The sequence below is a fragment of the Minwuia thermotolerans genome (assembly GCF_002924445.1).
Classification (GTDB): Bacteria; Pseudomonadota; Alphaproteobacteria; order Minwuiales; family Minwuiaceae; genus Minwuia; species Minwuia thermotolerans.
Window position 1 is genome coordinate 53,799 of sequence record NZ_PIGG01000081.1, and the last position, 55,165, is coordinate 108,963.

The window sequence follows — 55,165 nt, forward strand, 5'->3', positions numbered from 1 at the left end:
AACTGGCGGGCCGGCGGCTGAAGGCGGCCGGTCGCGCGGGCGCGCCGATCGAATGGAACGACATTCAACCATGACCCGGCGCGTGGTCTACGTCACCGGTACGCGGGCCGATTTCGGACTGATGCGGCGGACGCTGGCCGAGATCGAAGGCCGCGCCGGCCTGGATCTCTCGCTGGTGGTGACCGGCATGCATCTCTCGCCCGGTCATGGCCGCACCGTGAGCGAGATCGAGGCGAGCGGATTCACCATCCGCGACCTGGTGCCGGCGGAGCACGCCGACGACGGGGAAACGGACGATGCCGGGGCCATGAGTGCGGCCATCGGGCGGCTGGTGGTCGCGCTGTCCCGATCCTTCGCCGCCGAACGCCCGGACATGGTGCTGCTGCTGGGCGACCGCGGCGAGATGCTGGCCGGCGCCATCGCTGCCCTGCACGCGGGCGCCGCCGGCGTGCACATACATGGCGGGGAGCGGTCGGGGACCGTCGACGAGCCGGTGCGTCACGCGATTTCCAAGCTTTGTCACCTCCATCTCGCCGCGACCGAGGATGCCGCCGAACGGCTGCGGCGCCTGGGCGAGGACGCCTGGCGCATCCGGGTGGTGGGCGCGCCGGGGCTGGACGACATCGGCGCACGCGGCGGCCGCGACCGCGCGGCGCTCTGCGCCGAGGCCGGGCTGGATCCGGCGCGGCCGGTGGCCGTGGTGCTGTTTCATCCTGTCGTTCAGGACGCCGCCGCCGGCGGCCAGCAGATGACGGCGGTGCTCGCGGCTGTGGCTGCCGAGGGCTTGCAAATGCTGTTGCTGGCCCCGAATTCGGACGCCGGCGGCGTCGCCGTGCGCCGTGCGGCAGACCGCTTCGCGGAAGTATCGCCGGTGGCGCTGCGCCGGGAGACGCACCTGTCGCGCGCTGCCTATCTCGACTGGCTGGCGGCGGCCGATCTGCTGATCGGGAACTCCTCCAGCGGCGTCATCGAATCGGCCAGCCTCGGCATCCCCTGCGTCAATGTCGGCGACCGCCAGAATGCACGCCTACGCAACGCCAACGTGTTCGACGTTCCTGACTACAGGCCGGCGTCTCTGGCGGCAGGAATACGGCAGGCGCTGGCGGCAGGGCGCGGCGAATACGCCAATCTCTGGGGTGACGGACGGACCGCACCGCGCATCGCCGACTTCCTGGAGAACGCGGACCTGACGCCGGATGTCTTCCGCAAGCTCAACAGCTACTGACGGCGCGGCAAAAGGGTCCTGACCGCCGCCCGCGCCTCGCGGTTCACCGCCAGCGCCGCGCAGAGACCAGCCATCCCGCCGGCAGCGATGGCGATCGCCGGCAGCCAGGCGTGGCCGGGGGCCACCCGTTCGAGGATCAGACCCGGCGCGGCTGTCGCCACGCCCGAGAGGATAACCGCCAGCCAAAGTTCGGGGCGGATGAGACGTTCGCCAAGGCGGACTGCCTTGCCGGCAGGAGCTCGGAGCAGCACGGACATCGAAACCAGGCCACCACCCGCCGCCGTGAGCAGCACAGCTTCCAGCGGCAAGCCCAGTGCCACGATCGCCAGCGCGCCGCCGACGAACGCTGCAAATCCGCATATTTCGGCGATCATGGGGGCGCTGGTGTCGCCCATCGTATTGAGGACACGCCTCAGGAAAATATTGAGCCCCATCGGCAGCAGGCTGATGCTGTAGATTGCCGTATAGAGACTGATGGCGCGGAGTCCCGCATCGCCGATCTCGCCCCAGCCGAACGCCAGTTCCACAAGCCAGCGGGCATGCACGATCAGCACGGCCGCGGACATGGCGCTCAGCACCAGGGTCCAGAACTGCCCCTGTCCTGCCATCCGGCGCAGACCGGCGATGTCGCCTTCCTGGCCCTCGCGCGGGGCGAGACCGGCGAGGCGTGGCAGCAATACGGTGGTCAGGGTCATGATGGCGACGCCCAGGGGCAGCAGTACCAGCTTGGTGGCGAAATTGACCGAAGCGAGTGCGCCGACCCCGAACAGCGTGGCAATCGCCCGGAGCGCGAAAGGGTAGAAGAAGACCACCGCCTCCGCGGCTGCGGTGCGGCCGAAATGCGCCAGCAGAATTCGGTCGACCAGCCAGGGGCGGAGTACGAAGCCACCTGCCGCGCCACGGCCGATCGCGAGCACCTGGACCAGCCAGCGAATCAGGGCGCCGGCCAGGATCGCGCCGGCCAGCCACAGCAGTGTGTCGGCATCGGCCGGAATCAGGAGCGCGAAGATCAGCACCAGATTGATGATGGCGGTACCGATGGTGGCGATGAAGAACCGGTTCTGCGCCTGCAGGAAGGCGATCGTCGCGCCGGTCATGGCGGCCACTGGCGCGGACAGCAAGACCGATACTCGGCGCGTTTCTGGATCTCTGAGGCGAACGCACTGGCGATTCCGCGGCGACCCCGCTAACAGAGGCCTCAATTGCGACGATCAATCCTTGGAGAATGTCGGTGAAGACCGAGTGAAATTACAGCGACCTGGCCGACGCCTATCTCAAGCGGCCCGACTACGCCGACCCGGCGATCGACGCCATGCTGCGGATCGCAGGCGTGCCGGCCGGGTCGCGGGTCTGCGATGTAGGGGCGGGCGTCGCGCACCTGACGCTGAAGCTCGCGGAGCGCGGGTTCGAGGTCGACGCGGTGGAGCCCAACGACGCCATGCGCGCCAACGGCGTCAGGCGTACAGAAGCCCTGCCGAACGTCCGCTGGTTCGAAGGCACCGGCGAAGCCACGGGGATGGCCGACGGCGTCTATGCGCTGGTCACGTTCGGAAGCTCCTTCAATGTCTGCGACCGACCCAGGGCTCTGAAGGAGACCGCGCGGATCCTGTCGCCGAGGGGCTGGTTCGCCTGCATGTGGAACCATCGCGAACTCGACGACCCGATCCAGTGCCGTATCGAGGAGATCATCCGCGACGACATCCCGGGCTATGGCTACGGCACCCGCCGCGAGGATCAGACCGCGGTAATCGCGGAAAGCGGTCTGTTCGAAGATGCGGTGACCGTGTCGGGGCGGGTCGTTCATGCGCAGACCAAGGCCGACTGCGTCGAGGCCTGGCGGTCGCACGCCACGCTGGAGCGGCAGGCGGGCGAGCGTTTCGGCGCCATCGTCGACAACATCTCCGGCTATCTGGACGGTCTGCCCGGCGATTCCATCCAGGTCCCGTACCGGACGAACATCTGGATCGCCCGGCTGCGTTAGGCAAGCCGGCGTCCGCACGCTTCAGCGTCGGTCGAGCCGTTCCAGAACCGTTTCAAGCGTCGCTTCGACGGATCGCCCGGGGTTCCAGGGGACATGCATGTCTGGCGCGTCAGGATAGTCGACCGCCACGTCGAGTCCGGAGACGCTGCTGATCTCGCCTTTGTCGAAACGGCTGTAGATGTCCTTCGGATCGCGCCGTCGTAATTCGTCCAGAGGCACGTCGAGAAAGATCTCGAAATAGTCGCCCAAATTCGCCCGGTTCCAGGCATGCACCTCTCCGAAGAGGGAGATCGTCGCGATCACCACGTCGATTCCCTGGCTTGTGATCAGCTGACAGAGGCGCGCATAGCGCAGCGCCAGCGCCAGCCGTGATTCGCGCGTGTGGCTCGGCGCCGTCGTCGCGTCCGGACCGAGCACTGCGCGCAGTTCATCGCCGTCGAGCAGCAGCACCGGTTGTCCCGCGCCACGCAACCGGTCGGCCAGCGCGCGGGCCAACGTCGACTTGCCTGCGCCCGAAAGCCCGGTGATCCAGATCGTTCGCCCCTGCCGTGTCACGCCGCCTCTCCCTTCGTCGCTTCGACAGCGAGATCCAGGCGCAGATGGGCGAGGGATCTGCGCCGCGAGCGCCCGAGCGCCAGAAGTTCCCGCAGGACCAGAAGCTGTTCCACCAGCCCGAACCGCCGCGCGAGACGGCGCACGCCCCGGTCGTGGGCGATCACCTTGCCCTCGAAGGGCTCGATCCGGGTCGCGGCAATCCACAGGAAGCCGGCGAGGCCGCATCTGGGCGCATCGGCTGGGTCGGGATATCCAGTGGCGACACGGATCGCGCGCGTGAACCATTCGGCGAAACGGTATTCCGCGCTGCTCAATCCGTCTTCCCGGCCGATCGAGCCGGGATATAGCAGGTGGGCGCGCCGGCTCTCGAAGGTGGGAATCGGCCGGCCGTCCGCGCTGTTGCCCAGCCAGTCGAAGCCGCAGACCGTCGACCGCCGCAGGCAGGGTTCGTCGGCAGTCCCGAGCCAGGCGGACAGGCGGGCGAGCATCCGGTCGGGGTCGCCGTGCATGGCGTTGAGGTCGACCAGCCGCAGGTTGTCCTCACGGGGCAGCATGCCGGCAACTGTTTCGATGTTGCGCCAGCATGTCACCGACCAGCCGCGGACATTGCGGCTGAAATTGCGGAAGGATCCGAGGCCCGAGCGCGATTCCAGGGTCTTGAAACTCAGCGCGCTCTCGATCGGGTGCCGGCAAGTGGCCAGCAACTTCGTGTCGGGGAAGTCGCGCAGCATCGCCGGGGCGTCGGCGGTGATGCGGCGGTTGTTGTGATGCTGGAAGACGACATTCCGGATGCGGCGCGGATCCTGGCCGCGCGCCGCCGCCCAGGCGATGGCGAGAGCGGTCACGAGCTTGCGGCCCTGCGAACAGGGCCGGTCCTGCAGTGCGGCCATTGCCTGCCGGAAGGTGCTCTCGAAGTTCGCGCGGCGGGCCTGGAACCAGCTTTCGAGCCGCTTCTGCATGGCCGGGTCGCCGGCGGCGAAGCCGGGTACGCCGTTATGGAAACTGCTGTTGGCGGCAGGCGGGGCGACCACCCGAATCTCTGGGGCGACGGGCAGACCGCGCCGCGGATCGCCGACGTCCTGGAGAACGTGGCCCTGACACCGACCGTCTTCCGCAAGCTCAACAGTTACTGACGGCGCTGCAAAAGGGCCCTGACCGCCGCCCGCGCCTCCCGGTTCATCGCCAGCGCCGCGCCCAACCCGGCGATTCCTCCGATGGCGATGGCGATCGCGGGCAGCCAGTTGTGGCCGGGGGCCATCCGATCCAAGACCAGGCCCGGCGCCGCCGTCGCCAGCGCCGACAGCACGACGGCAGCCCAGAGACCGGGGCGACGGAATTCCCGGACGAGGGACACGCCGCACCGCGACATGGAGGCGAACAGCATGGCGGTGGAAACGAAGCTACCACCAGCAGCGCTGAGCAGTATGGCCTCCAGCGGTCCGTCGGCGGCCAAGACGGCGAGCGCCACCGCTATGAAGGTGGCGAAGCCAATGATCTCCGCCTTCAAAGGAGTTCGCGTGTCGCCCAGCGCGTTGAGGGCGCGGCGCAGGAAGACGTTCAGTCCCATCGGCAGCAGGCTGAGGCTGAAGACGGCAGTGAAGTTGGCGATGTCGGCGAGACCATCAGGGTCGATCTCACCCCAGCCGAAGGCGAGATCCACCAGCCAGGCGCCGTGGACAACCAGCACGGCGATCGCCATCGCGCTCAGCGCAAGGATCCAGAATTGGCCGTGAACCGCCAGCCGCCTGAAGGGGCGGAGATCGCCAGCGTTCCTTTCGTGCGGGGCGAGCCCCGCGAACTGCGGTAGCAGGATGGTCGTCAGGGACATGACAACGACGCCCAGCGGCAGTTGTACCAGCTTGGTAGCGTAGTTCACCGAGGCTAGGGCGCCGACGCCGAAGAGCGTGGCGATTGCTCTTAAGGCGAAGGGATAGAAAAAAACGATAGCTTCTGTCGACGCGGTCCGAACAAAGGCGCTGATCAGCCGCACGTCCACTAGCCAAGGCCGGAATCCCATGTGCCTGATGCTGTCGCGTCCGGCAACAGCCTGCAGCATCAACCATCGCCCGGCGGTCCCCAATAGGATCGCGACAGCCAGATAGTCGAGGACCATTCCTGACGGCGCCACGAGCATCGCCACAACGAGGGTAGCATTAATGATTGCTGCGCCCATCGAGGCAAAGAAGAACCGGTCTTGTGCTTGCAAGAACGCGACACCTGCGCCAGCCATTGCGGCCAGCGGGGCCGAGAGCAATGCGAGGGGAACCAGCGCGATAGCCAGTTCCCGCGAAACTGGGTCGAAGCCTGGCGCCAGCATATCAATCAGAAAGGCCCGCTTCAGGAGCAGCAACGCCACCAATGCGCCAACGGTGACAAGGATCGCGACACTGGCCTGGAACATCAACCGTGCGGCCTGGGTCGGGGTCTGACGATAACGGATGACGAGGATCGCCGTGAAACCGCCCGCGCCAAGCATGTTCACTAGGAGATCCGGAATGCTGACTAGAAAAACGGCGACATCGGCAGCACGGTTGACACCCAGCGTGCCGGCGATCGTCGCCTCCCGGGCGAAGCCGAGTAGTCGGCCGACAAGGAGTGCGCAAGTGATTGCCAGTCCGGATTTAAGAATCGACGAGAGCATTGTGTGATCATCGACGAATGCGGCGGTGCGGCAAGCGCGTGGTCCGGACGAGCCACCTGTATCGGGTTGTCACCCATTGACAGGACGCCGTCCAAACGGCCAAACGATGGCCACGCCGCATATTCACAGCATCCGGCTCTGAAGGGACGCCGGTCAGTTCGTTTTGCATCTTCCAGGAACCAGTCCACCATGCCGCAGTATCCTGCCCGTGTCCCGGTCGATTCGGCCCGATATGCCCCCGACCGCAATGATCCGGAGATCTTTTACGGATTGCCGCGCGAGGTGCGGTTTTGCCGGAAGAGCCTGATTTCCAACCAGCGGCCCAACTCGACCGTAGAATTCAAACACACACGCGATTCGCGCAAGAGCACGATTCATTTCGACGAAAATGGCGTTTCCGACGCGTGGCACGTTGCGCGGATGAAGGACCAGATCGACTGGACGGCCCGCCGAGACGAACTGGAGGCCTTGCTGTCGAAATACCGCCGGAATGACGGTGGCTATGATGTGCTAGTGCCGGGTTCCGGCGGCAAGGACAGTTTTTACGCCGCACATGTCCTGAAATATGAATTCGGGATGCACCCGCTGACGGTGACCTGGGCACCGCACATCTACACTGACTGGGGATGGAAGAACCAGCAGGCTTGGATCCATGCTGGTTTTGACAACTATCTAATGACGCCGAACGGTCGGGTCCATCGCCTGCTCACCCGTCTCGCGGTCGAGAATATCCTGCACCCGTTCCAGCCCTTCATCCTGGGCCAAAAGCAGCTTGCGCCAAAGATGGCGGCGTTGTTCAACATCCCGCTGGTGATGTTCGGCGAGAACGAAGCCGAGTACGGCAATCCCAAAGCGGATGCTGATCAGGCCCGGCGCGATTGGGATTACTTTTCCGCGTCCGACGAGAGCGAAGTTCATCTGGGTGGTACGTCGATTCGCGATCTGGTTGACAAGTTCGGACTGCACCGGGCTGATCTCCAGCCCTACATGCCGGCGAATCCCGAAGACCTGAGACAGGTTGGCGTCGACGTGCACTATCTGGGCTATTATCTGCCCTGGCACCCGCAAGGCGCGTACTACTATGCGGTCGAACACGGTGGCTTCCAAGCGTCGCCCGAGCGCACTGCCGGTACCTATTCAAAGTACAATTCGATCGACGACAAGATCGACGACTTCCATTACTACACGACCTACATTAAGTTCGGTATTGGTCGGGCAATGTATGATGCGAGTCAGGAGATTCGCTCAGGCGAGATCGATTTTGAGGAGGCCAAAGCGCTGGTGCGGCGCTATGATGGGGAATTCCCGGAACGCTTTGCCGACGAGATTTTTGAGTATATGTCGCTGCCACCCGAGGAATTCCCGGTAGCCAGCAAGCAGTTCGAGCAGCCGATCATGGATCGCGCCTATTTCGACAACCTCTGCGACCGTTTCCGCTCGCCGCATCTTTGGATGTTGAATGAGGGGCAGTGGGAACTGCGCCACAAGGCGTGGGAGGAGGCCGAAGAACTGGTGGAGACAGCTTCTTGAGCCAGCGGCGTACACGATTGATCGCCCGCCTCGACGTCAAGGGCAAGAACCTGATCAAGGGCGTTCAACTTGAGGGTCTTCGTGTTGTCGGCGATCCGCAGACATACGCAACCGGTTATTACGAGACAGGCATTGATGAATTGATATATATGGATGTTGTCGCCAGTCTCTATCAGCGTAACAATCTGGCCGATGTCGTCTTGCGCGCCACCGAGAACATCTTCGTTCCTCTGACTGTCGGCGGTGGTATTCGTTCGCCGGAAAATGTCGAAACCTTATTGCGGGCTGGTGCGGACAAAATAGCGATCAACACCGCCGCCGTGCGGCGCCCGGAACTGATCACGGAGCTATCCCGGATGTTCGGGTCACAGTGCATTGTGCTTTCCATAGAAGCCAAACGCCAAGGCGAAGCTTGGGAGGCGTATACCGACAATGGCCGCGAACGCACTGGTATTGACGCCGTACAATGGGCACGACGGGGCGAGGAACTGGGCGCTGGCGAGATTCTCGTGACTTCGGTCGACATGGAGGGGCGTCGCAGGGGCTTCGACGTTGAACTCGTCTGCGAGATCACCCGGCAGGTCGATATCCCGGTGATCGCCAGCGGAGGCATGGGCGAAGCTGCCCATCTGCTGGACGTCGTGGAGCGGGGGGGGGCCGATGCCGTGGCCATGGCTCACGTGCTTCACCATGAGGTTGTCAAACTACCCGAGTTGCGAAATGCACTGGTTGGGGCAGGACTCAGCATTCGCAACGTTGACTGGTGTCGTTGAGCATGGCCGGGCCCTCGGTCTCGATACTCGACTACGGCGTCGGCAACCTCCGCAGCGTCGCACGCGCATTTGAAGTCTGCGGTGCGGCGCCAATCCTCGCAAGTTCGCCGAAGGAAGCCGCGCGCGCGGAGCGTCTCGTCATTCCGGGGGTTGGCGCTTTCGGGTCTTGTGTTGCCGCTATTCGGAAACGGGGTTTCCATGAAACGATCGAGGAAGTCGTCCGTCTGCGGCAGCGCCCGGTAATGGGCATCTGCGTCGGTATGCAGATGCTCTTGGATGAGAGCGAGGAATTCGGCCCTGTGACGGGTTTCGGCTATCTGCCGGGCGGCGTGGTCGGCTTGGCGAAGGAACTGGGCGAAACACGCCGCAAAGTGCCGCACGTTGGATGGGCAGCACTGATACCGCCAGAGGAAAATGTGGAGCGCTGGAATGGCACACCGCTCGAAGGGGTGCGCCCGGGGGATGAGGTCTATTTCGTGCACAGCTTTCACGCTGCGCCCGCGAACCGACAGCACTATCTCGCTGGCGCTGACTACCTTGGCGACAGCGTCTGTGCCGCCGTCCACCACGAAAACCTGGTTGGTTTCCAGTTTCACCCGGAAAAGAGCGGTCCCGTGGGGCTGGCTATCCTGCGGCGCTTTCTGGAAATGGGCTAGACTGCTCCAGGAAGGGACGAATTCCGATGAGATTACGAACTCCAGTGCGGATCGGTTCCCGAATGCTCGGCGGTGGCAATCCACCGCTCTTGCTGCCCGATATCGACATGTTCTTCAACGCGGATATTGCCATGGCGCAACATATGGTCAAAGCGGTCAGGGACGCTGGGCTAACCATCATCAAGGCGGCGGTCCTGCACGACGAGGCAATCGCGCTGAATTGTGGCACCATGGAAACTTTTCTCGACAATAGGGGCCGCCCGGTCACGGTCGACTACCGCCGTCTGATCAGCAAGAAGGTGATCAGCAAGGACGAACACAGGCGGCTGTTCCGTTTCATTCAAGATACCGGTCTCGAATTGGTGCTTTCCGTATACGATCTGGAGGGGCTGAATCTCGCCGTCGACAGCGGCGCCGTGGCCATCAAGATCCCTTCCTCGAACATAACCCATCAGCCCCTCATTGCCGCGGCTGCCTTGGCACCGGTTCCGCTGATCGTGGACACCGGGAAATCGACTATGGTGGAAATCGCTCGCGCCCTGGAATGGGCGGCGCCGGCACGCGAACGAGGCTTGATCGTCGAGCACTCGCCGGAGGCGCCGCCAGCCCCGCTTGCGCGTCACCAACTGATGATGATCCCCCGGCTCGCTGAAACTTTCGACCTCAATGCCGGGCTCTCCGATCATCATCATGGCAATGAGATGATGTTGGCAGCGACGGCGCTTGGGGCCGTCGTTCTGGAAAAGGGTTTGACGGTCGATGATCCGGATTCCGACCAAGACGTCTATCATGCGATGCGTCTTTCCGACCTCAAGCCCCTTCGCCGTCAGGTCGAGATGATCTACGACGCCTTGGGCGATGGTCGGAGAACCCGGCCTTCGGACCGGCCCGTCCCCCATTCGCGCATGGGAGCAGTGGCCGCACGCGGATTGTCCACGGGCGAGATGCTGAGCCTTTCGAATGTCGGGTTCGCACTGCCCCCGCTGGGCGTCGGCGCCGAGCATTGGCCAATCATCGAAGGCTGGCAGGCTCGGCGCGAAGTGGCGGCCGGTGAGCCAGTCGGCTGGGAAGACATTGAGCCTCCTTCCTGATCGTCCCCCGGCGCCGCCGGGAATGAGCGCACGGCGTTGGGTGTGCGCCGACCCGGAGACCGCCGCCAGCCTTTGTGCCACCGTTCGGACCGAGTTGGACGAGATCAACCGCGTCGAGCGCCCCGAAGGAACGGCCGACGCGTCCGAATTGCGGTACTTCAGGCTCGTCGGTCGAACCGGAGCCTGCTTCGTGAAGGCAATTCCGGAATCGGCTGTTTCGACGGGAATCGCAGCAGAAGCCATCGCACGGGGCGTCCGGCTGCTCGGTGTCGGAGTGTGCACCATGATTGTGCCGGAGCCGCTACGATGGACGGACGGAAGATGGTTGTTCGTCTATCCTTGGGTCGAGGCAGCTACGATTCCGCCCGAACCGGATTCGCTGCGTAGGCTGGGCTTCAGGATTGCACAGTTGCATGGGGCGCTGCGGCGGATACCGTCCGAACTGCGCGATGATGTGGCGTCTCGCTCGGACGAGCGAGTACGCTGGCTACTTGCCGGCAATCGCGATCTGTCGGCCTTCGCGGAGCGATTGCATCGCCTTTCAATGCGTTGGGCCGCGGATCATGTCTCATCCTTGTCGACACATCCTTGGGCGGTGCTTTCCAGCTTGCCGCAACAGGTGATCCACGGTGACCTGAATGCTGGCAATGTGCTTTGGCGTGAAGACACAGAAAAAGAGTTTGTTTTCCTCGACTTCGAGGAGGCCACGCGCCAGTACCTGCCGACGGCAGTCGACCTCGCCCTGGCCTTCGAACGTATCGTCCTGGACGTCGTCTCCGAAGCGTCGCTCTGTGCACAGTGTCTCGATGCTCTGTTCAATGGCTATGCGGTGGGCGAGGGAGAAGCAGCGGCTGCGGCGGCAGCCGACGGGTTTCGCGCTGCGCTGGACTGGAACCTGCTGACGCCACTGACGATCCTGGCCGATTTCCGGGCCACGGGGCGAGACTGGCCGGATGAGGAATGGGAGAAATTCCATCGTCTGGCCGACATGCACGTACGGTTCAGGCCCGCAATGGAGGCGACGCTGCCGAGGTGGCGCAAATGAGGGCCAAGCGAGTACTGGCCGTCTGCTATGGCGCTGGCCATGTCAACATGGTGTTGCCGGTATTGCGTGAACTGAAGCGGATGGGCGGCTTCGAGATCGTTGCGCTCGGCCTGACAACCGCTTGGGATCGGCTCGATGCTGCCGGGTTCGCACCGCTCCGTGTCCGCGATCTGGTTGACCCGGAACTTGACGCTGAGGCGCTGCGCGTCGGCGCCGAGCTCGCTCTCGATCTATCGCCTGGCGGCCCTGTGCCCGAATGGGAATCCGCTGCCTATCTCGGCATTTCCTATCGTGAACTCGTCGAGGACGTGGGGGAGGCGAGGGCGGCACAGCTCTATCGTGAAAGGGGCCGCGCCGCCTTCCTGCCCTCGCGTTTCGCGAGGCGTGCAATCGAACGGCTCCAGCCGGACGTGCTGCTGACCACCAATTCGCCGAGGATGGAACGCGCGTTCCTTCAGGCAGCAGATGAGCTGGGTCTGCCCAATGTGGTGATCTGGCCGTCGCTTGCGGACGGCGAGGCCGAATGGGTCGGTCGCCCGCGGAAGAACGCCATTGTCTGCATCGACAATGACTGGGCGGCGCAACGGTTGCGCGCGGCGGGCGCGAACGACGAGATGCTGCGCATGACAGGCGGTCCGCAATATGAACACCTTTTCGCGCCGGATCTGAAGGCTAGGGCGGCCGCCTTTCGGGAAAGCCATGGCTGGGGTGATCGGTTCGTACTGCTATGGGTCTCGCAGCTTCACGGACCCGTGCATCCGTTGACCGGAGAGGCGGCGGACCCGGGGTTGCCGGCGCGAATTGAAGGCCGGCTGGTCGAGGAAGTCGGTCGGCGGGCCGACCGGATGCATCTCGCGATACGCTATCACCCGAACGAACTGATCCGCGAGGGCAATCGGCCGGAATGGGTCTCGGTGAATCGCCGCGACGACGACCTCCACGTCGTCCTACACGCAGTCGACGCAATGGTGACGATCAATTCCAGCGTCAGCTATCAGGCCGCCCTGCTCGGCAAGCCGGTACTGCAATATATGGACTCACCGTACGCCCGGTTCTTTCCTTTCGACAAGGTAGGAATTGCCCGCCCACTTCGCCAATTGGCGGCGATCCCGTTTGAACTCAATCATTTGCAAAAATGCCAATATGAATCTCAAATTACAAATGCCGATCAATTGAATTCAGCATTAAGGGTTTCAATTGAGATGGTTAAATTAACAAATGGAGGTTCAATTCCCAGAACTTAAAATATTACCTCTTTGCCCCAATAAAAATATAATGTGAACCAATTCCTTCATTGACGTCAATAGTTGAGCTATAATATCCAATTTTTAACGTCTTGAAGACATAAAAGACCGAAGAGAGATGCTCTTTCGATTCAATAAAACGGACATAATGCTTTCCTTTTAGACGCTTATGATTTGACAGATCGATTTCTTCGAGACCGTTTTGCTGTATACCCTTGGAATACATAGACCAATAAGAATCTCTTGCCATCATGGTTGCCAAAATTATACCCCCTTGTTTTAATAGAGAGTCAAATTCTCTAAGTCTTTTTTCAAAAGTAGTTGGAGTTAAAAAATACAAAACCTGATTACTAAAAATAACATCAAACTTCTGTGATAATACATTGTTAAGATTTGAATTATCATCTATCTTAAAGAAATTATCCTGATAGTCTGGGTTAATCGACCTAGCTTCTTCCAAAGCGCCTTCAACAATATCAACACCGTATATATCAAATCCCTTGTCAGAAAAATACTTTGTATGCGTTCCATTCCAGCATCCGAAATCGAGAAGCGACCTTTCGGAAATTTTATCATCAAAGTGCTTTCGAATTACCTGTTCGTATGCGCGAATTATATGTCCATCAGGATATCTTAGTCCATACCCTTCTTTGTGCCGCTGTTGGTATTCTTCTGCGGACGTTTTTGTTTTCAAGTTATGGCTCATGTGTCAAATCGTCCTGTAGATTAAACAATTCAGAGTTCAAGTGTTGATGTAGCCCAACAATACGCGCGCGGCAAGCTTCGGGCTGGGCTCCGGGTAGAGTGTCAGCACGGCGTCCGCGCGCGGCGGAGAAGCGCCGTCGAGTACGGTTCCGATTGTCCCGCGCGTTCGAACAACGCTGGCGAGTCCAAGTTGGACCGGAAGCGGTAACCCACCTGCAGAATGAGTAAGGTACGCATTCATGACATCGGGCTCCTGGAGTAGGTATACGCTGGTCGCTGGCGCAATGCCGGGCCGTGTGCCTAGCACCATCCGGTCCTCGATTGCCGATGAGAAGCAGGACAGGACTAGGCGGGAGCGCGCGAGGTCTTCGCTCAGGACGTTTTCGCCCGTCAGCGTCGGTGGCTTTCGTGTTCCTCGACGTTCCAATCTCTTGCAGAGCATTGCAACTTCGTCATCTGTCTCCCGTGGATGAGGGCGATAATGCCATTCGATGCCTCGCGCCGACAGAAAATCTCCGAGTTCCGATAGGGTTCGAAGGTAACCGGAAAGGTGGTGCAGCGGTTGACCTAGAAACAGCGTATGTTCCGCGCGAACAGGATCCGAATTGTGGTTGACTGCGAAATGGCGAGTTCGTCCCAAGGCACCCACGATGGTGACTCGGTTAACGCCACCAGCGCGGGTCATCTTGGCCGCTTGGTGGTTCGCGACGAGATAATGGGCCGCAGCCCCTTCCACACCATGCACGACCCATCCGGGCCAGTCCTGAACGGAGATGCAGCGTTCCCGCCCGGCGGCGTGCACTAGGGCTTCGTCGACCCCGATATCGGGACCGGAAAGCCCGCCCAGGATTGCGGTCGGTCGGAAATGGTCGATCTCAGCACGGCAACTACCGATGAGGTCGTGTATGGCTGGATCGTTCGGTGAGGCAGCCACGGCGTTGATTCGACGCAACTCGATTTGCGGGTGGTTCCCAAAACGCTTCTTCAGGTGCCCCCATGCGGGCTCGCCGCAAATCATGCGGATCGCGGCGACATCCGTGTTGCCGACGAGTTCAGAGATCACCGGATCAATGGCCAACGCAGCGCCCATGTCGCGCGCTGATACGAGTAGGCGATGCCGAGCCATGCCCGCGATTTGCCCTGTTCTGTCAGCCAAGTCGGAACCCGGGACGTAGCACGAGACCGCGCGCAACTTCGAGATCGTAGAGCGTGTCGATATCGATTGCACGCTCGTACGGGGTGACATGGGCCATCGTATGCTCCCCGTAGAATTTCCGTTCCCTGATCAGATAGTCGGTCCAGACAGCGTAGACGAGCGCGTTCGGCCAGTACTTCGGTTTCGAATCCTGGCGCCGTTTGAGCAAGCCGCCACCATCCATCGGACAGACGCGGCCTTCGGCGTCGATCTCGACGATGTAGCTTGCGGGTTTGGGCAATTCGGAAAAGGTTACACAGCAATCGCCGCCATGTTCGACCAACTGACGCACGGTCGCATCAATGTCATCGGCAATCCGGAATGGCGAGGTAGCCTGCAGCAAGACCACGATATCGTAGCGCGACTCGAGGTTCTCGACCATGTGGATGACAGCCTCCGCTACGGGAATATCGTCGGTTGCCAACTCCGCCGGGCGGAGGAACGGTACCTCGCCTCCGGCTGCCCGGCTTGCCGCCGCGATTTCTTCATCATCGGTGGAGATGACTGTGCGGTCCAGGATCCGAGATCGGACCGCCGCTTCGATCGACCAGGCAATCAGCGGCTTCCCGCCCAAGTCGAGGACATTTTTCCGGGGCAGGCCTTTAGAGCCGCCTCTCGCACAAATGACTGCGAGGACAGAGTGATCTCCGATCATGCACGGCTCCGATGAACGGCAGATGTTCCGGTGAAAGATAGCATCCCGTCGACGACTCGTCATTCTCCGCGGAACGGCAGATTGTCGGTGTCGGGCGGATCGGCTAGGAAGACGATGTCACCCCAACTCACTTTGCTGGATTCGACCATCGCCGTGAAGCGCCTTTTCGACATCGCCGTCTCGCTCGTCGCCCTGCTGGCGCTGTCGCCGCTGCTGCTGGCGGTGGCGCTGGCCGTGGCGTCGACCAGTCCCGGCGGCGCCTTCTACCGCCAGGTCCGCGTCGGCCGCGGCGGACGGCCGTTCCGGATGCTGAAGTTCCGCTCCATGGTCGCCGACGCCGACCGCATCGGCGGTTACTCCACCGCCAGGGGCGACCCCAGGATCACCCGGATCGGCCGCTTCATCCGCCGCACCAGCATCGATGAACTGCCACAGCTCCTGAACGTGCTCGGCGGTTCGATGAGCCTGGTCGGCCCGCGCCCCGACGTACCGGCGCAGGAGGAACTCTATGCGCCCGAGGAATGGCGTGAGCGCCACCGGGTCAGGCCCGGCATTACCGGTCTTGCCCAGGCCCTGGCCCGCAACGAGGCGGGTCCCGGAGAACGCAAGGCCCTGGATCTGCGCTATGTGCGCGAGCAAAGCCTGTGGCTGGACCTCAAGATCATCTGGTGGACGGTCCGGCAGGTGCTGGGCAAGGGCAGCCACTGAGCCCCCGCGCGGGGGCAGGGAAGAGGTTTCTCCTACACCTCGATCTGGTGGCGGGCGGCGTAGTCCTGCAGCATCGGCCGCAGCGTGCGGTCGTCGCGGCCGAGCCAGCCGTTCATCTCCTTGCGCAGCGCCGCGATGTCGGTCGCCAGCACGAGTTCCTTGATCGGGCCGATGGCGTTGGCGCGCATGGAAAGCTGGCGGAAGCCGAGCGCCAGCAGCGCCAGCGCCTCCACGGGCCGGCCGGCCATCTCGCCGCAGATCGAGAAGGGCACCTCGGCCTGCTCGCACTGGCGCGCGATGCGCCGCAGCACCGACAGGAAGGCCGAACTCAGCGGGTCATAGCGGTCGGCGACGCGCGCGCTGCCCCGGTCGACCGCATACATGAACTGCATCAGGTCGTTGGAGCCGACGGAGACGAAGTCCACCAGCGGCAGCAGCGCCGGCAGCCGCCAGACCAGCGCCGGCACCTCCAGCATCACGCCCACGCGGATATGGACAGGCAGCGGATGGCCGCGCCTGCGGGCCCAGTCCAGTTCGCGCTGCAGCACCTCGCGCGCGGCCTTGAACTCGGCGATGTCGGCGACCATCGGGAACATGATGTCCAGTTCCTCGCCGGCGCTGGCGTGGAGCAGGGCGCGGATCTGCATGCGGAACAGGCCCGGATGATCCAGCGAGATGCGGATCGCCCGCCAGCCCATGGCCGGGTTCTCCTCCTTCTCGCGTTTCATGTAGGGCAGCAGCTTGTCGCCGCCGACGTCCAGGGTCCGGAACACCAGCCGGCGGCCGTTGCAGAGTTCGCGCACTGCGCGGTAGTACTCGGTCTGCTCGCGCACCCGGGGCAGGCGCCCGCGCACCATGAAGTGCAGCTCGGTGCGGAACAGGCCGACGCCCGCGGCGCCGGTCTGATCGAGATGGCGCATGTCCAGCAGCAGCCCGGCATTGGCCAGCAGCTCGATGGCGACGCCGTCCCTGGAGACCGCGGGCACGTCCTTCAGCGCCGCCCAGCGCGCCTTCTCCTGCGCGCGCACGCTCTCGATCTCGTCGAAGGCGTCGATGACGTTCTGGTCGGGGCGGATGAAGACCTGGGCGTGCTCCCCGTCGACGATGACCGGGTCACCGGTGTCGATCTGTTCGGTGGCGCCGCGGACATTGCCGATGACGGGGATGTTCATGGCGCGCGCCACGATGGCCATGTGAGAGCCCGACGAGCCTTCCTCCAGCACCACGGCCTTCAGCTTCTCCTCGCCGAAATCGAGGATTTCCGCCGGCCCCATGTCGCGGGCGACCAGCACGATGTCGTCGGGCAGTTCCTCGTTCAGGGCGTTCAGGCCGCCCTGAAGCCGGTTGATCAGGCGGTTGGCCAGGTCGTCCATGTCGGCCATGCGCGCCCGGATATAGGGATCCGGCACCTGGCGGAAGCGGGCCCGGGTCTGGTCGTGGATGCGCTTGACGGCGGCCTGGGCGGTCAGGCCGGCCTCGACCGCTTCCCGCATCCGGCGCTGCCATCCCGGATCGTGCGCGAACATGCGGAAGGCTTCCATGACCTCCCGCGATTCGCCGGCCGCCAGCACCGGCTGGGACAGCATCTCGTCGATCTGGGACTGGATGTCGACGATGGCGGCGTTGAGATCCTCCAGTTCCTGGCCGATGTCGTCGGCGATGGTCCGGGTGATTTCGATCCGGGGCGCGTGCAGCACCGCGGTGCCCATGGCGAAGCCGTCCGAGAGGGGCCGGCCGGTCAGCCGTGCGGCGCGCTTGGTCGCCGTGACCGATTCCGCCAGCACGTTGGGGGAGACCAGAGCGCCGACGCCGACCATTTCGGCGAAGCCCATGGCCACCGTCTCCAGCGCCTCTTCCTCCTCGTCGGTGTAGTTGCGTTCCTTGACGTTCTGCACCACCAGAACGCCGACCACCTTGTTGGCGTAGAGGATCGGCACGCCCAGCATGGAGCGGAACGCTTCCTCGCCCGTCTCCGGCCGGTACTCGTACTGGGGGTGGGAGCGCGCGTCGCGCAATCTGAGCGGTTTGGAAAGCGCGGCGATGTGGCCGACGATGCCGGCCCCCACGTTCAGGCGGGTCTGGTGGATGGCCTCACGCTTCAGGCCTTCGGTGGCGTAGAGTTCCAGTACGCCTCCCGGCTGCATCAGGTAGACCGAGCAGACTTCGGCGACCATGGCGCCGGCGATCAGGCGGACGACCTGCTCCAGGCGTTCCTCCGGCGTCATGCCGCTCCGCATGATCTCGCGGAAGCGGCGCATCAGGAAGCGCGGCCCGGTCATGGCCTGTCCGCCGCTCACGGCGATATCGCCCCTGTGCCGATGTCGTCCTCCCTTCCGGCCCCCTGTCAGGCCGCGTCGAGTTCGAACGCGCTGTGCAGCGCCCTGACCGCCAGTTCCGTGTAGTCCGCGCCGATCAGCACACTGACCTTGATTTCCGACGTGGTGATGACCTGGATGTTGATGCCCTTCTCGGCCAGCGCGCGGAACATGGTCTTGGCGACGCCCACATGGCTGCGCATGCCGACGCCGACGATGGAGACCTTGACCACGTTGGGGTCGGCGGTCAGCTCGCTCCACTGGACCTCGTCCCTGACGCCGTCCAGCACCTTCAGCGCCCGGTCCAGGCTGTCGCGCGGCACGGTGAAGGTCAGGTCGGTCGTGGCGCCGTCCTCGGAAACGTTCTGCACGATCATGTCGACATTGATGTTGGCGTCGGCCAGCGGCCCGAAGATGCCGGCGGAAACGCCCGGGCGGTCGGCGACCTTGCGGAGCGTGATCTTGGCCTCGTTGGGGGCGTAGGTCACGCCGTTGACCATCTGCTGTTCCACGATTTCCTCCTCGTCGACGACCAGTGTGCCGGGCTCGTCGCTGAAACTCGACCGCACATGTATGCGGACGCCGTGATTCATGGCCAATTCCACCGAACGGGTCTGCAGCACCTTGGCGCCCAGCGAGGCCAGTTCCAGCATCTCCTCGTAGGTGATGCGGGCCAGCTTGCGCGCCGCGGGCACGATGCGCGGGTCGGTGGTGTAGACGCCGTCGACGTCGGTGTAGATGTCGCAGCGGTCGGCCTGCAGCGCCGCCGCCAGCGCCACGGCGGAGGTGTCGGAGCCGCCGCGGCCCAGCGTGGTGATGCGGCCGTTCGGCGCCACGCCCTGAAAACCGGCGACCACCGCGACCTGGCCCTCGCCGAAGCGGCGGATGATCTCGTCGGTGTCGATGCCGGTGATGCGGGCCGAGCTGTGCACGTCGGTGGTGTGCACCGGCACCTGCCAGCCCAGCCAGGAGCGTGCATGGACGCCGACCGCCTGCAGCGCCATCGCCATCAGGCCGATGGTGACCTGCTCGCCGGAAGCGACGACGACGTCGTATTCGCGGGCGTCGTGCATGGGCGAGGCGGCCCGCGCCAGATCGACCAGCCGGTTGGTCTCCCCCGACATGGCCGAGACCACGACCGCGACCTCGTTGCCGGCGTCGACTTCCTGCTTGACGCGCAGGGCCGCCGCCTTGATGCGATCGATGTCGCCGACGGACGTGCCGCCGAATTTCATGACGATGCGCGCCATATTATCCCAAGCCGCTCGACGTGGATGGATGATGCTGAAACCCGCGCCCTTGCGGCCGGGCGCGGGCACCTCTTAACTTTGCACGGGACGGCCCGCAAGGGCGCTTCCGTGTTACCAGCCGGTAGGAAATGCAGCCATGACCTCGACCACGGTCGACCCGGACGAGATTGAGCGTTTCGCCGCGATGGCGGAGGACTGGTGGGATCCGGACGGACCCATGAAGCCGCTGCATCGCCTGACGCCCGCGCGCATGCGCTATCTGGCCGACCGGCTGGCGCGGCATTCCGGGCGCGGGGCCGGCGCCGCGTCGCTGACGGGACTCTCCGTGCTTGACATCGGCTGCGGCGGCGGACTGGTCTCGGAGCCGCTGGCGCGCCTCGGCGCCGAAGTCACCGGCGTCGACGCGGCGGCGAAGAATATCGAGGCCGCGCGCCTGCACGCCGCGGAGGCGGGGCTGAAGATCGACTACCGCCACGGCACGGCCGAGGCCCTGGCCGAGAAGGGCGAACGCTTCGACGCCGTCCTCGCGCTGGAGATCATCGAGCATGTCGCGGATCCGCCGCTGTTCGTGCAGTCGCTCGCGAGCCTCGTGAAACCCGGCGGGCTCGTCGTCTTCTCCACCCTGAACCGCACGGCCAAGTCGTTCGCGCTCGCCATCGTCGGCGCGGAGTACGTGCTGGGCTGGGTGCCGCGCGGCACGCATGCCCATGACAAGTTCGTGAAGCCGTCCGAACTCGCCCGCTGGTGCCGGGAGGCCGGTCTGGAGGTCACCGACCTGACCGGCCTGGTCTACTCGCCGCTGGCCGGCTGGTCGCTCGATGCGAAGGACCTGGACGTGAACTACTTCGCCTGCGCCGAACGCGGGAAAGGGTAGGCGGCCTATCTCGTTTCCAGGTCTTCCCAGTAGGGCGGGTCGCCGAAACAGCCGGCCAGGTGGTCGATGAAGGCGCGGACCTTGGGCGAGAGGTGGCGGCGGTGGGGATAGACCGCCTGGATCGAGAGCTCGCGGATCGTCCAGTCTTCCAGCACCGGCACGAGCTCGCCGCGGCGCATCGCCTGCCAGGCGATGAAGAGCGGCTGGATCGACAGCCCGGCCCCGGCGATGGCCGCGTCGCGCAGGATCTCGCCGTTGTTGGAGCGGAGCGGCCCGTCGACGGCGACCTGCTGGCTCTCATCGCCCCGGCGGAAGGTCCAGAAGCTCGTCTCCGACGAATTGGCGTAGATCAGACAGCGATGGCGCTTCAGATCGCCCGGATGTTCCGGCCGGCCGAACTTCTTCAGATAGGCGGGGCTGGCCATCACCCGGTTGCGCGAGGGCGCCAGACGCCGCGCGATAAGGCTGGAATCGGCCATCTGCGTGATGCGGATGGCCAGGTCAAACCCGCTGTCGATCAGGTCGATGAAGCTGTCCGTCAGTTCCAGCTCGACATGGATGTCCGGGTATTCCGCCATGAAGCTCGCCACCGCGGGCGCGAGATGCATGGTGCCGAAGCTCATCGGCGCGTTGACGCGCAGCCGCCCGCGCGGGGCAGCCTGCAGCTGCGCCACGGCCATGTCGGCGGCCTCCGCGTCCTTCAGGATGCGGGCGCAGAAGCCGTAGTAGATCTCGCCGACTTCCGTCAGGCTGATCTGGCGCGTCGTGCGGTTGACCAGCCTGGCGCCCAGCCGCTCCTCCAGCCGCGCGAGCTGCTTGGAGACCGCGGACTTCGACAGGTTGAGCCGCTCCGCCGCCTGGCTGAAACTCATCGCCTCCGCGATCGCCGCGAACACCGCCATGGCCGTCAGGTCGTGCATGGGCTCCGTTCCGTTTCCATCCGGAAACCGAATTCTTCCACGCGCGCCTCTGGCCGCCAAGCGTTACCGTCCCAGATGAACCGAAACGGGAAACGACATGGGAGATCTGCGATGGGCCTGCTGGAAAACGGCGTCTGGCGCGACAAGCCCCGCGAGCCGGGCAAGAAAGGCGAGTTCGTCCGCAAGGACGCCCAGCTGCGCAACTGGGTCGGGAAGGGTGGCGAATTCCCGCCGGAGTCCGGGCGCTATCACCTGTACGTCTCCTATGCCTGTCCCTGGGCCCACCGCACACTGATCTTCCGCAAGCTGAAGGGGCTGGCCGACCACATTTCCTTTTCCGTGGTCCATCCGCTGATGCTGGAGAACGGCTGGGAGCTGACGACGGACTTCGAGGGCGCGACGGGCGATCCGGTCAACGGCTTCACCTACCTGCATCAGGTCTACACTGCCAACGATCCGGCCTATACCGGCCGGGTCAGCGTGCCGGTGCTCTGGGACAGGAAGACGGGCCGCATCGTCTCCAACGAGAGCGCGGAGATCATCCGGATGCTGAATTCCGAGTTCGACGATCTCACCGGCAACACCGACGACTACTACCCGGAGGACCTCCGCAACGAGATCGATCTGGTCAACGAACGCGTCTACGAGACCGTCAACAACGGCGTCTACCGCTCCGGCTTCGCGCGGACCCAGGACGCCTATGAGGAGGCGGTGACCGAGCTGTTCGACACCATGGACTGGCTGGAGGACCGGCTTTCGAAACAGCGCTACCTCGCCGGCGACCGCGTCACCGAGGCCGACTGGCGGCTGTTCCCGACCATGATCCGCTTCGATCATGTCTATCACGGCCACTTCAAGTGCAACCGCAACCGGCTGATCGAGTTCCCGAACCTGTTCGGCCTGACACGTGAGCTCTATCAGTGGCCCGGCGTCGCCGAGACGGTGAACATGGAGCACATCCGCTGGCACTACTACTACAGCCATCCCTGGGTGAACCCGACGCGCGTGGTCTCGATCGGTCCGGAAATCGACTTCGGCGCGCCGCACGGACGGGAGCGGCTGAAGGCGGCGTGAGCGCATTCGACCTGCCCCGGGGCGACCTCTGGGTCTTCGGCTACGGCTCGCTGATGTGGCGGCCCGGCTTCGAACACGCCGAGCGCCAGCAGGCGCTGCTGCGCGGCCGGCACCGCCGGCTCTGCGTCTGGTCCTGGCATCACCGCGGGCTGCAGCACGCGCCGGGACTGGTGATGGGCCTGGACCGCGGCGGCTCCTGCATCGGCGCCGCCTACCGCGTGCCCGAGGAGGAAGCGCAGGCCGCCTTCGACTATCTGGCGGCCCGGGAGATGGTGACGCCGGTCTACGTGCCCACCCATGTCCGCCTCGACCTCGCCGATGGCGGCGCGGTGCACGGTCTCACCTTCACCGTCGACCGGGCCAACCCGCAATATGCCGGCCGCATCAGCGTGGAGACGGCGGTGGAGACGGTGCGCCGCGCCGAGGGCCACAGCGGGCGCAATGTGGACTATGTGCGGGAGACAGTCGCACACCTGCGGGAGATCGGCGTCCGCGACGCCTTCATGGAGGCCGTGGCCGACCGGCTGTGACGGCACGGCGGACGATTGGCGCGGTGCCGGCTCAGGTGCTTTCGTTGACCAGGGGGGCGCCTTTGAACTGCGCGCGGTCCACCAGGGTCCTGTCGATCTCGGCGGGAAAGCCATAGCGGATCTCGACACGAAGCCCCAGTTCCTCACCCAGCTGGTCAATTAGCTGGTCCATCTCCAGCATGGCCTCGTGGAGTCCTTCCGATTCGACCTTGAATTGATGGCGCTTGCCGCGTCGGTCGCTGTAGCTGGCGACCGCGTCATAACCCTTGCGCAGCAGCAGGATCGGACCGAGGTCGCGCATGTCGCGGCTTGTGGCCCATCCTTCGAGCATGATCTCCGGCGCCTTGTCGGAGAGCGTTGGCGGGCCAGGGTTTATCGTGGGTCCAACAAAGACGATGCGCTCGCCGATGCGTGCGCCCGATCTGTAAATCTCGAATCGGCCGCCGAACTCCTTGCTGACGGCGCAGAGGTAGTTGTCCTCACTCGCCCCGTCGAGGCATTCAACCGTCCAGCCTTCGACCATTTCCTCCGCCAGGAGCGATGCGTGCGGCGACAGGCAGAGCAGCGCCACGGCCGTCCCGGCGGACAGGATACGATGGCATCGCATGGGTTTGTTCCTCTCGATTGCCGTATCAGGGCCGATCCGGTCCAGAGCACCGCCGCATCTGCGGAATCGCGCGGGCCGGGATCGACGACGCCCCGGCCGGACCCCTTGCGGCATCCGGCCGAGGCGCATGTCGGTGTCACGCCATCTGCCCTTCGCAGGCGTCGTTGATATCGTCCTTCAGGGGATCGGGGACCGGCCACTCACTGGTGACCGATTTCGCCAGTTCTTCCCGCTTCTCCCGATTGTCCCAGCCAGCGAGTTCCTCCGCCGTGTTGCCTTGCGCCTCCCAGGAGCGCATCGCCTCGGCCGCGCAGAGGGAGGCCATGGGTTCGACCTTCGCGTCGTGGACCGCATCTTCCATTGCGGCGGACGTCACGCCCCAGCCGCTGGCGAATACGATGATCACGCCAACGACGATGCCGCCGGTGATGCCGATTCCGTAAGGTTTGCCGCGGCTCAGAATATTGTCGTTCGCCATGTCTGTCTCCCTGTGACGTTTCGATCTTGTTGCAAATCGCCATTGTGATCCGGCGAATTCACACGCTTTTCAAAGTGAGGCTTAAATATGGCGAAAATATGATATCAGGGATGTTCGATTGAAATTCATGGATTTTTCGTTTTTTAACTGAAGCATAACCTCATATGTTCTGAGAATAATGTCTTGAATATTATTGAATTCGGCAAAATTGCAAAGAGTCGGATCACCGATATTTTTTGGTCACCTGTGGTCCATTGGACAGGCGCCGGGCGCAATTTCTGGCGAAGAGCAGACGGCGCAGGCGAGCATCGGCTGTGACTACCCTGCTGACGGGTCGCCATTGTGCCGTCCGGGACGCAGTCAGGTACCCGTCCCGGCCATGCGGCGATTTCGCCGTTGAATGCCGGGGGCGGGGGCGGATGATGACGGCCCGCGGCATTGGGGTCGTCTTTTGCTGAATTTGCAGTCGATCTTCTACATCGTCGGCATGCTCTGGTGCGGGCTCGCCGGGCTGATGCTGGTGCCGATCCTGATCGACCTGGTCACGATCGACGGCTTCGCTGTCGGCTTTCTCGAATCCATGCTTGTCGTCCTTGCACTCGGCGGTCTGCTGGTCATTGCATCCAGACCACGGCAGGGCATATCCCTGCGATTGCGCGACGCGTTCGTGCTCACTTCGCTCGCCTGGGCAAGCCTCCCCGCGGCGGCGGCGCTGCCGTTCCTGTTCTACGGCCTTGATTATTCAGACGCCTATTTCGAGGCGATGTCGGGCCTCACCACCACCGGATCGACCGTAATCGCCGGGCTCGATACGGCGGATCGGGGCCTGTTGTTCTGGCGATCCCTGCTGCAATGGATGGGGGGCGCTGGAATCATCCTCATGGCCATCATGCTGCTGCCGTTCCTGCGCGTCGGCGGCATGCAGCTGTTCAGAACGGAAAGTTCGGACCAGTTCGAGAAGGCGGTTCCGCGGGCCGTGCAGTTCGGGGCCTGGATCTTCAGCGTCTACGCCGGCCTCACGGTGATCGCTGCTTTGACCTACAAGATTCTGGGCATGAGCGATTTCGATGCCATCTGCCACGCCATGACGACCCTGTCGACCGGTGGATACTCCACGCACGACGCCTCGTTCGGATATTTCGAGGAGCCTGCGCTGCACTGGGCCGCGTCACTGTTCATGATCGCCGGCGCCCTGCCATTCGCCGCCTACGTCCACGCACTGCGAGGGCGGCCCGACGCCTTCTACAAGGATCCCCAGGTGCGGGGATTCCTGGCGGTCGTGTTCGGCGTCTGCGCGCTGTTCACGCTCTGGCTCTGGCTGACCGAGGGCGGCGACCCGACGGTTGCGGCGCGGCTGGTCGTCTTCAACGTGGTCTCCATCGTCACGACCACGGGCTATGCGACCACTGACTATCAGCTCTGGGGCTCGTTCGCGGTCACCGCATTTCTCTTCCTGATGTTCATGGGAGGCTGCGCCGGTTCGACCTCGGGCGCGGTAAAGACCTATCGTATCCAGATCCTGGCGATAACCGTGGTGGGCCAGATCCGGCGGCTTTCCTCGGTCCATCGCGTTCATGTGCCGCAATATGGCGGCCAGCGGCTGCCAGCCGACGTTCCGGTGTCGGTGCTCGCATTTCTGGCGGCCTATGTGGTCGTGATCGCCTTCGGGTCCCTTCTGCTCTCCATGACCGGACTGGACATGGTGACATCGGTGACCGCGACGATCACAGCGCTGACCAATGTCGGACCGGGTCTTGGAAGCATCATCGGACCAGCGGGCAATTTCGTGCCGCTTTCGGACACTGCGAAGTGGCTTCTGTCGGCCGCTATGATGCTGGGGCGGCTGGAGCTGTTTACCGTGCTGGTTCTGCTGGACCCTGAGTTCTGGCGGAACTGACCGGCGGCGGAACGATTGCCGCGGTGGCGTGTGGCCGGAGCGGCGCTGCAACGGCCAACGACGGCTGCGCGCCTTCGCGCAGGGTCCGTCATCGGCCGCCGGACCGGGCTTGAGTGTGGAGGCGCACCCGGCCTGTTTCTGATTTCTTCAGTCGGATCAGGGGCTTCAACCCGAGGCGGGCGCGTCCGCCTGTCGCGTGCGAGCGGAGTGCCCTGACGAACTCGACCGAAGGCTACAACGGATTCCGCCCGGCGGAGGGTACAACGCCTCGCTCAGGCCGCGGTGGAGATGATCGGGAAATGCCGCCGCCGGTTGGCTCCCCGGGTAGGACTCGAACCTACGACCCAGCGGTTAACAGCCGCTTGCTCTACCAACTGAGCTACCGAGGACCAGCCGTGGCGGAGCGGCGATATAACAAAGGCCCCATGGCTTGGCCAGCGAAAAATCCGGCCGTCCCCGGCCGTGCCGCGGCATCGGCGACCGCCGCGCGATCGCTGCGCCGGCGCCGGTGTCGCCATGATCGCCGGCAGGATCAGGCGGGCTCCGCGGCCGTCCTGCCGCCGGCTGCCTCCGGGGCCGGAGTGACATCGACCGGCTGCTCCTCGCCGGTCGTGGCGTCGATGAACGCTGCAGGCCGGCCGTCTTCGCAGTCATAGGCGTTGTGCTTGAGCCGTCTGGGGCTCAGACCCTCCACCCTGTGGAACGTCGCGCCGTCGATGGCGTTGCCCGTCATGTGGACGCCCTTCATTGCGCCGCGGAAGAAGGCGCAATGGCGCAGTCCGCAGCGATCAAGGCCGGCGCGGGAGAAATCGCAGCCCTCGAACCGGATCCCCGAAAGGTCCATCTTCGCGAAATCGAAGCCGGAGAAGTCGAGGAAGTGGCAGGAAAGCGGCGCGGGGATGCGGGCCCCGCGCAGTTCCGGGTGGTAGCCGGCGGCCCGCTCGGCGCGTTTCATCCTGTCGTCGCGTGCGCCGAGCGTGCGGAACAGCAGGCGCTTTTCGTCTTCGGTGTAGATGTTCCCGCCGCCGGCGGCGGACGGCTCGCCATTGGGCGGCCTTTCCGGACCGCGCGTATCCTCGAAGCAGGCCGTCAGCAGGCGCATGACCGGGACATGGTAGGCGGCGGGATCCTCGCGGCGGAGTTCGTCGAGGACGAACATCGCGGCCATCCGCTCCTGTCGGGAGTCAGCGCCCAGCATCCCGGCGGCATCCTGAAGCCGGCCGTAGCGGTTGCCGCGCTGGCCCGACTCGAGCTGCCGGAATTGTCGGGCCGCCTGGCGGTGGGCGGTGATGCTGCGCCATACCAGCAGCGGCAGGGCCATCAGCCCGAGCAGGATCAGCCCCAGATCGCGCAGCGTGGCGCCGTTCGTGACCCCGTCCGCGCCGTGGCCCCGGTTCAGCCAGGCCCAGAACGCTTCGAGCGGAGCGGGCCATGTTGCAACGAGGTAGGGCGGCAGGGTGGCCGCGACCGCCGCGGCGAGCACCACCACAACGGGGGCGTGGCGCCAATGCCAGAAGCCGCGGGGATTGAATGGTGCGGTTCTCCTGGGCGGCATCATGGCATGAGGCTCCTGCGATGGTTGCCGGGGGGGGGGTGCGAGGGATCCGAAGCGGCGCTCTCGCCGCCGCCGCGAAGGGAATACGGCGGCCGCGGTCAATGGCGGCTTCGCCGCCGGACGTCCACGCCGCCTTCGGGGCCGGGCGACCCCGTCTGCATTTCACTTGAGAGAGATCGCCCCGGCATTCAACCCGCTGCTTCCCGGATGCCGGGCCATTGGACTGACAGTAGGGCTGGAGGCGCGGACCGGAATCGAACCGGTGTACACGGATTTGCAGTCCGTTGCGTCACCACTCCGCCACCGCGCCGTTCCAATGAGTGGGCGGGCTGCGGTATAGGCCCCGCTCCCGAACGGGTCAAGCGGGAAGCGGTGTTGCGTTCCGGTCGCATTGCGCGGCGATCCCGCGCACCTTATAACGCCACGAATTGCATGAGATTTCCGTGGATCCGAGGGGGTCCGCTCGCTTCCGGGAAAGGGTGAATGTCCACAAGTCTGGATTATGAGGCTGCGCGCCAGGCCATGATCAACAGCCAGCTCCGGCCGAACCGGCTGATCGACGAGCGTCTGATCGAGGCGATCGATCGCGTGCCGAGAGAGGCCTTCGTGCCCAAGGAACTGCGCGGCATCGCCTATGTCGACGAGGATCTGCCGCTGGGCGAGGGCCGCTACATGATGGAGCCGATGGTGCTGGCGCGCATGCTGCAGGACGCCCGCATCGAGGCAGACGATACGGTGCTGATGGTCGGCTGCACCACGGGCTACGGCGCGGCTGTGGCCGCGGCGCTGGCCGGAACGGTGATCGCGCTGGAGCAGGATCCGGAATTCGTCCGCCGCGCCACCGAGACGCTGGCGGGCCTGGGCATCGCCAACGTGGCGGTGGTCGAGGGCGAACTGGCGCAGGGCATTCCCGACCAGGGACCCTTCGACGTGATCATCCTGGAAGGCGCGGTGGCCGAGGTGCCGGAGACTCTGCTGGACCAGCTCGCCGAGGGCGGCCGGCTGATGACGGTGCTGCGCGAGGGCGGCATCGGCAAGCTGACCATCTTCACCCGCGTGGGCGGGATCGGCCGGCGCACGATCTTCGACGCGGCGACGCCCGTCCTGCCCGGCTTCGAGAAGAAGAAGAGTTTCGTGTTTTGAGCGCTCCCGAACTGCCTTTGGAGGTGACGGTCGCCGAGGCCGCTGATATGCGCGCGAAGGGCGCCGCGATCGTCGATGTGCGCGAGCCCTGGGAGTTCGACCAGGGTCATATCGAGGACGCCCTCCTGATCCCGCTGAAGAGTTTGCCCCAGCGCGTGGCCGAGGTGCCGCGGGACCGGCCCGTGGTGATCAACTGTCACCATGGCGGCCGCAGCATGCAGGCGGTCAACTACCTGCGCCAGCAGGGTTTCGGCAATGTCACCAACATGGAAGGGGGCATCGACAGATGGTCGCTCGAAATCGACCCGTCAATCGCGCGCTACTAGGCGCGGTTTCCGGCGCCGCCCTGCTGACGGCCCTTGCCGGACCGGCCGCAGCCGAGACCCTGCGCGAAGCCCTGATCGCCGCCTATGCGACGAATCCGACGCTGGCCGCCGAGCGCGCCAACCTCCGCGCCGTCGACGAGAACGTCAACCAGGCGCTGTCGGGCTGGCGGCCGACCGTCGTGGCCACGGCCGACGGCGGTCTGCAGTTCAACGACCAGGAAATCCGCGGCATCGCGAGTTCCGACACAACCGCACCGCTCAACGCCACGCTGAACCTGACCCAGCCGGTCTATGACGGCGGCACGACGCCGGCCGAGGTCGATTCCGCCGAGGCGCTGGTGCTGGCCGGCCGCGCCAATCTGAGTTCCACCGAGCAGGACATCCTGCTCGACGCCGTCACCGTCTACATGGACGTGCTGCTCAATCAGGCGATCGTGCAGCTCAACCTGAACAACGAGGAACGGCTGGAGCGTCAGCTCGAGGCCGCGCAGGATCGTTTCAGCGTCGGCGAGATCACCCGCACCGATGTGGCCCAGGCACAGGCGGCGCTGTCACGCGCCGCGGCGGACCGGGCGCAGGCGGAAGGCAATCTGATCGCCGCGCGCGCGGCCTATGAGCGTGTCGTCGGCAACATGCCCGATCAGTTGCAACCGCCGCCGCCGCTGCCCGACGTGCCGCCCAGCGAGAAGCTGGCGCTGGAGATCGCGTACGCGGAAAATCCGGATCTGCTGGTCGCGGTCAACACTGCCGACTCGGCGGAGCACGACATCCGCGCGACCTATGGCCAGCTTCTGCCCCAGGTCGACGTGGAGGCGCTGGCGACCCATTCGCGCAACGGCACCCAGGCCGGCGACGACAACACCACGCTGCGGCTGCGCGGCGTGCTGACGGTGCCGATCTATCAGGCCGGCGCCGTCCACAGCGGCGTGCGCCAGCAGAAGAACGTGCACAGCCAGCGCATGCTGGAAGTGCAGGAGACCCGCCGGCTGGTCGGCGAAGGCGTGACCCAGGCCTGGGAGGCGCTGGAGACCGCACGCGCCCGGATCGTGGCCGGCCGCGCCGAGGTGCGCGCCAACGAGATCGCGCTGGAAGGCGTGATCCAGGAGGCGCAGGTCGGCTCGCGCACGACGCTGGACGTGCTCGATGCCGAACAGGACCTGCTGGATTCGCAGGTCGCGCTGGTTCAGGCGGAGCGCGACGAGTATGTCGGGGCCTATCAACTGCTGGACGCCGTAGGGCGGCTCAGCGTTGCGGTGCTTGGCCTGGCGGTCGAAGCCTACGACCCCGATGTCCACTACAGGCAGGTCCGCGATCAGTGGTGGGGCACCCAACCGCGGGCGGAGTGAGCATTGCGGGGGCGTTAACCAAGCTTTAGCGTCATCCGTGCAACGCTGGCCATTCCGGACGCCGCGCGACCGACGGCCGTCATTGAACACGGAAAGATCATGAGCGACGCCAACGCCCAGAACGAACCGACAATGGAGGAGATTCTCGCCTCCATCCGGCGGATCATTTCCGAAGACGACGAGGAAGAACAGCCGAAGCCGGAGGCGGCCGAGGAGGAGGATTCCGTCGAGGAGATGCTGAACTCCGAGCCGGACTCCGATCCGGAACCGGAGCCCGAGCCGGTGTTCGCGCCCGAACCGGAGCCGGAACCCGAACCCGAGCCGGAGCCCGAAGAGGAAGAGGTTCTCGAACTGACCGACATGGTCGAGGACGAGGGCTCCGACACCGACCTGACGGGCGACGCGGCAGACGACCGCATGGAAACGCCGGCCCCGCCGGTGTCGCCGCAGACGATCACCGACCGCCTGATCTCCGACGTCACCGCGGCCGAATCGGCGGCCTCGCTCGCCGCGCTCACCCACCGGGTTTCCTCCCAGCGCGACATTTCCGTGCCGACCCACCGCAGTCTGGAAGACATCACCAAGGAGCTGCTGCGGCCGATGCTGAAGGAATGGCTGGACAAGAACCTGCCGGCGATCGTCCAGCGCATCGTCGAACGCGAGATCGCCAAGCTCGCCGGCGAGGTCGACGACAGCAAGCGCTGAGCGTTCCGCCGCCCTTCCACTTGACGCCCTGGCGTCCCGCGCCCTAGTACCCTGCATCCCGGCGCGGGCGCGCCGCGGGCGGTGTCAGTTCAATCGGAAACGGCGGGTTCGGCGATGCTGGACAAGACCTATCGGCCCCAGGAGGTCGAACAGCGGCTCTATCGTGAATGGGAACAGGGCGGTCTGTTCCGCTGTGGCCAGGTGGACGGCGATCCCTTCACCATCGTGATCCCGCCGCCGAACGTCACCGGCAGCCTGCACATGGGCCACGCGCTGAACAACACGCTGCAGGACGTGTTGATGCGCTGGCGGCGCATGAAGGGGCGCGATGCGCTGTGGCAGCCGGGCACGGACCACGCCGGCATCGCCACCCAGATGGTCGTCGAACGACAGCTCGCCGAGCAGGGGAAGAACCGGCGCGACATGGGCCGCGAGGCTTTCGTCGAGCGCGTCTGGGAATGGAAGGAGGAGTCGGGCGGCGCCATCACCAACCAGCTCCGCCGCCTGGGCGCGTCCTGCGACTGGGACCGCGAGCGCTTCACCATGGACGAGGGGCTTTCCGCCGCCGTCCGCAAGGTCTTCGTCGACCTCTACAGACAGGACCTGATCTACCGCGACAAGCGGCTGGTCAACTGGGATCCGAAGCTGCTGACCGCGATCTCCGATCTGGAGGTGGAGAACCGGGAAGTGAAGGGCCACATGTGGCATTTCCGCTATCCGGTCGAGGGCGAGGACGGCGCCTTCATCACCGTCGCCACCACCCGGCCGGAGACGATGCTGGGCGACACCTGCGTCGCGGTTCATCCCGACGACGAGCGCTACACCGGCCTGATCGGCAAGCACGTCATCCTGCCGTTGGTCGGCCGCCGCATCCCCATCGTCGCCGACGAATACGCCGATCCCGAACAGGGCTCCGGCGCGGTGAAGATCACGCCGGCCCACGACTTCAATGACTTCGAGGTCGGCAAGCGCCACGACGCCGAGATGGTCAACATCTTCGACGAACACGCGGTCCTGAACGACAACGTGCCCGAGGCCTATCGCGGTCTGGAGCGTTTCGCCGCGCGCGAGAAGGTCATCGCCGATCTGGACGCCGAAGGCCTGCTGGAGAAGATCGACGAGATCACCCACACGGTGCCCTATGGCGACCGCTCCGGCGTCGTCATCGAACCGTGGCTCACCGACCAGTGGTTCGTCGATGCGGCCACGCTGGCGAAGCCCGCCATCGAGGCCGTCGAGTCGGGGCGCATCCAGTTCGTCCCGAAGAACTGGGAGAACACCTATTTCGAGTGGATGCGCAACATCCAGCCTTGGTGCGTCAGCCGACAGCTCTGGTGGGGCCACCAGATTCCGGCCTGGTACGGGCCGGACGGCGCGATCTTCGTCGAGCACACCGAGGAAGAGGCGGCAGCCGCGGCGGAGAAGCACTATGGCCGCAAGGTCGAGCTGACCCGCGACGAGGACGTCCTCGACACCTGGTTCTCGTCTGCGCTGTGGCCGTTCTCGACGCTGGGCTGGCCGGAGGCGACGCCGGAGCTCGAGCGCTACTACCCGACCGACGTGCTGATCACCGGCTTCGACATCATCTTCTTCTGGGTCGCCCGCATGATCATGATGGGCCTCCACTTCATGGACGAGATTCCGTTCCACACGGTCTACATCCACGCCCTGGTCCGCGACGAGAAGGGCCAGAAGATGTCCAAGTCGAAGGGCAACGTCATCGATCCGCTGGACCTGATCGACGAGTACGGCGCCGACGCGCTGCGCTTCACGCTGACGGCGATGGCCGCCCAGGGCCGTGACATCAAGCTTTCGCCGCAACGCGTCGCCGGCTACCGCAACTTCGCCACCAAGATCTGGAACGCCGCACGCTTCTGCGAAATGAACCAGTGCGCGGAGCCGGCGGACTTCGACCCGGCGGCCCTGACCCAGCCGGTCAACCGCTGGATTGCGGCCGAGGCGGCGCGTGCGGCCCAGGCGATCGACCGCGAACTGGAGGCCTTCCGCTTCAACGAGGCGGCCGGCGCAGCCTACCGCTTCGTCTGGAACACCTTCTGCGACTGGTATCTGGAACTGGCCAAGCCGGCGCTGCAGTCCAACGACGCGGAGGTTTCCGGCGAGACCCGCGCCACCGCGGGCTGGGCGTTGAACCGCATCCTGGCGATGATGCATCCCTTCACACCCTTCGTCACCGAGGAGCTCTGGCAGCGCACGGGCGGCGAGGGTTCGGTCTCGGCCCTCGACTGGCCGTCCATCGATTTCGCCGACGCGGAGGCGGAGACGGAATTCGGCTTCGTCATCGACCTGATCTCCGAGATCCGCTCCGTTCGGGCCGAGACCAACGTCCCGCCCGGCGCCCAGATCGTCGCCCACTTTCCCGATGCGGACGACGAACGGAAGTCGCGGATCGAGCGCAACCGGCAGATGATTTCCCGCCTGGCCAGGCTGTCGGACCTGGTGTTCGCCATGCCGGACGGCGCCGGCGGCGCGGAGACGGTCGTCGGCGGCATGCGGGTGGTGCTGCCGCTGGCCGACGTCATCGATATCGGCGCCGAGAAGTCGCGGCTGTCGAAGGAGATCGAGAAGCTGGAGAGCGAGATCGCGCGCATCGAGAAGAAGCTCGCCAACGAGAATTTCGTCTCCCGCGCGCCCGAACACGTGGTCGAGCAGGAGCGGGAGCGCCGCGAGGACGCGGCGGCGGCACGCACCAAGCTCAACGCCGCGCTGGAGCGCCTCTCGGCCGCTTGATGCGCCGCCTGCTGGCAGCGCTGGCCTGCCTTCTGCCCGCACTGGCCGGCGCGGCGGAACCGGGCTGGGTTGTGCCTTTCCGCGCCTATGTCAACGCGCCGGCCTATCTCAACGAGATGGGCCGCAGCATCGCCCGGCTGGAAACCCGGCTGGCCCCGCAGTGCGTGCAGGTGCTGAAGGGCATGCGGCGGCAGGAACTGCGCATCATCACCGAGCCGTCCTTCGAACCCGGCCTGCCCATACCGACCGGCGGACAGTGGCGCGAACAGGTGCGCATCGACCGCTGCGGCGAGCCGGCGCTGCACAACGTGCTGGTGACGGCGGGCGAGGGCGCGAGCCCGTTCATGACCGTGCTGCTGCCGGGATCGTCGAAGGCTGACGGGCGCTTGCAGGTAAAGGCGACGCCGGCAGTCTTCGCCATCGCCGGCGCGCGGCTGGAGGGCGATTGCCGGAGCTCGGCGCGGCACATCGTCGATACGCAGTTCCGGCGCTGGCTGGGCAGCACCGGCGATGCGCCGCTGGCCGACCGGCTGTGGCGGGAGATCTGGACCGTGCGCATCTGCGGCCGGGATGTGCGCGTGCAGGTCGATTTCGCTCCCGACGGCCAGGGCGGCTATACCCATGCCGTCGATATTGCGCCATAGCCTCGGGCGGGCGTACTTGCCGCCGCCGGAGCCTTTCGGCATATTCCGCCCCACGCATCAGGGAGTCCCGAAAGCTCATGCCCAACATGTTCACCCGTTTCATGACCTGGCGGCGCGGCAGGAAGGTCGGCGAGGACCAGTTCGGCAACGCCTACTACGAGGACCGCAAGGAAGCGGGCCGCCGCTGGGTCGTCTACAAGGGGATCGACGAGGGCTCGAAGGTGCCGCCGATGTGGAACGCCTGGCTGCACCATACCGTCGATGCGGCCCCGAAGGAGGGCGATTCGATCGTCTATGACTGGGAAAGGCCGCACGTTCCCAATCTGACGGGCACGCCGCACGCCTATCGTCCGAAGGGTCATGTCACGCGCCGGGCGGAACGGGACCCGTCGGACGCCGACTATGAAGCCTGGTCGCCCGACCGGTAAGGAGCGCGGATCATGGTCAGCAATGTCCTCGAGACAGTGATCGGCGCGGTGGTGCTCGCCATCGCCGCGATCTTCATCATCTTCGCCTACCGGACCGCGGATATCGCGCCCACGTCCGGCTATCCGCTGACGGCCAAGTTCGACAAGATCGACGGCCTGAACGTCGGCGCCGACGTGCGCATGAGCGGCATCAAGATCGGTTCCGTCATCTCCACGGAACTGGAACCGTCCAGTCTGCTCGCCGTGGTGCGCATCAACGTGCGCAAGGGCGTCGACATTCCCGAGGATTCGGCCATCCGGATCCTGACCGAGGGCCTGATGGGCGATTCCTATCTGTCGGTCGAGCCGGGCGGCGGGATCGACAATATGGCGGCGGGCGACAATTTCCGCTTCGCCCAGGGATCGGTGAACCTGATCGACCTGGTCGGCCAGGCGATCTATTCCAGCGGCAAGTCGGAATGAGCGGGCAGCCGCAGGACTGGCAGTCCGACCGTTACCAGAAGAACGCCGGATTCGTGGCCGTGCTGGGCATGCCGGTGGTAGAGCTGCTGCGGCCGCAGAACGGCGAGCGCATCCTCGATCTCGGCTGCGGCGACGGCTATCTGACCGAGAAGCTCGTCGAAATGGGCTGCGAGGTCGTTGGCGTCGACGCCGGCGAGGACATGATCCGCGTCGCCCGGGAAAAGGGCCTGGACGCGCATGTCATGGACGGTCATGCGCTGACCTTCGAGGCGGAGTTCGACGCGGTCTTCTCCAACGCGGCGCTGCACTGGATGCTGCGGCCGGCGGAGGTCGTCGCCGGCGTGAAACGGGCGCTGAAGCCGGGCGGACGGTTCGTCGGCGAGTTCGGCGGCCACACCAACGTCGCCGCGTGCAAGACCGCCATGATCGCGGTGCTCAATGCGCGCGGCCTCGATGGCGCCTCGTTCTCGCCATGGTATTTCCCCACGCCCGAGGAATATGGATCCCTGCTGACGGCGCAGGGCTTCGAGGTCCACACCGCCGAACTGATACCGCGTCCGACCCTGCTGCCGACCGATGTCGGCGGCTGGATGGACACATTCGGCGAGGCGTTCTTCAAGGCCCTGCCGGCCGACCAGCGCGCCGAGGCCCGCGCCGAGGCCGTGGAACTGCTGAGGCCCAGCCTCTGCGACAGCGAGGGAAGATGGACCGCCGACTACGTCAGACTGCGCTTTTCGGCGTCCTTGCCGGGCTGAGCCTGCTCGCCGCCGCCGCCGTCGCGCAACCCGCCCCGTCGCCCGATCGTCCGGTCGGCCACACCGCCGTGCTGCGCGTGCTTGACAAGATCACCGCCGAAACCACCGACCTGGAAATCCCGATCGGCGAGACCATGCGTTTCGGCACGCTGGAGATCACCGCCCGCTATTGCCGCAGCCGTCCGTTGTTCGAACAGCCCGAATCCTTCGTCCTGCTGCATGTCGAGGACGACGCCGCCGACCGGCCGCGCGCCGTGGTCTTCGACGGCTGGATGCTGGCGTCCATGCCGTCTCTGAACTCGCTGGAGCATCCGGTCTACGGACTCTGGGCCATCGGCTGCCGGATGCCGGAAAACGCCGAATCCGCCGCCGAAAATGCGCCGGCGGCGGATGACGCCGTGACCACGGATTAGAAACTTCGCAGGACCCGGCCCCGCCGACGGTTCAGGCCGGCAGGCGCATCTTCAGTTGGTGCGCGACGTCGAACAGGCGCTCCTGCGGCATGCCGCCGATGACCATGTAGCCGAAGCCGTCCTCGACCCAGTGGACTACGCCCATGTCGTTGCGGGTCTCGAAGCTCTCCGGCGCGGGTTCGTTGCCTGACGGAATGACGCAGAATGACACCGGGATGCCGTCGGCGCTGAGAAAGGCAAACTGGATCAGCGGCTTGCCGTTGAATCGCAGCACCTGCACGCGTCGGAAATTGAGCTCATCCGTGTTCTGCGCCAGCCGTTTCAGCTCCAGGCCGACCGTGGCGCTTGCCAGCTCGATACCGGAATCGCCGCCCTGATAAGGCGTGAGGGATTCGGTCGTGAACAGGCTCTGGTAATCTGCGACGGCCTGTCGCCAGCCGCGCTCAGCCGGCGCTTCGACCGGCGCGGTCCGGGCCACTTCGCCCGGTTCCGGCTGCAACAGTATGCCGCCGGCGAAGCCGCCGACCAGAGCCAGCAGGATGGCGGCCGCCGCAGCCATCGGCGCGCGGCCGCCGGCGGCGGGCGACGCGGATGCGCCGGCGCGGCGTTCGGCCTCGGCCAGCATGGGACGCAGCCGGTCCATCGGCGCCTGCCGCTCCAGCAGGTCGAAGGCTTCACGGAAGGGCCGGTCGCCGGTGCGCAGGCGCTCCAGCCGCTGGCGCGCATCGGCCGATTCGGCGAGAGCGCGGTTGACCCGGCGGCGCTCTTCGAGCGGCAGTTCGCCATCGAGGAAGGCGACAAGCTCCTCGTCCCCAAGCATCGCATTGTCGGCACTGGCGGTCATTCCCGCTCGTCTTCCTCCATTGGCGGGGTCGCGGACGGCGACTCCTTCAGGCCTGCAAGCATGGATCGTGCCGTTGCAAGCCGGGACATGATGGTTCCGATGGGGACGTCCAGAATTCGCGCGGCTTCCCGGTAGGTAAACCCTTCCGCATAGACCAGGGTGACGGTCTGCCGCTGCGCTTCCGGCAGTCTTTCGACCTCAATCAACACCCGCCGCAGCAGATTATTCATTTCCATCTCGCCTTCGCCATCGGCGACCAGCGCGGTTTCGGGATCGGCGAATCCCGCCCCCTGCCGCACCCGCTCGGCGCGGAGATGATTTTTCCAGATCGAGGACAGGATGGTGAACAGTCAGGCCCGGAGGTTGGTGCCCGCGCGGTACTGATCCCGGCGCTCAAGGGCCCGCAGGCAGGTCGCCTGCACCAGATCCTCGGCGGTCGCGTGATCACGGCTGAGCACGAGCGCATAGCGCCAGAGGCGGGATAGATTCGCCGCCAGGCCGTCGCTCACGCTTTCGTGATCATCTTCGCTCATAGGGTAACCGAATAGGCCGGCGGGGTGGGTTGTTGACGGGGTGACAGCTTATCGGAGGGTGGCACATGGCGAAGATCACAAATCCCGCTTTCGCTTCGGGCCCCCTCCACGCAGTCGGCGGGCGCAATCCGGAATTGATTGATTGTTCCCATGTCACGCGTTTCACGGCAAGCGCCGAAGGCCCTGCCGGCCAGCGCGGACCACAGGCCGGCAGCGGCGAAGGACAGAACGCGCCACCGATCGGGGTCGGGGGCGTTTCAGGCCGGCGGTATTGTTCTCACGCCCGAGTGCCGCCGGCCTGACCTTACAGAGAGCCGCTGGGTGGGACACCAACGGCCGGGCCATTGCCTTGAGACCCACCCTGCGGTCGGGGGATCACGAAATCGGTTCCGCGTGATCCCCCGATTGCCTTCCGGCCCTCGTCCCGAATCCCTGCCGGGGCGGGGGCCTTTCTTTTCCGGCGGGCGCGTTGAACGCCGCGGCCCGTGAGCGCATATCCCTGGCTGTCAGCAACGGCAGCACGGGAATTCCGCCATGTACGCCATCCTCGACGCCCCCGACGACGTTCTCGCCATCGAGCTTTCGGGCACGGTCACGCGGGAGGACATCCAGGCCATCGAAAGCGCCTGCCGCGCCAGGCTGGAGCGGCACGAGGCCCTCGGCCTGTTCGTGGATCTGACCGGCCTGTCCGACGTTACCGGCGACGCCATCGCCGAGGACATCCGCTTCGAGATGGAGATGCTGTCGATGTGGGAGCGTTTCCCCCATGTCGCCGCCGTCTCCGACAAGAAGTTCGTCAGCGCGATCGTGCGCTTTCTCAACCGATCCGTCGCCGCGGTCGAGTTCCGCGCCTACGATTCGGCCTCGCGGGACGCCGCGATGGCCTTCGCCTCCGACGTCCCGGCGGCGCCGGCGCAACCGCGGAAGGCGGTCCGCCGGATCGAGCCGCGCGAGGAAGGCGTGCTGGCCTTCGAGATCAATGGCCGCGTCACGCCGGGCGATATCGACACGATCGTCGGACCGCTGCGCGAAGCGACGGCCAGCGGCCGGCGTATCGACCTGTTCGTCCGCCTGCACGACTACGAGGGCTTCGATCCGGCGATGCTGGTCTCGGGCTCGCTGTTTTCGGCGAAGATCGGTGCGATCCGGCACGTGCGCAGATACGCCCTGGTCGGGGCCAGCGACTGGATGAAGCGCGCCGTGGAGGCCGCCGAACACGTCCTGCCGATGGAAATCCGTTCATTCGACCGCGACGACGAGGATCAGGCCTGGGCCTGGCTGCGCTCCTGATTTCAGGATTCGGCGCATCGGAACTGGTCGGAATGCTTCGCATTCTGCAATGATGCGTGCCGAAACCGGCAGCGCGGGAGGGAACGATGACCGGCATGGCCTGGAAGACGGCGCGGGAACTGAGCGGGGCCATCGCCCGCGGCGAGGTCGGCGCGCTGGAACTGCTCGATCACTACATCGGCCGCGTCGAGCGTCACGACGACGCCATCAATGCCGTCGTCGTCCGCGACTTCGAGCGCGCCCGCGACCGGGCCCGGGAGGCCGACGCGGCCCGCGCCAGGGGCGAGAACTGGGGCGCGCTGCACGGCCTGCCGATGACGGTGAAGGAGAGCTTCGACATCGAGGGGCTGCCGACCTGCTGGGGCGTCGAGGCGTTCCGCGACAACCGCGCGAAGGCCGACAGCGTGGTCGTGAAGCGCCTGAAGGACGCCGGCGCGGTGATCTTCGGCAAGACCAACATCCCCGTCATGCTGGCTGACTTCCAGAGCTACAACCCGGTCTATGGCACCACCCACAACCCCTGGCGGGCCGGCCATACGCCCGGCGGCTCCTCGGGCGGCGGCGCGGCGGCGCTGGCGGCCGGCTTCTCGGCGCTGGAATACGGCTCCGACATTGGCGGTTCGATCCGCAATCCCGCGCATTACAGTGGCGTCTTCGGCCACAAGCCCACCTGGGGAATCGTGCCCATGCGCGGGCATTCGCTGGCTGGTGCGCTGACGCCCACGGACATTTCGGTGGTCGGGCCGCTGGCGCGGTCGGCCGCGGACCTGGAACTGGCGCTGGATCTCACGGCGGGCGCGGACCGGCCGCATGCGCCGGGCTGGAAACTCGACCTGCCGCAGCCGGGCTACCACGGCGCGAAGGGGCTGAAGGTGGCGCTCTGGTCCGACGATCCGATGGCGCCGGTCGACAAACGCGTGAAGGCGCGGATCGAGGCGGCGGCGAAGGCGCTCGCCGATGCGGGCGCCGAAGTGGACGACAAGGCCCGGCCCGATTTCGAGCCGCGGGCGTGCCACGAGACCTACATGCAGCTGCTCCACGCCGCCCTGGCGGCGCGGCAGCCCGAAGACGTGTTCGCGGAGAACCTGAGACAGCTCGATGCCCTGCCCGACGACGACGCCAGCGGACGCGCCATGCTGCTGCGGGCCCAGACCATGCGTCACCGCGACTGGACTCGGCTGAACGAGGCGCGGACGCGGATGCGCTGGGCCTGGGCGGCGTTCTTCGACCGTTTTGACGTGCTGCTCTGCCCCGTCGCCGCCGTGCCGGCCTTCCCGCACGACGAATCCGAGGATCTCAACGCCCGCCAGCTCACGGTCAACGGGAAGTCCGTGCCCTATTTCCAGCAGCTCTTCTGGGCCGGCTTCACCGGTGTCAGCTACCTGCCGGCGACGGTCTATCCGGCGGGCCCGTCGGACGACGGCCTGCCGGTCGGCGTGCAGATCGTCGGGCCGGAGATGGGCGACCGCCGCACGCTCGCGGTCGCCGCGACGCTGGAACAGATCATGGGCGGCTTCCGGGCGCCCGAAGGTCTGGCATGAAGGCGGAAGCTGTCGACGTCTGGATCAACTGTCCCGACAAGGCGACGGCGGACAGGATCGCCGATGCCGTGATCGAGAGGCGTCTGGCCGCCTGCGCCAACGTCATGGCGCCGATCGAGAGTGCGTATCACTGGAAGGGCAAGGTGGAGCGGGAACCGGAGGTGCCTCTGGTGCTGAAGACCCGCGCCGCCCTGTTCGACCGGCTCGTCGCGGCGGTCAGGGAACTGCATCCCTACGAGACGCCCGCGATCATCGGCCTGCCGATCGCGATGGTGAACGACGACTACCTGCAATGGATCGTCGAGGAGACGGACGGCGCCTGAGCCGCGCCCCCCCCGGCTGTCAGCGGCAGCCGCGGTCGTTGATCTCGCGGACCCGCTGATTGAGTTCCATCGACTGCGGGTTGAGGATGCGCAGCGCATTGTAGACCGCGATCAGGTTCCGGCAGTCCGCCGAGAGCTGGACGTCCGCGGACGCCGACTTGGTCATCAGCAGGCGGAGCTGGCGGTATTCGCCGCTCTCGCGCCCGGTCGCGCTGCCGGACATGTCGACATATTTCCGGTGATCGTCGGCCAGGATGCCGGCGCTGACAATGGCTAGCGCCAGTTCGAGGGCGGAGGCGTATCGGGCGCTGCGGTTCATCAGCATGGGCGCCGGCCACCGGTTCATGGGCTCGGGGTAGTAGACGCCGGTGAAGTGCGCGGTCTCGTCATCGATGTCGCGGTATTTCGAAGGCGGGTTGTAGATGATCTTCCGGATCAGTCCGCTGCGGTTCCACTCCGCCCGGGGCAGGGAGCGGACCATGTCGACCGCCATCCCGGCGACGCGGAAGAAATCCTCGCTGTCACGGTCGGCATAGGTGGTGCCGACCAGGTCGACGCCCCTGTGGGTGCGGACTTCGCCTTCCGGCGGCAGCCCGCCGGCTTTCGCCAGCAGCGGGGCCAGACACATCAGTACCAGAATCAGGACCCTCATCTACACCTCCTGCGCTACGACCGGGACGCCATACTGACACGCAGATGGGTGTGGATTTCCGCGGAGGAAGGCCGGTCACAGGAAGATCACCGCCGGCTGCGTCGGTGGGCCGCGTCTATTCGACTCCGATGGCGACGCCGTCATGGCCGGGATCGGCCCCGCCATCGAGCCGGCCGTCCTCGGTCAGCCGGATGCCGTGCACGGCGCCGATGTCGAAGTTCAGCGGGTTGCGCACCACCTCGTAGCCCAGTTCTTCCAGTTCCCGCTGGACGTAGCGGGGGATGCGGTTGGTGATATCGATGATGTCGGAGGTGGCGGAGAAACGCGGCGCCGAGACGGCCTCGGTCATGGTCATGCCGTGGTCGATGACGTTCAGCGTCGCCTGCATCACTCCCATGGCGATCTGGGTGCCGCCGGGTGCGCCGATTGCCAGCCGCAGGTCGCCGTCGCGAAAGCCGAGCGTCGGGCAGACCGAACTGAAGCGCGACTTGCCGGGCGCGATCGAGCCGGCGCGGCCGGGCCTCGGGTCGAAGACCGCCATGCAGCCGTTGTACATGAAGCCGAGACCGTCGGTGATGACGCCCGAGGGCATCCCCAGCGAATGGGTCATGGTCACCGCGTTGCCGTCGGCGTCGATCACGGCGACGTGGGTCGTCTGCTTCGATTCCTCCATGCCGATGCGCTCGACATGGTGCATCTCGCCCGCCTGGATGCGGCGCGCGGCGGCCTCGGCATGCAGGTCGGAGGTCAGCCGTTGGACCGGTACGTCGTAGAAGGCCGGATCGCCGACGTGATTGTCCTTGTCGGAGGTCGCGACCTTCATCGCCTCGGCGACGACGCGGATGTACTCGACCGTGTTGTGGCCGATCTCCGCGAGGTCGAAGTGACCGAGGATGTTCATCATCTCGTTGAGCATGATGCCGCCGCCCGGCGGATGATTGGTGGCGAGTTCCCAGCCGCGATAGGCGAAGTGCAGCGGATCGAACCGCGTCGTGCGGTAGTCCTTCAGGTCTTCAAAGGACAGCAACCCGCCATTGGTGCGAAAATCCTCGGCGATTCGTTCGGCGATCTCGCCCTCGTAGAACACTTCCGGCCCCTTCTCGGCGATCAGCTTCAGCGTCTTCGCGAGATCCGGGTTGGCGACATGGTCGCCGATCCGCTTGATCGAGCCGTCGGCGCGGAAATAGGCCTCGCGCCCGGTTTTCGAGAAGGCGAGCCGGTCGGTGACGTCGGCGCGGCCGAAGCTGGCGCCCGAATGCCACCAGAAGTCGACATGCGGGCGGACGATGAAGCCCTGTTCCGCCTGGGCCACGGCGGGCGCGCAGATGTCGGCCCAGTCCCAGGTGCCAAACTCGCTCGCCGCCTCGTGATAGGCCTTCAGGCTGCCCGGCGTGGTCACGGCCTGATAGCCGAGATCGTTGACCTTGTCCTTCAGCACGAAGCCGAAGCCGTCCCGCGTCTCGCCCTCGATGATGTCGGTCCACATGTCGGGCCGGGCCGCCTTCGGCGTCTTGCCGTGGAAGTCGATGAAGGTGTGGACGCCGCGCCGGGGCATGTAGATCTGACAGGAGCCGAAGCCGGCGATGCCGCACATCTGCGGGTCGACCACGCCCTGCACCAGGGCCGCCGCCATGGCCGCGTCGACGGCGTTGCCGCCGCGCATCAGCACTTCGGCGCCGGCTTCCGAGGCCTCTGGCTGTGCCGTCACGATCATGGCCCTGTGTCTGGCAGCCATGGATACCTCCCCTTGCGCCGTCCGGATTCGCAGTGTGCCAAAGGTCCATGGCCGCCGGCAATCATGTGACGGCGAAACTTGCGGCCTGCCGCGGGATCGGCAACCATCGCGATCATCCTCCGGCATAGGAGCGTCCGTGCCGCCGATCTTCGTCGCCGCCGCCGTCATCGGCGCCCTGCTGATTCTCGCCGTCCTGCTGCCGCGGCTGGAGGTGCGTCTGCCGCGGCGCTATCGCGACATTATCTATATCCGGTTGCGTCAGGCCGGGGCACGGGTGGAGATTTTCCGTGGCAGCCCGGTAGGCCGTGTCTTCGAGGCCGGGCGAACCTGGGCGGACGACGAACAGGCCGTCTTCAATTCCTATGGCGTACCCGTCGACATCCGCGCCGCCGCCGTCCGGTTGCGCGGCCTGATCCGGCCGGGCCGGCCCAGACGGTTCTTCAGTCCGATCCTTGTCCTTCACCCTCTGGACAAGGCTCTGGCCGGACTGGACGACGGCGACCGCCGGGCCCTGACGCGACTGGGGGAGGAACTGGGCGGGGAGGTCCTGATCGGGGAACTGCCGACGGTATTCCCCGACCGAGCCTTCCAGGAACTCCGGCTGTACGGCATGGCGCCATGGAACGCGAACTGACCCCGCCGGCCGCGGGCGACGTGCGGGTCCGCGACACGCGCGATGACGACATGGCCGCGATCACCGCCATCTATGCCCACTGGGTCGAGACAGGTACGGCGTCGTTCGAACTGGAGGCGCCCTCGCAGGCCGAGATGCGCCGGCGCTTCGCCGGTTATCGGGAGAGCGGTTTTCCCTGGCTGACGGCGGAACGTCAGGGCGAGGTCATCGGCTACGCCTATGCCGGTGCCTACCGGCCGCGGCCGGCCTATCGCTTCACGGCCGAGGATTCCATCTACCTCCACCCGGGCGCGACCGGCCACGGCGCCGGACGGCTGCTGCTCGGGGCCTTGCTGGACCGGCTTCGCGCTGATGGTTTCCGCAGCGTGATCGCGGTGATCGGCGACCCCGGGGTCAATCGCGCTTCCGTGGCGCTGCACGGCGCAGCCGGTTTCGCGCCGTTCGGCGTCGCCCGGCGCATCGGCTTCAAGTTCGAGCGCTGGCTGGATGTCGCCTACATGCAGCTCGAGTTCTGACACTGCCCAAAATTGCGCCACGACAAGCGCGGCGGCGCATGGAATCATGATTTCGAAGTTCGCGTGCGACGTTGTTGCCCGTTGAAGGGCGGCGGCCGGCAGCCACGTCCTTTGCGATGAAGGGGGGCCAATGACAGAAGACAGTTCCGCGACCTTCGACGAGATGTGGACGCCGGAAGGGGACGTCCGCGCGGCCTACGCCAATCTCCGCGACTGGCTCGAACAGACGCCCACCGAGCTCTTCGAACAGAAGCGGCAGGAGGCGGAATTTCTCTTCCGCCGGCTGGGGATCACCTTCGCGGTCTACGGCGAGGGCGGAGATCCCGAACGTCTCATCCCCTATGACATCGTCCCCCGGGTGCTGACCGGCGCGCAGTGGGACGAGATGGCGAAGGGAATGGAACAGCGCGTCCGCGCCATCAACGCCTTCCTTTCCGATATCTATGGCGCCCAGGAGATTATCGCCGCGGGCGTGGTGCCCAGGGAGATCATCGAGGCCAACGACGCCTACCTGCCGCAGATGCGGGGGGTCGAGCCCCCTGCAGGTGTTCACGCGCACATCGCCGGCGTCGACATGGTCTGCGTCGACGGCGAATTCGTGGTTCTGGAGGACAATGTCCGCACGCCCTCGGGTGTGTCCTACATGCTGGGCAACCGGGAGGCGGAAATGCGCCTGTTCCCGGAGCTGTTCATGCGCCATCGCGTCCGGCCCGTGGACCACTATCCCGACGAATTGCGCCAGAGTCTGATGTCGGTCTCGCCCAATCAGTCCGGCACGCCGCAGGTCGTGGTGCTGACGCCGGGCCGCTTCAACTCGGCCTATTTCGAGCACGCCTTCCTGGCCGACCGGATGGGCGTCGAACTGGTCGAGGGCGCGGATCTCTTCGTCAGCGAGAACGTGGTCTACATGCGTACGACCCGCGGGCCGAAGCGGGTCGACGTCATCTACCGCCGCATCGACGACGCCTTCCTGGACCCGGATGCTTTCAACCCCGAATCCATGCTGGGCGTGCGCGGCCTGGTGGAGGCCTATCGCGCCGGCAACGTCGCGATCGCCAACGGCATCGGCAACGGCGTCGCCGACGACAAGGCGATCTACGTCTACGTACCGGAGATGGTGCGGTTCTACCTCGGGCAGGAGCCGGCGCTGAAGAACGTGCCGACCTACATGGGCCGCCGCGCGGACGACCTGAAATACATCCGCGAACACCTGGGCGAACTGGTGGTGAAGGAGGTCCACGGCTCCGGCGGCTACGGCATGCTGGTGGGGCCGAAGTCGACGAAGCCCGAGCAGGAAGCCTATCTGAAACGCATCGAAGCGGATCCGGACGGCTTCATCGCCCAGCCGACGCTGGCGCTGTCGACCTGCCCCACTTTCGTCGAGGAAGGCGTGGCGCCGCGGCATGTGGACCTCCGGCCGTTCGTGCTGACGGGAGCGGACGAGGTCCGCATCGTGCCGGGCGGGCTGACGCGCGTGGCCATGAAGAAAGGCTCGCTGGTGGTCAATTCCAGCCAGGGCGGCGGCACGAAGGACACCTGGGTGCTGGAGGACTGAGATGCTGAGCCGTACCGCAGACGACGTCTACTGGGCCTCCCGCTATGTCGAGCGGGCCGAAAACCTGGCCCGTCTGATGGAAGTGGCCGTGCGCATGTCGCTGATGCCGATGAAGGCGGAGGATGGCGGCGAATGGCTTTCGGTCCTGATCGCTTCGGGCACCGAGCCGCTCTACCTCGAAAAATACAACTCCGTCACCGAGGCCGATGCCATCCATTTCATCGCCTTCGACGGCGACAATCCCTCCAGCATCTACAACTGCCTGAAGAACGCGCGCGAAAGCATGCGCGCCCAGAGGCATACCATCACGCGCGAACTGTGGGAGGCGGTCAACGACACCTGGCACGGCATCCGGGACATGGATGTCGAGGCCATGGAGCGCCGCGGCCGCTCGGAGTTCTTCGACTGGGTCAAGCAGCGTTCCCATCTGGTGCGCGGCGCCATCGCCGGCACCATGATCCGCGACGACCTCTACAACTTCCTGCGCATCGGCACCTTCGTCGAACGGGCCGATTCCACCGCGCGGATCCTGGATGTGAAGTACCACCTGATCCTGCCCGAGGGCGTCCCGCTCGGCGGCGCCGCTGACTACTATCAGTGGACGGCGCTGCTCCAGTCGGTTTCGGCGCATGTCAACTACCGGCGGCTGTTCGGCGAAGCGGTCCGATCCATCCGCGTGGCGGAATTGCTGATTCTCAGGGACGAGATGCCGCGCTCGATCCGGAGCTGCTATGACGAGATCATGCGGAACCTGGAAGATCTGTCGGGCGACTACGGCCGCTCGCTGCCCAGCCTGAGAATGGCCGGCCGCGTCCACGCCGAGATCAAGTACGGCACCATCGACGAGATATTCAACCTGATCGGACTGCACGAATTCCTGACCAGCATCGTCGACCGCAACATCGAGATCGGTGCGCAGATACAGCGGGACTTCCTGCTGGTGCCGGAGGAGCAGGGCGAGACCCAGAGCCAGTCGCAATCCATGGCGTAGTCCGCCGGATTGCGTTAATCAGGCGGCCTGTTTCCTGTTCATGCTCGGAGGATGCGCCGCGGTGACCTATTGCGTCGGGACGTTGACGGCGGAAGGGCTGGTGATGCTGGCCGACACCCGCACCAATGCCGGGATCGACCACATTTCCACCTTCCGCAAGCTCAAGATCTGGAAGCGCCCGGGCGAGCGGCTGGTGGCGCTGATGTCGGCGGGCAATCTCGCCGTAACCCAGGCCGTGGTGGGACTGCTGGAAGAGCGGATGGAAGACAACTCGGTCGATCCCGGCGAGACCATCCTCGGCGCCCCCAGCATGTTCGCCGTCGCCCGGCTGGTCGGCGCGGCGATCCGCGACGTCCGCGAGGTCGACGGCCCGTCGCTGGAGCAGGGCGCGCACGGCTTCAACGCCACGTTCCTGCTGGGCGGCCAGATCGCCGGGCGCAAGCTCAGACTCTACCAGATCTACGCCGAGGGCAATTTCATCGAGGCGACGGAGGACACGCCCTTCTTCCAGATCGGCGAGACCAAGTACGGCAAGCCGATCCTTGACCGGGTCATGAGCTTCGGGGTGCCGGTGAAGGAGGCGGCGAAGGTCTGCCTGATTTCCATGGATTCGACGCTGCGCTCCAACATGTCGGTCGGTCTGCCGCTGGACCTCATGGTCTACCGCCGCAACCATCCGGGCGAGTATATCGAGCGCCGCATCGCCGAGGGCGATCCGTATTTCGAGGATATCCGGCACCGCTGGTCGGAGGCCCTGCGCAGCGCCTATCGCGGTATCGCCGACGTTCCACTGGACGGTTGAGCGCCATGGACGATGTCCAGATCGAGCGTTACGCCCGCCACATCGTGCTCAAGGAGGTCGGTGGCGCCGGCCAGCAGAAGCTGCTCCGCGCGAAGGTGCTGGCGATCGGCGCCGGCGGTCTCGGTTCGCCGCTGATCATGTATCTCGCCGCGGCGGGCGTGGGCACCATCGGCGTCGTCGACGACGACACGGTCGCCCTGTCGAACCTGCAGCGCCAGGTGCTGCATGGCGGCGACGATCTCGGCCTCGCCAAGACCGAGAGCGCCGTCCGCGCGGTGCGCAGGATCAATCCGGACGTCCGCATCGTCGAACACCGCACCCGGATCGAAGGCGCCAACGCCCGCGACCTGGTCGAGGGCTACGACATCGTCTGCGACGGATCGGACAATTTCGCCACCCGTTTCGCCGTCCACGACGCCTGTTTCGCCGCGCACCGGCCGCTGGTCTCAGCGGCGGTGCTGCGTTTCGACGGCCAGATCGCCACCTGGCGCGGCTGGGAGCCGGAGAATCCCTGTTATCGCTGCCTTTACCGCGACATCCCGCCCGAGGAACAGACCTGCGCCCGCGACGGCGTGCTGGGCGCCATCGTCGGCGTGATGGGCAGCCTGCAGGCGACCGAGACGATCAAGGAACTGCTGGATCTGGGCGAGGGGCTGACCGGGCGGCTGCTGATCTATGACGGCCTGTCCGCCAGCTTCCGCCGCATCAAGGTGAAGCCCGATCCCGAATGCCCGCTCTGCGGTGGCGGGTAGATCGGACCCCCTCCCGGTTCCGCTGACGCGGAAGCATCCTCCCCCTTGGCCAAGGGGGAAAGCAGAGCGGGGGGTCGGCCTCTTGCCAGGAATTCAGGCTACGGGCTTGCGGGCGAAGACCGCCGCCGCGCCGATGAGCGAGGCCAGCGCCAGTCCGCCATAGGCGAAGGCGTAGCCCTGGCCGGCGACGGCCATGCCGAACAGCGCCGGCCCCACAACGAGCCCGAAATAGGTGCAGAAGACCGTGGCGCCGGTCGCGGCCGCCACCTTGTCCTGGGGCACGATGCGCGCGACCTCGGCCAGGTAGACGCCGTTCCAGCCCGCGGCCGCCGCGCCGCAGAGCGCGGCGATGCCCAGGATCGCCGCATGGGCCGTGTCGGGTCCGACCCCGGCGAGCAGGGTCACGCCCACCGCCGTGACCGCGCCGAAGCCGGCCAGCAGCGGGCGCGGGCGGCGCCAGCGGTCGTTCAGCCAGCCGGCGAAGATGCGCATGGCGAAGCTGGTGGCCTGCATCACTGCGAAGGCCTGGCCGGCCTCGACGAGACTCAGCCCGGCGCGCGTGGTCAGGAAGATGACGGTGTAGGTGAACATGATCATCTGCCCCGCGCCGTAGGCGAAGGCGGTGAAGGAGATGAAGGGCAGCAGCGGATGTGCGCGCATGCCGTCCAGCGGGATGATCTCCCGCAGGCCGAGACGCACGCCCTTCGGCGGCGCCAGCCGCTCCACGTCCAGCCGGCCGCGCCAGGGCTGCACCGCCAGCAGGACGGCGCCGCCGAAAAGCAGCACCGCCGCGGCGGCCACGCGCCAGCCATAGGCATCCTCCAGCGCCGGGACCATCAGGCCGACGATGGGCACGCCCGACTGCTTGACGGAGAAGAAGAGGCCGCGGCGCCGTGGCGGCGCGTGGCGGGCCAGCAGGTGCGAGCCGCCCGGCGCATTGGGTCCGTAGCCGAGGCCGATCAGCAGCGCCCCGGCCAGCGCGAGGGTATAGGTCTCCAGGTAGAGCGCCGACAGCCCGAGGATCGAGATCACCATGCCCGCCTGGGTCAGCCGGATCGCCCCGTGACGGCCGATGAAGGCGGCGGCGATGGGGGAGCCGAACATGGCGCCGAGAAAGGTGATGGCGCCGTAGAGGCCGATGCCGGCTTCGTCCAGTCCGAGGCTGACGGGCAACGCCGGCGCCAGCACCGCCCCGGTGGTGAAGATGGCGGCGGCGACGATCTGCAGGGCCAGCGTGGCGCCGAGCGCGGATTTGGGATGAAGCTGCAAGGGATGGCGGTCCGTGACGGTGTCGGGACCGTTTATCCGCGCCCGGCGGGCGGCACAATCGCCGATCGCCGCGGGCCGCCATGTGCCGGGCTTCACGCTGGCTGGAAATTGCCGCAATCGCTCTCTATGTTGCGCGCATGGGAAAGGCACTAATCATCATGATTGCCGTCGCGGCCGGCCTGCTGTCGGGCGTCGCGTCGGCCCAGAACGCGGCGCAGAAGATCGGCGACTTCCGTGACTGGTCGGCGTGGGTCTACCGCGAGGGCGATGTGCGCATCTGCTACATCACCTCGACGCCGAAATCGACGGAGCCGTCGAACGTGCGCCGCGGCGACATCCGCTTCTACGTCTCGCACCGACCCGCCGAAGGCGTGCAGGGCGAGATCAGCATGATCGTCGGCTATCCCTTCGCCGAAAACCGCGAAGCCATCGCCAGGATCGGCAGCAGCGAGTACGGCATGAGCACCGACGGCGAGCGCGCCTGGACGGTGGACCCGGAAGACGACCGGGCGATGATCCGCGACATGAAGGCCGGACGCGACATGCGCATTGATGGCTATTCCAGCCGCGGCACCCACACCGTCGACGTCTATTCGCTGCTCGGCTTCACCGCCGCCTCCAACGCCATCGACAAGGCCTGCCAGTGAACGATACCGCTATCGCGCCGGACTTCCGCGCCACGGACCGCGCCTTTTCCGCCGGCCTCGACCGGCGGCCGTCGCTGATCGGTCTGGACCGGGACGGAATCGCCCGGGCTCTGCTGGACGCCGGCGAGCGGTCCGACAAGGTGAAGATGCGGGCCAGCCAGCTTTTCCACTGGATCTACCACCGCGGCGCGCGCTCCTTCGACGAGATGACGTCGATTTCCAAGGCCTGGCGGGCGGACCTGGACGACCGCTTCGTGATCGGCCGGCCGGAGGTCACGAACTATCAGGAGTCGAGCGACGGCACGCGCAAATGGCTGATGCGCTTCGGCGACGGCCACGAAGCCGAGACGGTGCATATCCCCGAGGAAGACCGCGGCGCGCTCTGCGTTTCCAGCCAGGTCGGCTGCACCCTGACCTGCGCCTTCTGCCATACGGGTACGCAGAAGCTGGTGCGCAACCTGACCGCGGGCGAGATTATCGCCCAGCTGATGGTCGCGCGCGACACCATCGGCGAATGGCCGACGCCGAAGGACGGCAACCGCTACATCTCCAATATCGTCATGATGGGCATGGGCGAGCCGCTGCTGAACTACGAGAACGTCGCCCGCGCCCTGAAGATCGCCATGGACGGCGACGGCATCGCCATTTCGAAGCGGCGCATCACGCTCTCGACCTCGGGCGTCGTGCCGATGATCGAACGCTGCGGCCGGGAGCTGGAGGTCAATCTGGCGATCTCGCTGCACGCGGTGAACGACGAACTGCGCGACGTGCTCGTGCCGATCAACCGCAAGCACCCGCTCCGGGAGCTGATGGACGCCTGCCGCACCTATCCGGCGGCGAACAATGCGCGGCGCATCACCTGGGAATACGTGATGCTGGACGGCATCAACGACAGCCCGGCCGAGGCGCGGGAACTGGTCCGCCTGATCAGGGGCATTCCGTCCAAGGTCAACCTGATCCCGTTCAACCCCTGGCCCGGCGCGCCCTATGCGTGCTCCAAGCCGGAGGCCATCCGCAAGTTCGCGGAGATCGTCAACGACGCCGGCTATTCCAGCCCGGTGCGCACCCCGCGCGGGCAGGACATCATGGCCGCCTGCGGCCAGCTCAAGACCGCCAGCGAACGCGAACGCCGCCAGAAGACCGGCGTAGCGGGTTAGGCCTGCAACTCAAGTCGGCGCCCTTGGACCCCGAATAATGTCCGGGGCAGGCTTGATCCAAGGGCCCGGCGAATTGACAGACTGGGTCCTGGGGTCAAGCCCCAGGACGCCAGTAATGTTGCGAGCTACGTCCGGGCCTTCAGCATCTCGTGCGCTTTCAGGGGCGCGGTGCCGAAGGCGGTGTTCAGCGTGAAGCCGTAGATCCAGTAGCCGAAGAGCCGCTGCATGATCTTGGGCAGGTGCTTCGCCTCCTCGGGCGGGGTGGTGACAGTCCAGTTCTCCTGCTGGCGCAGCCAGGGCCGGCAGTAGATCATGTTGACCGCGCGCCGGCGGCTGTCGCCCCGGGCTTCGCCGCCGCCGTGCCAGAGCGCCCCGTCATAGACGAACACCGAGCCCGCCGGCACGATCGCCTGCGACGGGGGCGTCGTGGGAGGCGTATCGCCCGGACCGGTGTGGGAGCCGGGGACGTACATCGTCGCCCCGTTGTCCGCCGTGAAGTCGTCCAGCGCCCAGATGCAGGAGACGACGAAGGGCGGCCGGGGCCGGGGCGCGGCGTAGTGGCCGTCGTCGCGGTGCAGCGGCTGGGCGCTCTGGCCGCCATGGAGGGTCATGCCCTGGGCGGCGCTGATCACCGGGCTCTCGCCGAAACGGCTCTCGATCAGGGCAATCATGCGCCGGTCGGCAGCCATGAAGTCGAAGTCGCGGCTGAGCGACAGCAGGCTGTAGACTCGCTTGGTCCGCTTGCCCTCGAATTCGTAGACGCCCCAGCGGTTGGCCTCGTTGATCGGGTCAAGCGCCGTGCGCGCGGCTTCCAGGCCCTCGGCATCCAGCATGTCCGGCAGCACGGCGTAGCCGTGTTCGGCCAGGTGCGCCGCGGCGCCGGCCATTTCCGCGCGGTCGGCCTCGCTCGAGATCAGGCGTTCGCGGTTGATTTCCTGGGCCTGTCTGCCGAAAGGGTCGGTCTCGCCCGCATGCCTCGCCGTTTCGGCGTCAGACATGCTGTCCACCGTTGATGTGGACCTCCGCGCCGGTGACGTAGCTGGCCTGGGGCGAGCAGAGGAAATAGATCGTCGCCGCGACCTCCTCGGGCCGGCCGAGCCGGTGCAGCGGAATGTCCTCGATCATCTTCTCGGTGCCGGGGGAAAGGATTGCGGTGTCGATCTCGCCCGGCGCGATGGCGTTGACGCGGATGCCGTGGGGGCCGAGGTCGGCGGCCATCTCCCGGGTCAAGGCCGCCAGCGCGGCCTTCGAGGTGCTGTAGGCGGAACCGGCGAAGGGATGCACGCGGCTGCCGGCGATCGAGGTGACGTTGACCACCGCGCCCTTCGCCGCCTTGAGTTCGTCGAACAGACCGCGCGCCAGCCAGACCGGGGCGAAGAGGTTCACGTTGAAGACGCTGTACCAGTCCTCGGGCGCGGTGTTCATCGTGCTCAGCCGTCCGCCGTCCGGCCCCTTGGGCGAGATGCCGGCGTTGTTGATCAAGGCGTCAAGGCGGCCGTCGGGCAGTTTCGACTTCAGGCTCGCGATGCCTTCCTGGATGGTTTCCTGGCGCGACAGGTCGAGCTGGACGTGGTCTTCCTCGCCGTGTTCCCAGGGGCAGTCCTCGGAGAAGGGGTGACGGGAGACGGTGATGATGCGCCAGCCTGCGGCGCCGAAGCGCTTCACCGTCGCATGCCCGATCCCGCGCGAGGCGCCGGTCAGGATCAGTGTCTTGCCGCTATCAGCCATGGCCGGGAAGATAACTCACGCCCGCTCCCCTTGGGAATTGTCTTCTTCGGAGGTCTCCCCCGCGCCGCCGTCCCACTCGGCCGCCGTGACGCGGTCATACTGATCCGCGAGATCTTCGGCGCCCGCCGGATCGAGGTGGACGATGACCTCTGCGCCCGGATGGATGCGCTCGATCTCCGCCTCCACCATGTCGGCGATGACGTGTGCGCGGTAGAGCGACATGCCGCCGTCCAGTTCGACGTGGACCTGAACGAAGGCCGCCAGGCCGGACTGCCGCGTGCGCAGGTCATGCACGGCGCTGACGTCGGGGACTGCCAGCGCCGCGGTCAGGATGCGCGCCCGCTCGTCCTCGGGCAGTTCCCGGTCCATGAGCTGGTCGAAGGCGTTGCGGCTGATCTGCCACGACCCGCGCAGCAGCCAGAGTGCGATCAGCACGCCGATGATCGGATCAGCGACATGCACGCCCATCATGCCCGACAGCACCAGCGCGACGATGACGCCGGCGTTCATCAGCAGATCGCCCGAATAGTGCAGCAGGTCGGCGCTGATCGCGACAGAGCCGGAGCGGCGGACGACGAAGCGCTGAAAGGCCACGAGAACGAGCGTCATCGCGATCGATACCACCATGACGATGATGCCGAGCGTACTCGCGCGAACGGGATCGGGGTCGAGCAGGTTCGCGGCGCTCTCCCAGGCCAGGAAAACGGCGGAGCCGGAAATCAGCGCCGCCTGCGCCAGGGCGCCGAGGGATTCGGCCTTGCCGTGGCCGAAGCGGTGTTCGTCGTCCGCTTCCGTGAGGCTGTAGCGGACCGCGAACAGGTTGGTCAGCGAAGCGGTCAGATCGAGCGCCGAATCCAGCAGGGAGCCGAGCATGGCCGTGGAGCCGGTCATGACCAGCGCCACGGTCTTGATCACCATCAGGACAAAAGCCGTCAGCACCGACGCCAGTGTGGCGAGGCGCATCCAGCTCTCCGGTTTGCGCTCCGGCGCCATCAGGGAAACAGCACCTCGTTCCGCCAGCTGTCCCGTTCCCGGACAAAATTCAGCCGCTCGTGCAGGCGGAAGGGCCGGTCGCGCCAGAACTCGATCCGCGAGGGCACGATCCGGAAGCCCGACCAGTGCGGCGGCCGGGGCACTTCGCCGATGGCGTACCTGGCGGCGAATTTCGCCACGCGCTTCTCCAGTTCGAACCGGCCCTCCATCGGGCGGCTCTGATCGGAGGCCCAGGCGCCGATGCGGCTGTCGCGGGGCCGGGAGGCGAAATAGGCGTCGGCTTCGGCATCGTCGACGCGCTCCACCATGCCCTCGACGCGGACCTGGCGGCGCAGGCTTTTCCAGTGGAAGCAGAGCGCGGCCTTCGGGTGGGCCAGCAGTTCCTGCCCCTTCTGGCTCTCGAAATTGGTGTAGAAGACGAAGCCATCCTGATCGACGTCCTTCAGCAGCACCATCCGCAGGCTGGGCATGCCGCCGGCGCCCACAGTCGCGAGCGCCATGGCGTTCGGGTCGTTCGGCTCGCTTTCCCGCGCCTCTTCCAACCAGGATCGGAAATGGGCGATGGGGTCGGTGGGTGCGCTCATGAAGGTCTCCTTGCCGTGAAGCCGAAGCTAGGGCGTATGGTCTCGATTGCCATGCTGCCGAGTGCCACAGCTTTCGCCCGCGCCTGTCACACCCTATCTGGTATGGAAGGTTAACCGCCCGATCAACGGAGAATGAGGCCGCCGTG

At 65.8% G+C, this 55,165-nt stretch carries 57 protein-coding genes, 2 tRNA genes and 1 pseudogene (1 of these 60 running past the window's edge); 36 read left to right on the forward strand and 24 right to left on the reverse strand.

What is annotated here, in order from left to right:
- Positions 1–74, forward strand: the end of a protein-coding gene (gene neuB, locus CWC60_RS22540) for an N-acetylneuraminate synthase (protein WP_109796165.1). It extends 958 nt beyond the left edge of the window; only the last 74 of its 1,032 coding nucleotides appear in the window; the start codon falls outside the window, past its left edge; its stop codon occupies positions 72–74.
- Positions 53–1,225: a UDP-N-acetylglucosamine 2-epimerase gene (gene neuC / locus CWC60_RS22545; RefSeq protein WP_206420099.1), complete on the forward strand. Its 1,173-nt coding sequence runs from the start codon at positions 53–55 to the stop codon at positions 1,223–1,225. Before neuB ends, neuC begins: the two co-directional genes overlap by 22 nt.
- Here neuC and CWC60_RS22550 read toward each other — a convergent pair.
- On the reverse strand, positions 1,219–2,427 hold the full coding sequence (locus CWC60_RS22550; protein WP_338133097.1) for a lipid II flippase MurJ: 1,209 nt from the start codon (positions 2,425–2,427) through the stop codon (positions 1,219–1,221). The genes neuC and CWC60_RS22550 overlap by 7 nt on opposite strands.
- A 110-nt stretch (positions 2,428–2,537) precedes the next feature.
- On the opposite strand from CWC60_RS22550, the gene CWC60_RS22555 reads away from it, so the two are divergent.
- Positions 2,538–3,206 (forward strand): class I SAM-dependent methyltransferase, encoded by a 669-nt coding sequence (locus CWC60_RS22555; protein ID WP_206420100.1) that lies wholly within the window; start codon positions 2,538–2,540, stop codon positions 3,204–3,206.
- Between the two features lie 21 nt (positions 3,207–3,227).
- Here the strand turns inward: CWC60_RS22555 and CWC60_RS22560 are convergent, their stop codons facing one another.
- Positions 3,228–3,761, reverse strand: coding sequence for an adenylyl-sulfate kinase (locus tag CWC60_RS22560; RefSeq protein WP_206420101.1), 534 nt, complete (start codon positions 3,759–3,761; stop codon positions 3,228–3,230).
- On the reverse strand, positions 3,758–4,720 hold the full coding sequence (locus CWC60_RS24000; protein WP_206420102.1) for a hypothetical protein: 963 nt from the start codon (positions 4,718–4,720) through the stop codon (positions 3,758–3,760). Before CWC60_RS24000 ends, CWC60_RS22560 begins: the two co-directional genes overlap by 4 nt.
- A 36-nt stretch (positions 4,721–4,756) precedes the next feature.
- On the opposite strand from CWC60_RS24000, the gene CWC60_RS24005 reads away from it, so the two are divergent.
- Entirely contained in the window at positions 4,757–4,894 is a 138-nt protein-coding gene (locus CWC60_RS24005) for a hypothetical protein (protein ID WP_165787528.1), read from the forward strand.
- Here CWC60_RS24005 and murJ read toward each other — a convergent pair.
- Positions 4,888–6,402: a murein biosynthesis integral membrane protein MurJ gene (gene murJ / locus CWC60_RS22565; RefSeq protein ID WP_109796169.1), complete on the reverse strand. Its 1,515-nt coding sequence runs from the start codon at positions 6,400–6,402 to the stop codon at positions 4,888–4,890. The two genes, CWC60_RS24005 and murJ, sit on opposite strands and share 7 nt — an antisense overlap.
- Before the next feature lie 189 nt (positions 6,403–6,591).
- Here murJ and CWC60_RS22570 point away from each other — a divergent pair, with 189 nt between their 5' ends.
- From CWC60_RS22570 to CWC60_RS22595, 6 genes are all read left to right on the forward strand, one after another.
- Positions 6,592–7,932 (forward strand): N-acetyl sugar amidotransferase, encoded by a 1,341-nt coding sequence (locus tag CWC60_RS22570; protein WP_109796170.1) that lies wholly within the window; start codon positions 6,592–6,594, stop codon positions 7,930–7,932.
- Positions 7,929–8,705, forward strand: a complete 777-nt coding sequence (gene hisF / locus CWC60_RS22575) for an imidazole glycerol phosphate synthase subunit HisF (RefSeq protein ID WP_109796171.1) — start codon at positions 7,929–7,931, stop codon at positions 8,703–8,705. The genes CWC60_RS22570 and hisF overlap by 4 nt, the downstream gene beginning before the upstream one ends.
- Positions 8,706–8,707: 2 nt before the next feature.
- The gene (gene hisH / locus CWC60_RS22580) at positions 8,708–9,361 is read left to right on the forward strand and encodes an imidazole glycerol phosphate synthase subunit HisH (RefSeq protein WP_109796172.1); all 654 of its coding nucleotides are present in this window, start codon (positions 8,708–8,710) and stop codon (positions 9,359–9,361) included.
- 62 nt (positions 9,362–9,423) lie between these two features.
- Positions 9,424–10,452 carry an N-acetylneuraminate synthase family protein gene (locus CWC60_RS22585; RefSeq protein ID WP_164516700.1) on the forward strand — a complete coding sequence of 343 codons (1,029 nt, stop codon included), beginning with the start codon at positions 9,424–9,426 and terminating at the stop codon, positions 10,450–10,452.
- A gap of 22 nt (positions 10,453–10,474) precedes the next feature.
- A complete protein-coding gene (locus CWC60_RS22590; protein WP_109796174.1) occupies positions 10,475–11,497 on the forward strand; it encodes a phosphotransferase enzyme family protein in 1,023 nt (340 codons plus the stop codon).
- On the forward strand, positions 11,494–12,741 hold the full coding sequence (locus CWC60_RS22595) for a glycosyltransferase family protein (protein WP_109796175.1): 1,248 nt from the start codon (positions 11,494–11,496) through the stop codon (positions 12,739–12,741). The genes CWC60_RS22590 and CWC60_RS22595 overlap by 4 nt, the downstream gene beginning before the upstream one ends.
- 4 nt (positions 12,742–12,745) lie before the next feature.
- Here the strand turns inward: CWC60_RS22595 and CWC60_RS22600 are convergent, their stop codons facing one another.
- The 3 genes from CWC60_RS22600 to CWC60_RS22605 all read right to left on the reverse strand — a co-directional run bounded on the left by CWC60_RS22600 (position 12,746) and on the right by CWC60_RS22605 (position 15,296).
- On the reverse strand, positions 12,746–13,447 hold the full coding sequence (locus CWC60_RS22600) for a class I SAM-dependent methyltransferase (RefSeq protein ID WP_109796176.1): 702 nt from the start codon (positions 13,445–13,447) through the stop codon (positions 12,746–12,748).
- A gap of 36 nt (positions 13,448–13,483) precedes the next feature.
- Positions 13,484–14,524, reverse strand: coding sequence for a hypothetical protein (locus CWC60_RS23390; protein ID WP_125182856.1), 1,041 nt, complete (start codon positions 14,522–14,524; stop codon positions 13,484–13,486).
- Positions 14,525–14,594: 70 nt separating this feature from the next.
- A complete protein-coding gene (locus CWC60_RS22605) occupies positions 14,595–15,296 on the reverse strand; it encodes an acylneuraminate cytidylyltransferase family protein (protein ID WP_109796177.1) in 702 nt (233 codons plus the stop codon).
- A gap of 114 nt (positions 15,297–15,410) precedes the next feature.
- Here CWC60_RS22605 and CWC60_RS22610 point away from each other — a divergent pair, with 114 nt between their 5' ends.
- Positions 15,411–16,004, forward strand: coding sequence for a sugar transferase (locus tag CWC60_RS22610; protein ID WP_109796178.1), 594 nt, complete (start codon positions 15,411–15,413; stop codon positions 16,002–16,004).
- A 32-nt stretch (positions 16,005–16,036) separates the two neighbouring features.
- Here the strand turns inward: CWC60_RS22610 and ptsP are convergent, their stop codons facing one another.
- Both ptsP and CWC60_RS22620 read right to left on the reverse strand, forming a co-directional pair.
- Positions 16,037–18,301 (reverse strand): phosphoenolpyruvate--protein phosphotransferase, encoded by a 2,265-nt coding sequence (gene ptsP, locus CWC60_RS22615; protein WP_206420104.1) that lies wholly within the window; start codon positions 18,299–18,301, stop codon positions 16,037–16,039.
- A gap of 47 nt (positions 18,302–18,348) precedes the next feature.
- Positions 18,349–19,569: an aspartate kinase gene (locus tag CWC60_RS22620; RefSeq protein ID WP_109796180.1), complete on the reverse strand. Its 1,221-nt coding sequence runs from the start codon at positions 19,567–19,569 to the stop codon at positions 18,349–18,351.
- A gap of 136 nt (positions 19,570–19,705) precedes the next feature.
- On the opposite strand from CWC60_RS22620, the gene ubiG reads away from it, so the two are divergent.
- Positions 19,706–20,443, forward strand: coding sequence for a bifunctional 2-polyprenyl-6-hydroxyphenol methylase/3-demethylubiquinol 3-O-methyltransferase UbiG (gene ubiG, locus CWC60_RS22625; protein ID WP_109796181.1), 738 nt, complete (start codon positions 19,706–19,708; stop codon positions 20,441–20,443).
- Between the two features lie 5 nt (positions 20,444–20,448).
- Here the strand turns inward: ubiG and CWC60_RS22630 are convergent, their stop codons facing one another.
- The gene (locus CWC60_RS22630) at positions 20,449–21,363 is read right to left on the reverse strand and encodes a LysR family transcriptional regulator (protein WP_109796182.1); all 915 of its coding nucleotides are present in this window, start codon (positions 21,361–21,363) and stop codon (positions 20,449–20,451) included.
- 111 nt (positions 21,364–21,474) lie between these two features.
- On the opposite strand from CWC60_RS22630, the gene CWC60_RS22635 reads away from it, so the two are divergent.
- Positions 21,475–22,437, forward strand: coding sequence for a glutathione S-transferase family protein (locus CWC60_RS22635; RefSeq protein WP_109796183.1), 963 nt, complete (start codon positions 21,475–21,477; stop codon positions 22,435–22,437).
- Positions 22,434–22,967 (forward strand): gamma-glutamylcyclotransferase, encoded by a 534-nt coding sequence (locus CWC60_RS22640; protein WP_109796184.1) that lies wholly within the window; start codon positions 22,434–22,436, stop codon positions 22,965–22,967. Before CWC60_RS22635 ends, CWC60_RS22640 begins: the two co-directional genes overlap by 4 nt.
- A 31-nt stretch (positions 22,968–22,998) precedes the next feature.
- Here the strand turns inward: CWC60_RS22640 and CWC60_RS22645 are convergent, their stop codons facing one another.
- Positions 22,999–23,538, reverse strand: coding sequence for a hypothetical protein (locus CWC60_RS22645; RefSeq protein ID WP_125182857.1), 540 nt, complete (start codon positions 23,536–23,538; stop codon positions 22,999–23,001).
- Positions 23,539–23,710: 172 nt separating this feature from the next.
- Complete coding sequence (locus CWC60_RS22650) at positions 23,711–24,052, reverse strand: hypothetical protein (RefSeq protein WP_109796186.1); 342 nt, start codon at positions 24,050–24,052, stop codon at positions 23,711–23,713.
- A gap of 451 nt (positions 24,053–24,503) precedes the next feature.
- Here CWC60_RS22650 and CWC60_RS22655 point away from each other — a divergent pair, with 451 nt between their 5' ends.
- Positions 24,504–25,949, forward strand: a complete 1,446-nt coding sequence (locus CWC60_RS22655) for a TrkH family potassium uptake protein (protein WP_206420105.1) — start codon at positions 24,504–24,506, stop codon at positions 25,947–25,949.
- Between the two features lie 313 nt (positions 25,950–26,262).
- Here the strand turns inward: CWC60_RS22655 and CWC60_RS22660 are convergent.
- From CWC60_RS22660 to CWC60_RS22670, 3 genes are all read right to left on the reverse strand, one after another.
- Positions 26,263–26,338, reverse strand: a tRNA-Asn gene (locus CWC60_RS22660).
- 143 nt (positions 26,339–26,481) lie between these two features.
- Positions 26,482–27,507 carry a pentapeptide repeat-containing protein gene (locus CWC60_RS22665; RefSeq protein ID WP_109796312.1) on the reverse strand — a complete coding sequence of 342 codons (1,026 nt, stop codon included), beginning with the start codon at positions 27,505–27,507 and terminating at the stop codon, positions 26,482–26,484.
- A 233-nt stretch (positions 27,508–27,740) separates the two neighbouring features.
- Positions 27,741–27,814 (reverse strand) — tRNA-Cys (locus CWC60_RS22670).
- Positions 27,815–27,987: 173 nt separating this feature from the next.
- Here CWC60_RS22670 and CWC60_RS22675 point away from each other — a divergent pair.
- The 10 genes from CWC60_RS22675 (at position 27,988) to CWC60_RS22720 (ending at position 36,474) form a co-directional block, all read left to right on the forward strand.
- Complete coding sequence (locus CWC60_RS22675; RefSeq protein ID WP_206420106.1) at positions 27,988–28,647, forward strand: protein-L-isoaspartate O-methyltransferase family protein; 660 nt, start codon at positions 27,988–27,990, stop codon at positions 28,645–28,647.
- Complete coding sequence (locus tag CWC60_RS22680; RefSeq protein WP_206420107.1) at positions 28,644–28,973, forward strand: rhodanese-like domain-containing protein; 330 nt, start codon at positions 28,644–28,646, stop codon at positions 28,971–28,973. The genes CWC60_RS22675 and CWC60_RS22680 overlap by 4 nt, the downstream gene beginning before the upstream one ends.
- On the forward strand, positions 28,934–30,319 hold the full coding sequence (locus CWC60_RS22685; RefSeq protein WP_109796189.1) for a TolC family outer membrane protein: 1,386 nt from the start codon (positions 28,934–28,936) through the stop codon (positions 30,317–30,319). The genes CWC60_RS22680 and CWC60_RS22685 overlap by 40 nt, the downstream gene beginning before the upstream one ends.
- Before the next feature lie 99 nt (positions 30,320–30,418).
- The gene (locus CWC60_RS22690; RefSeq protein WP_109796190.1) at positions 30,419–31,024 is read left to right on the forward strand and encodes a DUF2497 domain-containing protein; all 606 of its coding nucleotides are present in this window, start codon (positions 30,419–30,421) and stop codon (positions 31,022–31,024) included.
- 114 nt (positions 31,025–31,138) lie between these two features.
- Complete coding sequence (locus CWC60_RS22695; protein WP_109796191.1) at positions 31,139–33,772, forward strand: valine--tRNA ligase; 2,634 nt, start codon at positions 31,139–31,141, stop codon at positions 33,770–33,772.
- Entirely contained in the window at positions 33,772–34,416 is a 645-nt protein-coding gene (locus CWC60_RS22700) for a hypothetical protein (protein ID WP_109796192.1), read from the forward strand. Before CWC60_RS22695 ends, CWC60_RS22700 begins: the two co-directional genes overlap by 1 nt.
- A 77-nt stretch (positions 34,417–34,493) precedes the next feature.
- Positions 34,494–34,844: an NADH:ubiquinone oxidoreductase subunit NDUFA12 gene (locus CWC60_RS22705; protein WP_109796193.1), complete on the forward strand. Its 351-nt coding sequence runs from the start codon at positions 34,494–34,496 to the stop codon at positions 34,842–34,844.
- A gap of 12 nt (positions 34,845–34,856) precedes the next feature.
- Positions 34,857–35,306 (forward strand): outer membrane lipid asymmetry maintenance protein MlaD, encoded by a 450-nt coding sequence (gene mlaD / locus CWC60_RS22710; RefSeq protein ID WP_109796194.1) that lies wholly within the window; start codon positions 34,857–34,859, stop codon positions 35,304–35,306.
- Complete coding sequence (locus CWC60_RS22715) at positions 35,303–36,061, forward strand: class I SAM-dependent methyltransferase (RefSeq protein WP_109796195.1); 759 nt, start codon at positions 35,303–35,305, stop codon at positions 36,059–36,061. Before mlaD ends, CWC60_RS22715 begins: the two co-directional genes overlap by 4 nt.
- The gene (locus CWC60_RS22720; RefSeq protein WP_109796196.1) at positions 36,010–36,474 is read left to right on the forward strand and encodes a DUF2155 domain-containing protein; all 465 of its coding nucleotides are present in this window, start codon (positions 36,010–36,012) and stop codon (positions 36,472–36,474) included. The genes CWC60_RS22715 and CWC60_RS22720 overlap by 52 nt, the downstream gene beginning before the upstream one ends.
- Before the next feature lie 31 nt (positions 36,475–36,505).
- Here the strand turns inward: CWC60_RS22720 and CWC60_RS22725 are convergent, their stop codons facing one another.
- Complete coding sequence (locus CWC60_RS22725; RefSeq protein WP_109796197.1) at positions 36,506–37,318, reverse strand: anti-sigma factor family protein; 813 nt, start codon at positions 37,316–37,318, stop codon at positions 36,506–36,508.
- A pseudogene (locus tag CWC60_RS24445) lies at positions 37,315–37,851 on the reverse strand (RNA polymerase sigma factor). Before CWC60_RS24445 ends, CWC60_RS22725 begins: the two are co-directional and overlap by 4 nt.
- 534 nt (positions 37,852–38,385) lie before the next feature.
- On the opposite strand from CWC60_RS24445, the gene CWC60_RS22735 reads away from it, so the two are divergent.
- The 3 genes from CWC60_RS22735 to cutA all read left to right on the forward strand — a co-directional run bounded on the left by CWC60_RS22735 (position 38,386) and on the right by cutA (position 41,005).
- Positions 38,386–39,141: a SpoIIAA family protein gene (locus CWC60_RS22735; protein ID WP_109796198.1), complete on the forward strand. Its 756-nt coding sequence runs from the start codon at positions 38,386–38,388 to the stop codon at positions 39,139–39,141.
- 86 nt (positions 39,142–39,227) lie between these two features.
- The gene (locus CWC60_RS22740; RefSeq protein ID WP_109796199.1) at positions 39,228–40,682 is read left to right on the forward strand and encodes an amidase; all 1,455 of its coding nucleotides are present in this window, start codon (positions 39,228–39,230) and stop codon (positions 40,680–40,682) included.
- Positions 40,679–41,005 carry a divalent-cation tolerance protein CutA gene (gene cutA / locus CWC60_RS22745; RefSeq protein WP_109796200.1) on the forward strand — a complete coding sequence of 109 codons (327 nt, stop codon included), beginning with the start codon at positions 40,679–40,681 and terminating at the stop codon, positions 41,003–41,005. Before CWC60_RS22740 ends, cutA begins: the two co-directional genes overlap by 4 nt.
- Positions 41,006–41,024: 19 nt before the next feature.
- Here the strand turns inward: cutA and CWC60_RS22750 are convergent, their stop codons facing one another.
- A complete protein-coding gene (locus CWC60_RS22750; protein WP_109796201.1) occupies positions 41,025–41,657 on the reverse strand; it encodes a hypothetical protein in 633 nt (210 codons plus the stop codon).
- A 115-nt stretch (positions 41,658–41,772) separates the two neighbouring features.
- Entirely contained in the window at positions 41,773–43,392 is a 1,620-nt protein-coding gene (gene ggt, locus CWC60_RS22755) for a gamma-glutamyltransferase (protein ID WP_206420110.1), read from the reverse strand.
- A 136-nt stretch (positions 43,393–43,528) separates the two neighbouring features.
- Between ggt and CWC60_RS22760 the strand changes: the two genes are divergently transcribed.
- From CWC60_RS22760 to CWC60_RS22785, 6 genes are all read left to right on the forward strand, one after another.
- Entirely contained in the window at positions 43,529–44,026 is a 498-nt protein-coding gene (locus CWC60_RS22760) for a hypothetical protein (protein WP_109796203.1), read from the forward strand.
- Complete coding sequence (locus CWC60_RS22765; protein WP_109796204.1) at positions 44,011–44,541, forward strand: GNAT family N-acetyltransferase; 531 nt, start codon at positions 44,011–44,013, stop codon at positions 44,539–44,541. The genes CWC60_RS22760 and CWC60_RS22765 overlap by 16 nt, the downstream gene beginning before the upstream one ends.
- Before the next feature lie 130 nt (positions 44,542–44,671).
- Positions 44,672–46,096 carry a circularly permuted type 2 ATP-grasp protein gene (locus CWC60_RS22770; RefSeq protein ID WP_241147972.1) on the forward strand — a complete coding sequence of 475 codons (1,425 nt, stop codon included), beginning with the start codon at positions 44,672–44,674 and terminating at the stop codon, positions 46,094–46,096.
- 1 nt (position 46,097) lies between these two features.
- On the forward strand, positions 46,098–47,087 hold the full coding sequence (locus tag CWC60_RS22775) for an alpha-E domain-containing protein (RefSeq protein WP_109796205.1): 990 nt from the start codon (positions 46,098–46,100) through the stop codon (positions 47,085–47,087).
- A gap of 61 nt (positions 47,088–47,148) precedes the next feature.
- On the forward strand, positions 47,149–47,889 hold the full coding sequence (locus CWC60_RS22780) for a proteasome-type protease (protein WP_109796283.1): 741 nt from the start codon (positions 47,149–47,151) through the stop codon (positions 47,887–47,889).
- A gap of 5 nt (positions 47,890–47,894) precedes the next feature.
- Positions 47,895–48,641, forward strand: a complete 747-nt coding sequence (locus CWC60_RS22785; RefSeq protein WP_109796206.1) for a HesA/MoeB/ThiF family protein — start codon at positions 47,895–47,897, stop codon at positions 48,639–48,641.
- Positions 48,642–48,734: 93 nt separating this feature from the next.
- Here CWC60_RS22785 and CWC60_RS22790 read toward each other — a convergent pair whose 3' ends face one another.
- On the reverse strand, positions 48,735–49,910 hold the full coding sequence (locus tag CWC60_RS22790; RefSeq protein ID WP_164516702.1) for an MFS transporter: 1,176 nt from the start codon (positions 49,908–49,910) through the stop codon (positions 48,735–48,737).
- A 158-nt stretch (positions 49,911–50,068) separates the two neighbouring features.
- On the opposite strand from CWC60_RS22790, the gene CWC60_RS22795 reads away from it, so the two are divergent.
- Together CWC60_RS22795 and rlmN are read left to right on the forward strand one after the other, a co-directional pair.
- Entirely contained in the window at positions 50,069–50,557 is a 489-nt protein-coding gene (locus CWC60_RS22795) for an invasion associated locus B family protein (protein ID WP_109796208.1), read from the forward strand.
- 11 nt (positions 50,558–50,568) lie between these two features.
- Positions 50,569–51,714, forward strand: coding sequence for a dual-specificity RNA methyltransferase RlmN (gene rlmN, locus CWC60_RS22800; protein ID WP_109796284.1), 1,146 nt, complete (start codon positions 50,569–50,571; stop codon positions 51,712–51,714).
- Positions 51,715–51,839: 125 nt separating this feature from the next.
- On the opposite strand, the gene CWC60_RS22805 is transcribed toward rlmN, so the two are convergent.
- From CWC60_RS22805 to pdxH, 4 genes are read right to left on the reverse strand one after another with little or no spacing between them, the layout of a single operon-like run.
- Entirely contained in the window at positions 51,840–52,712 is an 873-nt protein-coding gene (locus CWC60_RS22805; protein ID WP_109796209.1) for a phytanoyl-CoA dioxygenase family protein, read from the reverse strand.
- On the reverse strand, positions 52,705–53,442 hold the full coding sequence (locus tag CWC60_RS22810; RefSeq protein ID WP_109796210.1) for an SDR family NAD(P)-dependent oxidoreductase: 738 nt from the start codon (positions 53,440–53,442) through the stop codon (positions 52,705–52,707). Before CWC60_RS22810 ends, CWC60_RS22805 begins: the two co-directional genes overlap by 8 nt.
- Before the next feature lie 15 nt (positions 53,443–53,457).
- A complete protein-coding gene (locus tag CWC60_RS22815; protein WP_109796285.1) occupies positions 53,458–54,405 on the reverse strand; it encodes a cation diffusion facilitator family transporter in 948 nt (315 codons plus the stop codon).
- A 29-nt stretch (positions 54,406–54,434) separates the two neighbouring features.
- Positions 54,435–55,019 carry a pyridoxamine 5'-phosphate oxidase gene (gene pdxH / locus CWC60_RS22820; RefSeq protein WP_109796211.1) on the reverse strand — a complete coding sequence of 195 codons (585 nt, stop codon included), beginning with the start codon at positions 55,017–55,019 and terminating at the stop codon, positions 54,435–54,437.
- Positions 55,020–55,165 lie beyond the last annotated feature (146 nt).

Excerpts from the sequence above, each read along its gene's own strand:
- CWC60_RS22750 (WP_109796201.1), bottom strand. The coding sequence starts at position 41,657 with ATGAGGGTCCTGATTCTGGTACTGATGTGTCTGGCCCCGCTGCTGGCG.
- CWC60_RS22555 (WP_206420100.1), top strand. The coding sequence starts at position 2,538 with ATGCTGCGGATCGCAGGCGTGCCGGCCGGGTCGCGGGTCTGCGATGTA.
- CWC60_RS22605 (WP_109796177.1), bottom strand. The coding sequence starts at position 15,296 with ATGATCGGAGATCACTCTGTCCTCGCAGTCATTTGTGCGAGAGGCGGC.
- CWC60_RS22650 (WP_109796186.1), bottom strand. The coding sequence starts at position 24,052 with ATGGCGAACGACAATATTCTGAGCCGCGGCAAACCTTACGGAATCGGC.
- CWC60_RS22600 (WP_109796176.1), bottom strand. The coding sequence starts at position 13,447 with ATGAGCCATAACTTGAAAACAAAAACGTCCGCAGAAGAATACCAACAG.
- CWC60_RS22690 (WP_109796190.1), top strand. The coding sequence starts at position 30,419 with ATGAGCGACGCCAACGCCCAGAACGAACCGACAATGGAGGAGATTCTC.
- CWC60_RS22735 (WP_109796198.1), top strand. The coding sequence starts at position 38,386 with ATGTACGCCATCCTCGACGCCCCCGACGACGTTCTCGCCATCGAGCTT.
- CWC60_RS22725 (WP_109796197.1), bottom strand. The coding sequence starts at position 37,318 with ATGACCGCCAGTGCCGACAATGCGATGCTTGGGGACGAGGAGCTTGTC.
- CWC60_RS24000 (WP_206420102.1), bottom strand. The coding sequence starts at position 4,720 with ATGCAGAAGCGGCTCGAAAGCTGGTTCCAGGCCCGCCGCGCGAACTTC.
- CWC60_RS22585 (WP_164516700.1), top strand. The coding sequence starts at position 9,424 with ATGCTCGGCGGTGGCAATCCACCGCTCTTGCTGCCCGATATCGACATG.
- CWC60_RS22785 (WP_109796206.1), top strand. The coding sequence starts at position 47,895 with ATGGACGATGTCCAGATCGAGCGTTACGCCCGCCACATCGTGCTCAAG.
- pdxH (WP_109796211.1), bottom strand. The coding sequence starts at position 55,019 with ATGAGCGCACCCACCGACCCCATCGCCCATTTCCGATCCTGGTTGGAA.
- cutA (WP_109796200.1), top strand. The coding sequence starts at position 40,679 with ATGAAGGCGGAAGCTGTCGACGTCTGGATCAACTGTCCCGACAAGGCG.
- CWC60_RS22795 (WP_109796208.1), top strand. The coding sequence starts at position 50,069 with ATGATTGCCGTCGCGGCCGGCCTGCTGTCGGGCGTCGCGTCGGCCCAG.
- CWC60_RS22675 (WP_206420106.1), top strand. The coding sequence starts at position 27,988 with ATGTCCACAAGTCTGGATTATGAGGCTGCGCGCCAGGCCATGATCAAC.
- CWC60_RS22815 (WP_109796285.1), bottom strand. The coding sequence starts at position 54,405 with ATGCGCCTCGCCACACTGGCGTCGGTGCTGACGGCTTTTGTCCTGATG.
- CWC60_RS22590 (WP_109796174.1), top strand. The coding sequence starts at position 10,475 with ATGAGCGCACGGCGTTGGGTGTGCGCCGACCCGGAGACCGCCGCCAGC.
- CWC60_RS22770 (WP_241147972.1), top strand. The coding sequence starts at position 44,672 with ATGACAGAAGACAGTTCCGCGACCTTCGACGAGATGTGGACGCCGGAA.
- CWC60_RS22665 (WP_109796312.1), bottom strand. The coding sequence starts at position 27,507 with ATGATGCCGCCCAGGAGAACCGCACCATTCAATCCCCGCGGCTTCTGG.
- CWC60_RS22775 (WP_109796205.1), top strand. The coding sequence starts at position 46,098 with ATGCTGAGCCGTACCGCAGACGACGTCTACTGGGCCTCCCGCTATGTC.
- CWC60_RS22715 (WP_109796195.1), top strand. The coding sequence starts at position 35,303 with ATGAGCGGGCAGCCGCAGGACTGGCAGTCCGACCGTTACCAGAAGAAC.
- CWC60_RS22620 (WP_109796180.1), bottom strand. The coding sequence starts at position 19,569 with ATGGCGCGCATCGTCATGAAATTCGGCGGCACGTCCGTCGGCGACATC.
- hisH (WP_109796172.1), top strand. The coding sequence starts at position 8,708 with ATGGCCGGGCCCTCGGTCTCGATACTCGACTACGGCGTCGGCAACCTC.
- CWC60_RS22630 (WP_109796182.1), bottom strand. The coding sequence starts at position 21,363 with ATGCACGACCTGACGGCCATGGCGGTGTTCGCGGCGATCGCGGAGGCG.
- CWC60_RS22805 (WP_109796209.1), bottom strand. The coding sequence starts at position 52,712 with ATGTCTGACGCCGAAACGGCGAGGCATGCGGGCGAGACCGACCCTTTC.
- neuC (WP_206420099.1), top strand. The coding sequence starts at position 53 with ATGGAACGACATTCAACCATGACCCGGCGCGTGGTCTACGTCACCGGT.
- mlaD (WP_109796194.1), top strand. The coding sequence starts at position 34,857 with ATGGTCAGCAATGTCCTCGAGACAGTGATCGGCGCGGTGGTGCTCGCC.
- CWC60_RS22765 (WP_109796204.1), top strand. The coding sequence starts at position 44,011 with ATGGAACGCGAACTGACCCCGCCGGCCGCGGGCGACGTGCGGGTCCGC.
- CWC60_RS24005 (WP_165787528.1), top strand. The coding sequence starts at position 4,757 with ATGGAAACTGCTGTTGGCGGCAGGCGGGGCGACCACCCGAATCTCTGG.
- murJ (WP_109796169.1), bottom strand. The coding sequence starts at position 6,402 with ATGCTCTCGTCGATTCTTAAATCCGGACTGGCAATCACTTGCGCACTC.
- ggt (WP_206420110.1), bottom strand. The coding sequence starts at position 43,392 with ATGGCTGCCAGACACAGGGCCATGATCGTGACGGCACAGCCAGAGGCC.
- CWC60_RS22635 (WP_109796183.1), top strand. The coding sequence starts at position 21,475 with ATGGGCCTGCTGGAAAACGGCGTCTGGCGCGACAAGCCCCGCGAGCCG.
- CWC60_RS22720 (WP_109796196.1), top strand. The coding sequence starts at position 36,010 with ATGGACCGCCGACTACGTCAGACTGCGCTTTTCGGCGTCCTTGCCGGG.
- CWC60_RS22740 (WP_109796199.1), top strand. The coding sequence starts at position 39,228 with ATGACCGGCATGGCCTGGAAGACGGCGCGGGAACTGAGCGGGGCCATC.
- CWC60_RS22685 (WP_109796189.1), top strand. The coding sequence starts at position 28,934 with ATGGTCGCTCGAAATCGACCCGTCAATCGCGCGCTACTAGGCGCGGTT.
- ubiG (WP_109796181.1), top strand. The coding sequence starts at position 19,706 with ATGACCTCGACCACGGTCGACCCGGACGAGATTGAGCGTTTCGCCGCG.
- CWC60_RS22595 (WP_109796175.1), top strand. The coding sequence starts at position 11,494 with ATGAGGGCCAAGCGAGTACTGGCCGTCTGCTATGGCGCTGGCCATGTC.
- CWC60_RS22700 (WP_109796192.1), top strand. The coding sequence starts at position 33,772 with ATGCGCCGCCTGCTGGCAGCGCTGGCCTGCCTTCTGCCCGCACTGGCC.
- CWC60_RS22705 (WP_109796193.1), top strand. The coding sequence starts at position 34,494 with ATGCCCAACATGTTCACCCGTTTCATGACCTGGCGGCGCGGCAGGAAG.
- CWC60_RS22695 (WP_109796191.1), top strand. The coding sequence starts at position 31,139 with ATGCTGGACAAGACCTATCGGCCCCAGGAGGTCGAACAGCGGCTCTAT.
- CWC60_RS22570 (WP_109796170.1), top strand. The coding sequence starts at position 6,592 with ATGCCGCAGTATCCTGCCCGTGTCCCGGTCGATTCGGCCCGATATGCC.
- CWC60_RS22610 (WP_109796178.1), top strand. The coding sequence starts at position 15,411 with ATGTCACCCCAACTCACTTTGCTGGATTCGACCATCGCCGTGAAGCGC.
- CWC60_RS22810 (WP_109796210.1), bottom strand. The coding sequence starts at position 53,442 with ATGGCTGATAGCGGCAAGACACTGATCCTGACCGGCGCCTCGCGCGGG.